Source organism: Streptomyces sp. NPDC101237, assembly GCF_044767465.1.
Classification (GTDB): Bacteria; Actinomycetota; Actinomycetes; order Streptomycetales; family Streptomycetaceae; genus Streptomyces; species Streptomyces gramineus.
Genome location: NZ_JBIWNY010000009.1, coordinates 166,470 through 220,296 on the forward strand (window position 1 = coordinate 166,470; position 53,827 = coordinate 220,296).

Sequence of the window (53,827 nt, forward strand, 5' to 3'; positions counted from 1 at the left end):
GCGCCTGCTGTCGCCGCGCGGCCTGATCCGGCCCCTCCCGGCCGTGATCCGCCGCGCTCGTTCCTCGTCCGTCTGAAATCCGCCGGAATGCGCCCCGGCGGAATTCGACGTGCCCGGAATCCGACGTGCCCGACATCCCACCCGCCCGACCTCCGACGCGCCCGAAAAGGAATTCAGCGGCAGGGGTTCCGCGTGCGAGCCCTCCGGCAAGCGCGTCCCGCCCCGGCCCCGCCTGACCGACCCCGGCCGGGCGCCCGTCCCGCACGGACGCCCGCGCTCCCGGAAGGAGCACCCATGGCCACCGTCCTCTCCACCTCCGAAAGCCCCTCCGCCTCCACCCGTCCCGCCCGGCGGGCCGGCCTCGCCGCGGCGGGCTGATCCGATGACCGCACACGTCATCAGGGACGACACGGAGGCGCTCGCGGTGGCGGCGGCCCTCGCCGAGGAGTTCCGGGCCGGAGCGGCCGAGCGGGACGCCGAACGCCGGCTGCCCCGCGCCGAGCTGGACCGGCTGTCGGCCTCGGGCCTGCTGGCCGTGACCGTCCCGGCCGGGTACGGAGGAGCCGACGTCACCGCGGAGACCCTCGCCGAGATCTTCCGGCTGCTCGGCTCGGCGGACGGCAGCCTCGCCCAGATCCCGCAGAGCCACTTCGTGTACGTCAACGTGATACGCCGCCAAGGGACCGAGGAGCAGCGGAAGTTCTTCTTCGCCGAACTGCTCGCCGGCAGCCGGCTCGGCAACGCCCAGTCGGAGGCCGGGACCCAGCACGTCCAGGACATCCGCACCCGCCTCGAACCCGCGGCGGACGGCTCGTACGTGCTGCGCGGTGTCAAGCACTACTCCACCGGGGCCCTCTTCGCCGACTGGATCCCGGTCCTCGCCCGCGCCGAGGACGACGAGCTGCACGTCGCTTACGTTCCCGCGGACGCGCCCGGCCTGACCGTCGTCGACGACTGGGACGGCATGGGGCAGCGGACGACCGCCAGCGGAACGGTCCGGCTGGACGGCGTGCCGGTCCCCGCCGACCGGGTGCTGCCCCACCATCTGACGTTCCGGGGGCCCCAGTTGCACGGAGCGGTGGCACAGCTGCTGCACGCCGCCATCGACGTGGGGATCGCCGGGGCGGCGCTGGCCGAGGCGGCGGTGTTCGTGCGGACCAGGAGCCGGCCGTGGTTCGAGAGCGGCGCGGAGACCGCCGCCGAGGACCCCTTGCTGATCCAGCGGTTCGGTGAACTCGCCGTCCAGACGCGGGCGGCCGAGGCGCTGCTGCGGGAGGGAGCCCGCGCCGTCGACGCGGCGGGCGCCCGGCTCACCGACGAGTCGGCCGCCGAGGCCTCCGTCGCGGTGGCCGCCGCGAAGGTGCTCGCCGCCGAGGCGGCCGTGGCCGTCGCCGGGGCGCTGTTCGAGGTCTCCGGCACCCGTTCCGCGCTCAACTCACTCAACCTGCACCGGTACTGGCGGGACGCCCGCACCCACACCCTGCACGATCCGACCCGCTGGAAGATCCAGCACATCGGCCGGTACGTGCTCAACGGCACCCCGCCGCCCCGCCACGGCCTGCTGTGACGCCCGGCTCCTCCCGATCGGAGAAACCCCCCCGTGTCCCTCACCTTTCACTGGTTCCTGCCCACCAACGGGGACAGCCGCCACGTCGTCGGCGGTGGCCACGGCACCCCGGCGACGGCGTCCGGCCGGGACCGGCCGCCGACGGTCGCCTACCTGAGCCAGATCGCCAAGGCCGCCGAGGACCTGGGCTTCGTGGGGGCGCTCACTCCCACGGGCGCGTGGTGCGAGGACGCCTGGCTGACCACGGCCATGGTGAGCCGGCACACCGAACGGCTGAAGTTCCTGGTCGCCTTCCGGCCCGGGTTCGTCTCGCCCACGCTCGCCGCCCAGATGGCGTCCACGTTCCAGCGGCAGTCCGGGGGGCGGCTGCTGCTCAACGTGGTGACCGGCGGCGAGAGCCACGAGCAGCGGGCCTACGGCGACTTCCTGGACAAGGACGCCCGGTACCGTCGTACCGGCGAATTCCTCGACATCGTACGGCGGTTGTGGGACGGGAAGACCGTCGACCTGGAGGGCGAGCACCTCAGGGTCGAGGACGCGCGGCTGGCCCGGGTGCCCGATCCGGTGCCCGAGGTGTACTTCGGCGGGTCCTCGCCGGCCGCCGGAGAGGTCGCGGCCCGGTACGCGGACGTGTACCTCACCTGGGGCGAGCCGCCCGCGCAGGTCGCCGAGAAGATCGCCTGGATCCGCGGGCTCGCGGCGGAGCAGGGACGCACCCTGCGGTTCGGGATCCGGCTGCACGTCATCACCCGCGACACCTCGGAGCAGGCCTGGGCCGAGGCGAACCGGCTGCTCGACGGGTTCGACCCGGAGACCGTGCGGTCGGTGCAGACCGGGCTCGCCCGCAGCGAGTCCGCGGGACAGCAGCGGATGCTGGCGCTGCACGGCGGGCGGCGGGACGCGCTGGAGATCCATCCCAACCTCTGGGCGGGCATCGGCCTGGTCCGCGGCGGCGCGGGCACCGCCCTGGTCGGCTCGCACGAGGAGGTCGCCGCACGCGTCAAGGAGTACGCGGCGCTCGGGATCGACGAGTTCGTGCTGTCCGGATACCCGCATCTGGAGGAGGCGTACTGGTTCGGGGAGGGAGTGCTGCCCCGGCTGGCCGCCGAGGGGCTGTGGCGCCATCCCGCCGGCCCGGGTGAGACCTCGCCGCCCCAGGTGCCGTTCGCGTCCTGACACGGCCCGGCCCGCGGTGCGTCCCCGCGCGGTGCGTCTCCGCGCGGTCCGCCGAGGGCGGACGGCGGCCCGCCGGTCTCGCCGGCCAGGGCCGCACGCGGTGGCCGCGCCGCCGGTTCAGCCCTCGATCCAGCCGTGGTTCTTGGCGAACTGGGCCAGCGCGCCGCGGACCCGGACGATCTGCTCGGCGGTCAGGGTGGGCGCCGACGCCAGCAGGGTCTCGGTGACCTCGCGGGTGAACTCGTCGGCGCTCAGCAGGTCGCAGAGCGAGTCGTCGTCCGGGCCGAGGGTACGGACGTCGGCTCCGCGGGCGAGCCGGACGCCGGAGGCCTTCGGGCCGCGCTCCCCGCTCTCGATCTCGAACTCCACGGCGACACCCGGGCGGACGTAGGACTCCGGCATCTGCATGTCGTTCACATGCAGGAAGACGTCCTCCCCGCCGCCGTCCGGAGCGATGAAACCGTACCCGCGCGTGCTGTCGAAGCGCACCACACGACCGCTGACCATGAGAAACCCCCAACCACACCGGGCCACCTGCCCGGACACCTGGGCCAGATGGTAGTCAGGCGGGTCCCGCCGGGCGACCTTCCGCACCGGCCGCAGGCCCGCCGTCAGCCGGAACTCGGTGCACGGGCACCGAAGTTGATGTGGAAAGCTGTCGCCAGCCGTCGGTGCGCCAAGGGGAGCCGGGGCGGTCATCGAGAGGAGCTGACGTGACGCAGGACGGTACTCGCCCCGTGGAGATCGACACCAGCAAGCCGCATCCCGCGCGGATCTACGACTACCTGCTGGGCGGCAAGGACAACTACGAGGTGGACCGCCAGGCCGGCGACCAGCTCGCCGCCGTCGCGCCCGAGGTGTGGATCTCGGTGCGGGCCAACCGCGGCTTCCTGCAGCGCGCCGTGCGCCATGTCATCGACAGCGGCGTCCGGCAGATCCTGGACGTCGGCACCGGGCTGCCCACCTCGCCGAACGTGCACGAGATCGCGCAGGAGGCCCGGGCGGACGTCCGCGTCGCCTACGTCGACAACGACCCGATCGTCAAGGCGCACGCCGACGCGCTGCTGAACCGGGCGGGCACCACCAGCATCGTGCTGGCCGACCTGCGCGACCCGAAGTCCGTCGTGGAGCACCCCGAGGTCCGCCGGATCATCGACTTCGACCAGCCCGTGGCGCTGTTCCTGGTCGCCATCCTGCACTTCATCCGCGACGCGGAGGAGCCCGAGCGGATCGTGGCCACCCTGCGCGACGCGCTCCCGGCCGGCAGCTTCCTGGTGCTCTCGCACGCCACGGACGACTTCGCCGAACGCAGCGCGGCCCAGGCGATCTACAACAACGCGACCGCCAGCATGAACCTGCGGCCGCGCGCCCGGATCGAGCGGTTCTTCGACGGCTTCGAGCTCGTCGAACCCGGCCTGGTCCAGGTGCCGTTCTGGCGTCCGGACGGCACCCCGCCGGAGGGTTCCGCGCAGATCGGCTTCTACGGCGCGGTGGGCGTCAAGAAGGCCTGAGCCGCCCGGAGGTGTCCGGCGGCCCGCCGGACACCGCTCAGGGCACCCCGAGTTCGAACAGCGCGTACCCGGCGTACGAGCCGGACGCCAGTACCGCCAGCCCCAGCACGACGCACCGGCAGAGCAGCGAGACCCGGCGCAGCGCGACCGCGAGCGGGACGAACAGCGGGAAGGCGGGCAGCAGATGGCGCGACACGTTCGCGAAGTACTGCTGGCCGCCGAGCACCAGCGCCAGGGTGAGCACCGTGTGCACGACCGGCACCGCCAACCGCGTCAGCCGCCGCTCGAACTGATCCACGGCTTCTCCCTCACCCCACCGGCTCGATGACGTCGGCCAGCAGCCGGCGCAGCCGGGCCACCCCGCGCGCCGCGTGCGACCTGGCCCTGGAGGCGACGGAACGCCGCACCCGCCCCGGGTGATCCCCGTCACGCGCGGGAGCGCCGGGTAATTGCGTGGCGCCCGGGAGCCGCGCCGCCGTACGCTTCCGGCGATGACCACTCGCTCTGCTCACAGATCGGGGGTCCCGTCCGCACAAGGTGAGTGCTGATGGCCACTCACCCCCTGGACGAGGCCCCTCACCCTCCGGACGAGGACACCCGGCTCCTCCTGTGGCGGCGGGTACGCGAGTTCGCCGTACCGCCCGCCATGATCGAAACCGCGACCGTCCGGCGAGCCGCCGGCGACTGGGCGGGAGCGTGTGCCGCCGCAGGTTGCGACGTCGACATCGACCTGCGCGCCCTGGCCCGGACCCGCGGCCGGCACCTCGTGGAAGGGCTCCGTGCCGACCTGCGGCGGCTCGCCCCCGACCTGCTGCGCTGGCACCTGCCGAGGATCGCGCCCGACGGGCTGCTGCGCCCCGGCGTGACCATGCCGCTCGCCCGCTACGGCGCCGGACCGGACTCCGCCTGGCTGGTGGCGCGGACCCCGCCGGCCTGGGCGGACGCTGGGCAGCGGATCGCTCTCGCGCTCTGTGGCGGCGGCGGCCTCGGCGAACAGGCCGTCCGCGGCCATCCGCATCCGCGTCCCAGCCGCCGGTTCCGCTTCGACCTGCACCGTCATCTGTGGGACGCCGACCGCGCGGACGAGCTGCGGACCCGGTCCCGCGGCGCGGCCACGGGCCACGCCGACGCGCCGGACCCGCTGAGCGGCACCGGTCCGGCACCGCGGTGGTGCGCCACGCACCGATGGGCGGACGAGGCCCGGATCGTGCTGGGCGCCAGGGGCCGCGACGGCGGAACCGTCGCCGTGCACCTGCGGGGCCGGCAGCGGCTCGCGCTGCGCCTCGCGGCCGACGGGACGGCGACGACCCGTGCCGTCCGGGACGTCGGGGCGCTGCCCCTGCTGCCGGACGCGGCCACCTGGACCCTCCCCGACCTGGAGCTGCTGGACGCCGGGCTGATCGGCGCCGGACAGCTGCATCCGCTGGTCGCTGACGCCCTCGTCCCCGGACACGAGCCCGCCGCCCGGATCCCGCAGCCCGAACGGGCCGGGCAGCCACGCCTGGTGGAGTGCCGCGGCGCCCGCCACCGCATCGGCCTGGTCGACGGCGTGCTGTCCGCTCTGGACCACGCACCGGACGAACTGCGCCGCGAGGAACTGCTGGTGGCGCTCGGCGGCCCGCCGCTGCCCTGCCTGCGGATCATCGACGAGGCCCATCGCACCCCGGAGTGCCTCCCCGGCGTACGGGAACGCCTCGTCCACGGGGACGTCGCCGACGCGCTCGCCGTCGTCGAGGCACTGCTGGGACCGCAAGCGGTGCTGTGCGACGGCCCGTTGAAGGACGAACTGGAGGCGGCCGCGCGCGGCCGGATCGCCTACGGCCTCTACCGGGCGGGCCTCGCCGGACCGGGAACCGGCCCCGTCCGCACCCGGGAACGGTCGCGACCGCGTTCCCGCGACCCGCGCCAGGGGCCACGCCCCGCCGCCCGCCGCTGACCCACGCCCACCTGCCCGACCCACACCCCGAGGTGATCACCCATGCCCCTGCGCGTTCCCGCTCGACTCGGCGTCGCCGACGACCTGCTGAAGCTGCTCGGCGAGTCCGCCACCGAACCCCGTACCGACACCCAGCTGGAGGCGCTCACCCTCGCCGTCGCCGCCGACCTGCCCGTCCTGCTGTGGGGCGAGCCCGGCATCGGCAAGACCGCCGCCCTGACCCAGCTCGCCCACTCCCTCGACCTGCCCCTGACCACGGTGATCGCCAGCGTGCACGAGCCGTCCGACTTCTCGGGGCTGCCCGTCGTGGGGGACGATCCCGCCGTCCAGGGCGTCCCGATGGCGCCGCCGGACTGGGCGGTGCGGCTGGTGAGGGCCGGCCGGGGCCTGCTCTTCCTCGACGAACTGTCCACCGCTCCGCCCGCCGTGCAGGCCGCGCTGCTGCGGCTCGTCCTGGAGCGACGGGTCGGCGCCCTGCGGCTGCCGCCCGGCGTGCGGATCGTGGCGGCCGCCAACCCGCGGTCCTCGGCCGCCGACGGCTGGGAACTGAGCCCGCCGCTGGCCAACCGGTTCGTGCACCTGCAGTGGGCCCACGAGCACGAGGTCGTGGTCCGCGGCCTCGGCGGCACCTGGCCGCGGGCGACCCTGCCCCGGCTCGACCCGGAACGGCTCCCCGCGGCCGTGGACTTCGCGCGCCGCGCGGTGTGCGGTCTGCTCGCCACCCGGCCCACGCTCGTCCACCGGCTGCCCAGCGGTGAGACGCGCCGGGGCGGCGCCTGGCCCTCGCCGCGCAGCTGGGAGATGACGCTGCGGCTGGTCGCCTTCGCGCACGCCGCCGGGTCCTCCCGGGACGTCCTCTCGCTCCTGGTGCGCGGCACGGTGGGGGACGGTCCCGGGCTCGAACTCCTCGCGAGCGTCGACCGGATGGAACTCCCGGACCCCGAGACCCTGCTCGCCGATCCGGACGCGGCGGACCTGCCGGACCGGGGCGACCTGCGGCAGGCCGTGCTCGACGGGGTGGTCGCCGCCGTACGCGAGCGGCCCGACCGGGCCCGCTGGGACGCGGCCTGGGCGGTCCTGGTCCGCGCGCTGGACACCGGAGCCCCCGACCTGGTGGTGGTGCCCGCCGCCACCCTGGCCGCGCTCCGCCGGGAGGACTGGGACGTGCCCGAGGCCGTGGAACGGCTCGCCGGGGCCGTCTCCGTGTCCCGCCGGGCCGACCGGGCCGCCCGGCACGTCGCCGCGACGGCCGCGCGATGACCGCCGCACCGGCCGGCGCGCTGGACCTGGAGAAGCTGTACGCCGCCCGGCTGCGGGCCGCCCGGGCCCGGCCGTACCTGGCCAGTGCCCTGTTCGCCCTGCACGTGGTCGAGTCGCGGCAGGTGCCGACCATGGCCGTCGACCCGCACTGGCGGTGCTACGTCTCGCCGGCGTTCGTGGACCGGATGCCGGTGCAGGACCTGGCCGGGGTCTGGGTGCACGAGGTGTCGCACCTGCTGCGCGACCACCACGCGCGCAGCGACCGGGTCGCCGTCCAGCGCGGGCTGACCGGAGCGGGCGAGCGGCTGCGGATGAACATCGCGGCGGACCTGGAGATCAACGACGACGCCTACGGCGACGGACTCGTCCAGCCCCGGGGCGCGGTCCGGCCGGGCCACCTGAGGCTGGACGAAGGCCTGCTGATGGAGGACTACCTGCGCCTGTTCCGGCTGGGCCCCCTCACCCAGGACCTCGGCTGGCTGGACTGCGGCAGCGGCGCCGACGGCCGGGAACGGGCGTGGGACCTGGGCCCGGACGGCGCCCACGGTCTCAGCGAGCAGGAGCGCGACGGGGTCAGGTTCCGGGTGGCCGAGGCCATCACCGGGCGTCCGGGCAGCACCCCGGAGGGCTGGCGGCGCTGGGCGGAGGAGGCCTTCCATCCGCCGCAGCCGTGGCGGGAGCTGCTGGGCGCGGCGGTCCGCTCGGCGGCCTCCGCCGCGGGCGCGGGTGACGACCACGACTACGGCCGTCCCTCCCGCCGTGCGACGAGCCTGCCCCGTGTGGTGCTTCCCCGGCTGCGCCGCCGCCCGCCCCGGGTGTGCGTCGTCATCGACACCTCCGGGTCGGTCAGCGACGCCGAACTGGGGAGCGCGCTGCTGGAGGTGGCGGCCATCGGCCGTGCCGTCGGCGGCCGCCGCGACCTGGTCCGCGTGGTCTCCTGCGACGCGGCCGCCAGGACCGTGCGCCCGCTGTGCCGTGCGGAGGGCATCGAGCTGGTGGGCGGCGGCGGCACGGATCTGCGGGAGGGCTTCGACCGGGCCCTCAGGTCCCGGCCCGCCCCGGACGTCGTGGTGGCCCTGACCGACGGCCAGACTCCCTGGCCCGCGACCAGGCCGCCCTGCCGGACGGTGGTCGGGCTCTTCCCGCGCTCGCACCCCGGCAGCCCGTACGACGAGGACGACCCGGACTACGTCCCCGACGAACCGCCCGCCTGGGCCCGGGTCGTGGCCATCGGATGACACGGCACCGGCCCGCTACCGCGCCCGCGTCTCCGCCAGGTAGCTGTAGGCGGAGGCGCGGGAGATGCCGAGGCGGGCGGCGACCTGCCGGACCGCGCCGCGCACCGCGAAGACGCCCTGCCGGTCGAGGTCACCGAAGAGGTCCAGACGCTCCGCGCGGGTGAGCTGCGGCCAGGGCCTGGCCTCCCGCAATTGGCGGGCGTCGACCAGGGAGTCCAGTACGGCGGTGATGTCGTCGCCGAACGTCGTGGTCGGCGGCGGACCGGGCAGGGCCGCGACGCCGGCCAGGTCGCCGACCAGCGTGTGGACCTGGGCCACGGCCGTGACGTCGAGGTTCACGCACAGCGCCCCGAACGCCGTGCCGGCCGAGTCCCGCAGCACCATGGTGGAGGACTTGACCAGCTTTCCGTCCCGGGTGCGGGTGAGGTAGTTCAGCTCGTCGGCCGCCGCGTCGCCGGCCGCCAGCAGCTTCATGCCGATCTCGCTCATCGACCCGCCGACCCCACGGCCGGTGACCGACCCGGCGATGGCCACCACGGAGCGCTCCGGGCGGCGGAAGTCGTGGACGACGGCCTCGCAGAAGGCGCCGAAGGTCGCCGCGATGCCGTCGACGACCGGGGCCAGCGCCGCGATGATCGCGTCCTGCTCGGCCCGCGCGGCCGGCCCGTCCGCCGTGCCCGCCGGATCCTGTGCCATCCGCCCACCTCCGTGTCCCCGCCGGAGCCCCGACCCGACCGGGTCTGGACTTCCCGTCCAGATGATAGACAATAATTCCATGCTGTCGGCGTCGAACGGATGTGCCCGACGCGCATCCGGTTCCCGGCGCCGCCCAGAACGGAGGACGACCATGCCCGAGACCCCGCCCGTGACCCTCCAGGACGTACGGGACGCGGCCGCGCGGATCAGGGGCGTGGCCCACCGCACCCCGGTGCTGCGCTCGCGCACCCTGGACGAACGGGTCGGCGCCGAGGTCTTCCTCAAGTGCGAGAACCTCCAGCGCATCGGCGCCTTCAAGTTCCGTGGCGCCTACAACGCGGTGTCCCGGCTCTCCGCCGAACAGCTGGCCAAGGGCGTGGCCGCGTACTCCTCCGGCAACCACGCCCAGGCCGTCGCCCTCGCCGCCCGCGAACTCGGCACCACCGCCGTGATCGTGATGCCCGAGGACACCCCGCGCGCCAAGCTGGAGGCGACCGCCGGGTACGGCGCCGAGATCGTGACGTACGACCGCTACACCGGAGACCGCGTCGCCATCGGCGAGGCCCTGGCCGCCGAACGCGGACTCGCCCTGGTCCCGCCGTACGAGCATCCGCACGTGATCGCGGGGCAGGGCACCGCCGCCCTCGAACTCATCGAGGAGGTCGGCGAGTTGGACGCCCTGGTGGTGCCGGTCGGCGGCGGCGGGCTGATCGCGGGCAGCGCCACCGCGGCCAAGGGCGTGCTGCCCGGCATCCGGGTCGTCGGGGTCGAGCCCGAGGCCGGGGACGACACCAGGCGCTCCCTGGAGGCCGGGCACCGAGTCTCCGTCCCGGTGCCGAGGACCATCGCCGACGGCCAGGCGGCCGACATCCCCGGCGAGCTGACCTTCTCCGTCAACCGGCGCCTGGTGGACGACATCGCCCTGGTGAGCGACGACCAGATCCGGGACGCGATGCGGTTCGCCTTCGAGCGGTTGAAGACCGTGGTGGAGCCGAGCGGCGCCAGCGGTCTGGCCGTGCTGCTCGCCGGCCGGGTGGCACCGCTGCCGCGCCGGATCGGGGTCGTCCTCTCCGGCGGGAACGTCGGTGCCGACCGGTTCGCGGAGATCGTCGCCGGCTGAGCCGCGCCGCGGGAGACGGAACCGGAACCGGAGCACGGCCCGGAGCCGGAATCGCGACCGGATCACAACCCCGAGTCAGGACCGGAACCGGAACCGAAAACGGAGTGGGAGCCGGTTCCGAGGCGGAATCCGAGCCGGGCGGCCCCGGGGCCGCCCGCGCGGCCTTTCGCAGGTCCGGCCGGGCGGACCGTCGTGCGGGGAACCCCGGAAGCATGCCCCGTCCCCGATCGGGTACGCGTGCCGTGGCCGCCCGGTACTCAACCGGTCCCTGCGGCCAGTACCACCACTACCTGGGGATCTGTCATGGAGACACCCGCACACGACGACATTCCGACGCCGGCCCAGCGGGCACTCGACACGCTGGCCGTGAACGCCGACGACCGTGACGCGCTGGACACGCTCGCCCACAGCGACGTGCTGGTGCCGGTGCCCGACGACGCCGCCGAGGCGGCCGACCCCGCGATGATCGCGCTGCCCGTCCTGGAACGGCCCGACGGCGATCCCGTCGTCCCCGTGTTCACCTCGGAGGGAGAGCTGACCGGCCTGCTGCCGACGGTCTCCCGCTACCGCCTGGTGCCGCTCGGCGCGCTGGCCCAGCAGTGGCCCGAGGACAACCTGTCGCTCGCCATCGACGGCAGTTCGACGCACGCCCTGACCCTCACTTCCGAGGGCGTGCGCACCCTGCTGGCCCGGCCGGCGGGCTGACGCCGCCTCTCCCGGTCACCGCGAGATCCCGGCGCGGGCCAGAATGGCCCCATGGAATGGATCTCCGGGGTGGCCGGGGGACTGGTGCTGATCCTGGTCCTGCGCAGCATCCTGCGCACCCTCGTGGTGCCCCGGGGCCTGTACTCCGTGCTCGTGTACCGGCTCTGGTCGACGCTGCGGAAGCTGCTGTGCCTCACCGCGCGCGGCGGCGACTACCGGGCGATCGACCGCGCGGAGACCTGGCTCGCCCCGCTGATGCTGATCGGCATGCTCGCCGCCTGGCTCGGCGGGGCGTTCCTCGGTTTCGGCATGCTGCTGTACGCCCTCTCCCCGCTGTCCTGGGACACCGCGTTCCGGGAGGCCGGCTCCAGCCTGTTCACCCTCGGGTTCGCCAGCGGCGCCCGGCTGCGGCTGTCCGCGCTCGACTTCGTCGCCGCGGCCACCGGCCCCGTCGTCATCGCCCTGCAGATCGCCTACCTCCCCACGCTGTACGCCGCCTACAACCGCCGGGAACTGGAGGTCACCCTCCTGCAGTCGCGGGCCGGCGAACCCGCCTGGGGTCCGGAGATCCTGGCCCGGCAGTGGCTGGTGGACACCGAGGTCGCCCTGCCCCAGCTCTACAGGGACTGGGAGCGGCTGGCCGCCGACATGGGCGAGAGCCACGCCACCTACCCGGTGCTGCTCGCGTTCCGCTCGCCGCGCCCCTACCGCAGCTGGCTGGTGGGCCTGATCGCCGTCATGGACGCCGCCGCCCTCCAGCTCGCGCTCGCGCCGCGCACCGCTCCGGCGGAGGCCCGCCTGGTGCTGCGCGCCGGGTTCACCGCGCTGCGCGACATCGCCGTCTCGGTACGGGCCACCTTCGACGAGGACCCGCCGCCCGACGCGCCGATCGATCTGACGTACGGCGAGTTCGAGGCGGCCGTGGCCATGCTGGAGAAGACCGGGTTCCGCGCCGAACGCGGCACCGAGGAGGCGTGGCCGCACTTCCACGGCTGGCGCGTCAACTACGAGGCCGTGGCCTACGAGCTGTGCCGCCGGTGCGACGCCGTGCCGGCGCTGTGGACCGGGGGGCGCGACTTCCCCTCGCAACCGATCCCGCCGATGCGCCCGGTGGACCGGCAGCCCACCGACCGAGGGCCGGACGTTCCGCCCGGCCGCGGGTAGCGTCCCCCGTCCTGAGGGGAAGATCCCCCCTAAAGACCGGGGAGAGTGGAAGGGGCGGATCGTCGTGAGGGTCGTCCTGCTGGGCACCGCCGCCGACGGCGGATTCCCGCGGTGGAACTGCGCCTGCGCGCTGTGCGCGGCCGCCCGGGACGGCAAGCTGCCGTCCCGTACCGAGGAGTGCGTCGCCCTGAGCGGCAACGGCCGTGACTGGTGGCTGCTCAACGCTTCCCCGGACATCCGCGCCCAGCTCACCGCCACCGCGGTGCTGTGGCCGGGCCCGGGGCCACGGGAGACCCCGGTGCGCGGTGTGCTGCTCACCGACGCCGAGGCCGAGCACGTCACCGGGCTGAGCGTGCTGCGCGGCGCACCGGACCTGAAGGTGTACGCGGCGCCGCCCGTGCTGACGGTGCTGTCCCCGGTCCGCGGCGGCCTCGATCGCTACGCCCCCTGGCAGTGGGCCGACAGCCTGGCCGACGGCGGGTTCGTGCTGTCCGGCGGCCTGGTGGTGACCGCGCACCCGGTGAGCGCCAAGGCTCCGGCGTACGTGCCGGCCGCGCTCGCCACGGCCGACGGCCGCTGGGTCACGGCGTACCGCGTCGAGGACCTGGCCACCGGGGGAGTCCTGCTCTACGCCCCCTGCGTCGGCGCGTGGAGCGACACCCTGGACGAGCTGTGCGCGGAGGCCGACTGCGTCCTGCTGGACGGCACGCTGTTCACCGCCGACGAGAGGGGCACCGCCGTCGGCCCCGCCCGGGCCGCCCTCGGGCACCTCCCGGTCTCCGGCCCGCACGGCAGCCTCGCCGCGCTGGCCGCGCATCCCCGCACCCGCCGGATCTACACCCACCTCGGCGACACGAACCCCCTGCTCGACCCGGCGTCCCGGGCCCGCGCCCAGGTGGCCGAGGAGGGCGTCGAAGTCCTCCCGGACGGCATCGAGTTGGCTCTCTAGTCCGCTCGGCCCTCTAGTCGGCCGGGGTGTCGAGCATCCGCTCCAGTGCGGCCCGCTGCAGCGGCCGTACCTCGGCGTGCAGGGCGCGGCCCCTGGGTGTGAGCGCGACCCACACGCCCCGGCGGTCCTCGACGCACACGGACCGCTCCACCAGGCCGTCCTTCTCCAGGCGCCCTATCAGCCGGGACAGGGCGCTCTGGCTGAGATGGACCTGTCCCACCAGGTTCTGCACCCGGCAGTGGTCGCCCTCGGCGGGCGTCTCGGCGGCCAGCCGGTCGAGCACCTCGAAGTCGCTCGCCCCCAGGCCGTGCGGGTGCAGCACCCGGTCGATCTCGCACATCGTGCGCGCGTGCACCGACAGGATGTCCCGCCAGCGTTCCTCCAGCCGGGACTCGGATGCTGTGACTGCCATACCCGCACCGTAGCACCGATCCGGCCAATCGTTGAGTGTGCAACTAGTGCGGGCGCAAGCGGTGTCGGCGGGCCGTGCGGCCCGGCGGTACGGCTGTCAGGCCACCGGGTCCTGGAGCAGGCCCACCATGTTCCCGTCGGCGTCCTTCACCGAGGCGACCAGCCGGCCGTTGCCGACGTCCCGGGCGTCCTGGACCAGCTCCGCACCGGCCGCCAGCAGCGCCGCGAGCCGCTCCCGCAGATCCGTGACGTGCCAGAACGGCGTCGGCCCTGTCAGGCCCTGGGCGTGGCCGTTCGGGTCGAGGCCGACGTCCTGGCCCGCTGCCTTGAAACCGATGTAGTACGGCTCGTCGGCGTACGGCTCGACGCCGAGCAGCGCACCGAACAGGGCCTTGGCCCGCTCCGCGTCCTTCACGGGGTAGACGATCGTCTGAATGCCTGCGGTCATGGTCTTCTCGCTCCTCGTACCTGGCTGCCCGGCGCGGTCCGTCCGGTGGTTCCCACGCTAGGAGCGGGAAGGGCGCCACGGCTTCTCGAAAACTGACCGGCTGCCGGGCGGCCCGCCCGCCGTCCGGTCTCGGTCAACGCTCGCCGACTCCCTGCCGAGGCGGCTCCGGCTGCGCGACAGTGGGAAAAACGCCCCACGGGCAGGCAGGGGACGGAGGCCGGTCGGATGCTGAGGAAGTCCACGAACGCGAGTCGCCTGGAGATTCTGGACCGGCTCAAGGATCCGGCGGCCCACTTCCCGCCCCAGCGGCACGCCGACCTCGCCGAGGACGGCGTCACCGTCCGGACCGTCGCCGTGAAACTGGGCGTCTCCCGCAGGGTCGCCGCCGCCCATCTGGACGTGCTGGCCCGGCTCGGCCTGCTGCGCACCCGGCGCATCCGGCACCGCACCTACTACCGGCGCGACGAGATCCGCATCGCCGAGGTGGCCCGGATGTTCGAGAAGGGCTGGTGAGAGCGGTCATCCCTGCCAGTATGGGTCTCATGGACCGACCCGCGCGCCTCGTCCCCCTCCACTACGTCGCCATCGGCGGCCGCGGCCCCGAGGACGTGGTGACGGCCCCGGACGGCGGCGTGCTCACCGGCGTCGAGGACGGCCGCATCCTGCGCCTGGACGGGCTCGGCGACCCGGACACCGCCCGGGTCCGGGAGCTGGCGCGCACCGGCGGCCGCCCGCTGGGCCTGGAACTCCTCCCGGACGGCGACCTGTTGGTGTGCGACGCGGAGCGCGGCCTGCTGCGCGTCGGTCTCGCCGACGGCTCCGTCCGGGTCCTCGCCGACTCGGCCGAGGGCGAGCCGCTGCGGTTCGCGAGCAACGTCGTCGCCCTGTCCGACGGCACCGTGTACTTCACGGCCTCCAGCCGCCGCTTCCCGCTGGACCACTGGATCGGCGACATCGTCGAGCACAGCGCCACCGGCCGCCTGCTGCGCCTCGCACCCGGCGCGAGCGCGCCCGAAGTGGTCTGCGACGGCCTCCAGTTCGCCAACGGACTGGCCGTGAGCGGCGACGGCACCTTCCTGATCGTCGCGGAGACCGGCGCCTACCGGCTGACCCGCTTCTGGCTGACCGGACCGCGGGCCGGGCGCGCCGAGTTCTTCGCCGAACTCCCCGGCATGCCCGACAACATGTGGCGCGACGGCGAGCTGACCTGGGTGGCCCTGGCGGGCCCGCGCAACCCGCCGCTGGACCTCTTCCACCGCACCCCGCCCGCCGTGCGCCGGGCCGCCGCCCGAGCCGCCGTGCACGCCCCCTACCGGCCGGCCGGCACCCTCGCCGTCGTGGCCCTGGACGACCACGGCCGGGTCGTCCACCACCTGGCCCGCCACCACTGCGGCTTCCGCATGGCCACCAGCGTCTGCGTGAGCGGCCGCCACCTGGTCCTCGGCAGCGTCCGGGAGCCCGGCGTCGCGGTCTGCGCGGCCCCCGCCGCGAAGTGACCACCCGGTGGACCCGGCGGTACCCTGATGCACCCGCCGGTGGTGTTCGAACAGGAGACGTACGACCATGACAGCGCCGGAAGCCGAGAGCCTCCGTGTCGAGCCGGGCCCGCGGCGCCGGTCCGAGTGGCGCGGCCAGGCGCCGGTCGTCGCGGTGGTCGCCGCCGGAGGCGCGATCGGAGCGGTGGCCCGCTACGCCCTCGCCCTGGCACTGCCCACGGCCACCGGGGGATTCCCCTGGGCGACCTTCTGGACGAACGTCATCGGCTGCGCGGTGATCGGCTGCTTCCTGGTCCTGATCACCGAAGGACTCTCCGCGCACCGCCTGGTCCGCCCGTTCTTCGGCACCGGCGTCCTCGGCGGTTTCACCACCTTCTCCACCTACACCGTCGACATCCAGAAACTGGTCGACCACGGCCGGCCGGGCACCGGCCTGGCCTACCTCTCCGCGACCCTGTGCGCGGCCCTCGCGGCCGTGTGGTGCGCGGCCGCCGTGACCCGCCGTGTCCTCACCCGGAGGCAGCGATGACGAGACTCACCGGCCGCGCCCTGCGCCTGACGGTCTACATCGGCGAGGACGACAGCTGGCACCACAAGCCCCTGTACACGGAGATCGTGCACCGCGCGCACGCGTCCGGGCTCGCGGGCGCCAGCGTCTTCAAGGGCGTCGAGGGCTTCGGCGCCACCTCCCGCATCCACACCGCGCGGCTGCTGTCGCTGAGCGAGGACCTGCCGGTGGCGGTCGTCCTCGTGGACACGGAGGAGCGGATCCGGGAGTTCCTGCCCCAGCTCGACGAACTGGTGACCGAAGGGCTCGTCACCCTGGACGACTGCGAGGTCATCAGGTACGTCGGCCGGGACAAGGAATCCGGCAAAACGGATGCGAAGGGTAAGAACTCGTTGTGAACTGGCTGCTGGTCGTGGCGGGTGCCGTCGTCGGTGCCCCGCTGCGCTACCTCACCGACCGCGCCGTCCAGGCCGGACACGACTCCGTCTTCCCCTGGGGCACCTTCGTGGTCAACGTCACCGGCTGCCTGATCCTCGGCCTGCTGACCGGCACGGCCTCGACGGGCGCTGCGGGCGAGCACCTGCAACTGCTGCTGGGCACCGGGCTGTGCGGGGCCCTGACGACGTACTCGACGTTCTCCTACGAGACCCTGCGGCTGACCGAGACCGGCGCCGGGCTCTACGCTGCGGCCAACGTCGTCGCCAGCGTGGCGGCGGGGCTCGGTGCGGCCTTCGCCGGGGTGGCGATCGCCCGATCGGCGTGGGGCTAGGACTTGCTTCACACCCCCGCGTTGTAAGACTGTCTACAGCACTGTCGACCAAACTCTGCAGAACTGGATCCCATGAGCGCCATCTCCGTCGGTCAGGCCGCCGTCCTCGGTGTCGTCGAGGGGGTGACGGAGTTCCTCCCCGTCTCCTCCACGGGCCACCTCAAGATCACCGAGGGGCTCATGAACATCCCCGTCGACGACCCGTCCGTCGTCGGGTTCTCGGCCGTCATCCAGGTCGGCGCCATCGCGGCCGTGCTGGTGTACTTCTTCAAGGACATCCGCCGGATCGTCTCCGCCTGGGGCCGCGGGCTGGTCGACAAGGAGGAGCGCTACCACCACGACTACAAGTTCGCCTGGTGGGTGATCGCCGCGACCGTCCCGATCGTCCTGGTGGGCCTCGCCGCCAAGCCGCTGATCGACGGCCCGCTCGCCTCGCTCTGGGTGGTGGCCGGATCTCTGATCCTCGGCTCCGGCGTGATGTGGGCGGCGGACCAGATGGGGCGCCACAAGCGCGGCGAGGACGACACCTCCTTCGCGGACGCCATGTGGGTCGGCTCCTCCCAGATCCTCGCCCTGCTCTTCCCCGGCTTCTCCCGCTCCGGCGCCACCATGTCCACCGCGCTCATCCGGGACCTCGACCGCGTCGCCGCGACCCGCCTGTCCTTCTTCCTCGGCATCCCGGCCCTGACCGGCGCCGGCATCTACGAGCTGAAGGACGCCCTGGGCGCGGGCGTCGGCGCCGCGCCGCTGGTCGTCGGCACGGTGGTCTCCTTCGTGGTCGCCTACGGCTCCATCGCGTGGCTGCTGAAGTTCGTCGCCAAGCACTCCTTCAACGCCTTCGTGATCTACCGGATCGTCGTCGGCCTTGCCCTGTTCGGCCTGCTCGCCACCAACACGCTCGGCGCCTGACTCCTTCGGCGCACCGGCACGGGGTGCGGCACCTGTCCCCACAGGTGTCGCACCCCGTGCGTCGTTCTCCCCGAGCCGCTTGACAGCCGAGCCCCGCCGCCGGACCATCTAGCTCGTGAACCTGTCAGACAGCCGGACAGCCGGACAGCCCCCGCGGCGCGTGAGCGCCATGGAGGCGGTCCTGGCACACCTGCGCGGCGCGATCGAGCGCGGCGAGTACGCCATCGGTGACAAGCTCCCCTCGGAGGCGGAGCTGTGCCGGACCCTGGAGGTCAGCAGGCCCGTCCTGCGCGAGGCCCTGCGGGCCCTGCAGACGATGGGCCTGACCGTCTCCAAGACCGGCAAGGGCACCTTCGTCGTCGCCGGCGCCGTCGAGGACCCGACCTTCGGCGACTACGCGGCCAGCGACCTGCTGGAGGTGCGCCGGCACATCGAGATCCCGGTCGCCGGATACGCGGCGCTGCGCCGCACCCCGGAGAACCTGGACCACCTGGCGCACCTGCTCGACCGCATGGAGCGGGAGACGGACACCACCGCGTGGGTCGCGATGGACACCCTCTTCCACCTCGCCGTGGCCGAGGCCGCCCAGAACCCGGTCTTCCGCCGGGTCATCGAGGAGATCCGGGACGCCCTCGCGCGCCAGTCGGCCTTCCTCACCGAACTCGGCGACCGGCGCGAGCAGTCCAACCGCGAGCACCGCGCCATCGTGGAGGCGCTGGTCGACGGCTCCGAGTCCGACGCCGTGGACGCCATGAGCCACCACCTGGACCGCGTCCGGACCACCCTCACCCGCATCGTGCGCCCCATGCACCCGCCCACCGGAACCGGCGCGTGAACCGCCCACCGGTCCGTACCGACCCACCCGAGACCAGGCAGTGATGTACAGCACCTTCCCCGCGCCCGCACCCGCCGTCCGCGAACCCCTGCACGCCCCCGTCGCCCACCTCATACGCGGCGGGGTCGTCGAGGGCGTCCACTACGGCTCCGTCGTCGTCCTCGGAGCCGACGGCGAGGTCCAGTTCCAGCTCGGCGACATCGAGGCCGCGTTCTACCCCCGCTCGGCCCTCAAGCCCGTCCAGGCCGTCGCCATGGTGCGGGCCGGGCTGCCGCTGGAGGGTGAACTGCTCTCCCTGGCCGCCGCCAGCCACTCCGGCGAGGAACGCCACCTGGCCGGCGCCCGGCGGATCCTCGGCCTCGCCGGGCTGACCGACGCGGACCTGCGCAACGTGCCCGACATGCCGTACGGCCCCGAGGTCCGCGACAGCTGGATCCGGGAGGGCAGGGAGCCGTCCCGGCTGGCCCAGAACTGCTCCGGCAAGCACGCGGCGATGCTGTGGACCGCCAAGCTGAACGGCTGGACGCTGGACGACTACCTCGACCCGGCCCACCCGCTGCAGCAGGCGGTGGCCGAGGCCGTCGAGGACCTCACCGGCCAGCACATCGCCCGCACGACCGTCGACGGCTGCGGAGCGCCGCTGTTCTCGGTCTCCCTGCACGGCCTCGCGCGGGCGGTGTCGCGGATCGTGACCGGCGCGCCGGGTACGCCGCGGGCCCGGGTCGCCGACGCGATGCGGGAGCACCCGGAGATGGCGTCCGGCGCCGGACGCGACGTGGCGGCGCTGATGGCGGCCGTGCCGGGGCTGCTCGCGAAGGACGGGTTCGAGGGCGTCCAGGTCGCCGCGCTGCCGGACGGCCGGGCCGTGGCCGTGAAGATCGCCGACGGGGCGAACCGGGCGCGGATCCCGGTGGCGGCCGCGGCGCTGGAGCGGGCCGGGGTCGATCCGGAGCTGCTGAGCGGGTTCCAGGGCGAGGCGCTGCTCGGCGGCGGTCGCGCGGTCGGGTGCGTACGGCCTGTCCGCTCGCTGGACCCGGTCGCGATGCCGGCCTGCGCCTGAGCCCTGTCCACCGCCGCCCGGGCGGGCGGTCCTTCCCCCACTCTCCTCGAAATCCTGAAGAGGAATCGTTTTTCCATGATCTTTCGCAGCGAGCACGACCTGCTCGGCGACCGTGACGTGCCCGCCGACGCCTACTGGGGTGTGCACACCCTGCGCGCCACCGAGAACTTCCCCATCACCGGCACGCCGATCTCCGCCTACCCGCATCTGATCGACGCGCTGGCCGCCGTCAAGGAGGCCGCGGCTCTCGCCAACGAGGAGCTGGGGCTGCTGGCGCCCGAGAAGGCCGCCGCGATCGTCGCCGCCTGCCGGGAGATCCGGTCCGGCAAGCTGCACGACCAGTTCGTCGTCGACGTCATCCAGGGCGGCGCCGGGACGTCGACGAACATGAACGCCAACGAGGTCGTCGCCAACCGCGCGCTGGAACTGCTGGGACACCGCAAGGGGGAGTACCGGTACCTGCACCCCAACGAGGACGTCAACCTCGGCCAGTCCACCAACGACGTCTACCCGACCGCCGTAAAGATCGCGACGGTCTTCGCGGTCCGCGGGCTGCTCCGGGCGATGGCCGTGCTCCAGGACGCCTTCGGCCGCAAGGCCGTCGAGTTCCGTGACGTGCTGAAGATGGGCCGCACCCAGCTGCAGGACGCGGTGCCCATGACGCTCGGCCAGGAGTTCTCCACCTTCGCCGTCATGATCGACGAGGACCGCTCCCGGCTCGGCGAGGCCGCCGAACTCATCCATGAGATCAACCTCGGCGCCACCGCCATCGGCACCGGCCTCAACGCGCCCGCCGGATACGCCGAGTCGGCCCGCCGCCACCTCGCCGGGATCACCGGACTGCCCCTGGTCACCGCCGCCAACCTCGTGGAGGCCACCCAGGACTGCGGTGCGTTCGTGCAGATGTCCGGCGTGCTCAAGCGGATCGCGGTCAAGCTCTCCAAGAGCTGCAACGACCTGAGGCTGCTGTCCTCCGGGCCCCGCGCCGGACTCGGCGAGATCAACCTGCCGCCCGTACAGGCCGGTTCGTCGATCATGCCCGGCAAGGTCAACCCGGTGATCCCCGAGGTCGTCAACCAGGTCGCCTTCGAGGTCATCGGCAACGACGTCGCCATCACCATGGCCGCCGAGGCCGGCCAGCTCCAGCTCAACGCGTTCGAGCCGATCATCCTGCACTCCCTCTCGGAGAGCGTCACGCACCTGCGCAACGCCTGCCTGACCCTGGCCGAGCGCTGCGTCGACGGCATCACCGCCAACACCGAGGTGCTGCGGGCCACGGTCGAGAACTCCATCGGCCTGGTCACCGCCCTCAACCCGTACATCGGGTACACGGCGGCCACCGACATCGCCAAGGAGGCCCTCGCCACCGGCCGGGGCGTGGCGGAACTCGTCCTGGAGAAGGGCCTGTTGCCGGCCGAGCGGCTGGCCGCACTGCTGCGGCCCGAGGTCGTCGCCGGCAGCGCCCAGCCCCTGGTCTGAGCCGCGAGGACGCGCCGGGACCGGCACGGAGGCACAATGGTGATCATGTCGATGTCCTCGTCACCGGCCTTCCTGCCGGTCCTGGAGCGGATCGCGGACGAGATCGAGCGGACGCCCGGCCGCGGGCGGCCCGCCGACTACATACCGGCGCTCGCCGCCTGCGACCCGCGCAGCTTCGGCATGGCCGTGGCCGAGCTGGACGGCACGGTATACGGCGTGGGCGACTGGCGGCAGCCGTTCTCCACGCAGTCCATCACCAAGGTCTTCACCCTCGCCCTCGACCTGGGCCGCGAGGGCGACGAACTCTGGGAGCACGTCGGGCGCGAACCCTCGGGCAACCCCTTCAACTCCCTGGTCCAGCTGGAGTACGAGAACGGCATCCCGCGCAACCCCTTCATCAACGCGGGCGCCCTCGTCGTCACCGACCGCCTGCAGACCCGCAGCGGGGACGCGGCCGGCGAACTCCTCGCCTTCCTGCGCGCCGAGAGCGGCAACACCGGTCTGGACTTCGACAAGGGCGTCGCCGCCTCCGAGTCCCAGCACGGCGACCGCAACGCCGCCCTGGCCCACTTCATGGCCTCCTACGGCAACATCGACAACGAGGTGCCGGTCCTGCTCGACCAGTACTTCCGCCAGTGCTCCGTCGCCGCGTCCTGCGCCGACCTCGCCCTGGCGACCACGTTCCTGGCCCGCCACGGCATCCGGGCCGACGGCAGCCGGCTGCTCACCCGCAGCCAGGCCAAGCAGGTCAACGCGGTCATGCTGACCTGCGGTACGTACGACGCGGCCGGGGACTTCGCCTACCGGGTGGGACTGCCCGGCAAGAGCGGGGTGGGCGGCGGCATCATCGCGGTGGTGCCCGGCCGTTGCGCGATCTGCGTGTGGAGCCCGGGGCTGGACGAGCGGGGCAACTCGGTCGCGGGCGTGGCGGCGCTGGACCGGTTCACCACGCTGACCGGCCTGTCGGTGTTCTAGGTTCCGGGCCGGTGCCGTCGCGTCTCCTCAGGTCGCGTCTCCCCAGGTCGCGTCTCCCCAGGGGGCGTGGAGCCGCGCCGACGGCCGGTCGCGGCCGGCTCCCGCGGCCCCGCGCACGGGTGTCCGGGCGCACCGCACACAGGTAACAAGCAGGCCGCCCCCAGGAAAACGCCCCGTCGCTTTCCGGCCACCCGTCCTTGACACGCTGGCCCAGTGTTGGCCATGGCTTTCCCCGTCGATCTCCGCCGCTGCCAGGTCCTTGGCCTGGCCGGTACCGCGTTCCTCGCCCTGGGAGGTGAGACAGCCGGCGCCCTCCCCGTGGAGGACCTGCTCGCGCCGAGCTCCGTGCAGGCGGCGTTCGGGCTGGTCGGCGTCTACTTCGGCGTGGTGCTGCTCATCGCGGCCTGGCTGCTGCTGGGCCGCCTGGTACGCGGCGGCGAACCACCCACCCCGCGCCAGTTGTTGCTGGTCCTCGCCGTCTGGGCGGCCCCGCTGCTGCTCGCGCCCCCGCTGTTCAGCCGGGACGTGTACAGCTACCTCGCGCAGGGCGCGATGGTCGACGCGCACATGGACGTCTACACGGCGGGACCCGCGCAGCTCGGCGGCCCGCTGGCCGACGAGGTCGCCCCGGTCTGGCAGAACACCGCCGCCCCCTACGGCCCCGCCTTCATGGGCGTCGCCTCGCTGCTGTCCGGACTCACCCGGGGCGAACTGCCCGCCGGACTCTTCGGCATGCGGCTGGTCGCCCTGCTCGGTGTCGGCCTGATGGCGGCCGCGCTGCCCCGGCTGGCCCGGCACAGCGGCGCCGATCCGGCCGCCGCGCTCTGGCTCGGCGCCCTCAACCCGCTGGTGCTGCTGCACCTGGTCGCGGGCGCCCACAACGACGCGATCATGCTCGGTCTGCTGGGCCTCGGCCTGGTCGCGGCGCTCGGCCGCCGGCCGGTCCTCGGCGCCGTGCTCGTCACGCTCGCGGCGCTGGTGAAGGCACCGGCCGCGCTGGGCCTGCTGGCGATCGTCGTCGTACAGGCGCGCAGGGGCCGCAGCCCGGTGGCCGCGTCCCTGCTGACGGCCGCCGCGGCCGGCGCCACGACGGTGGCCGCGACCGCGGTGGCCGGGACCGGGTACGGCTGGATGGGGGCGCTCGACACGCCCGTCTCCGCGCACAACTGGGCCCTCAGCAGCCTGCTCGGCCGGGCCACCGGCGCGCTCCTCGAACACCTCGGCAGCGACCTGGCGCCGCTGGCCGTCCCGGCCTGGCATCTGCTCGGGCTCGTGCTCACGGCGGTCACCGTGCTGCTGATATGGGTCCGGCTGCGGCCCCGCCCGGTCTACGCCCTCGGCCTGAGCCTCGCCGCGGTCGCCGCCTTCGGACCGGCGATCCGGCCCTGGTACGCCATCTGGGGCCTGTTCCTGATAGCGGCGGCGGCACCCAGCACCTCGGTACGGCACCGGGTGGCCGCCGTCACCGGAGTGCTCGCGCTCGCGGTACTGCCCAGCGGCGGTCCGGCCGACGTCGGCCAGCTTGTCCTCGCCGTCTGCGGCGGCGTGCTCGGCGTGGTCGTGCTGTGGCAGGCCCACCAGGCCGCGCAGGCCCCGGCCGTGGGACGTACGGCATGAGAGGGCCGCGCACCGACCGGGGGAGACTGCTGCTCGTCCTGGTCCTCGTCACCGCCGTGACCGTGTTCACCGCCACCGTGCCGCTGCTGCGCGACTGGTTCGACCTGCGCGTCTACTACGGCACCGTGCACACCTGGGTGCACCACGGCGGCCGGATCTACGACTACCGGGTGCCCGGTACGGAGTACGGCTTCACCTATCCGCCGTTCGCCGCCGTCGGCATGCTGCCCATGGCGCTGGTCGGCCTGCCCCTGGCCATAGCGGCCTCGCTGCTGGTCAACCTGGCCGCGCTGGTCTTCGTGCTGCGCATCCTGGCCGGGCCCGGCTGGCGGCGCTGGGGCTGGTACCGCTGGGCGCTGGCCCTGTGCGCGCTGGCGCTGTTCGAGCCGCTGCGGGACACCTTCAGCTTCGGCCAGGTGAACCTCGTGCTGCTCGCCCTGGTCCTCGGCGACTGCTGTCTGCTGCGCAGCGGACGCGGGCGCTGGGCGGGTGCCGGGATCGGACTCGCCGCCGCCGTCAAGCTCACGCCGGCGCTCTTCATCGGCATGCTGCTGCTCGCCCGCAGGTGGCGGGCGGCGGCGACCGCGACGGCGGTGGCGCTCGCCGCCACCGGACTCGCCGCCTGGGCCGACCCGAGGGCGTCCCGCTTCTACTGGACGCGGGCCCTGTGGGACACCGGCCGCGTCGGGCGCCTCGACTACGTGTCGAACCAGTCGCTGCAGGGCGTTGTGGCCCGGCTCGGCCACCCCGACAAGCCGCTGTGGGCGTCCGCCGTGCTGATCACCCTCGCCGTGTGGGCGTGGCGGACCCGCAGGGCGGTGGCGGCCGGGGACTGGACGGCCGCCTTCGCGCTCACCGGGCTCGCCGCCTGCCTGGTCAGCCCGATCACCTGGGTGCACCACCTGGTGTGGACGCTGCCCGCGTTCGTGCTGCTGGCCCGTGCGGGACACCCGCGGATCGCGGGCGCCCTCTACGCGGTGATGTGCACCAGCGTGGTCTGGCTGTGGTTCGACGACGCCTCGGGCGTCGACGGCTTCCTCGGCAGCAACCTCTACACGTGGATCACGCTGGGGCTGCTGCTGGGCCTGCCGACCGGTCAGTCCCGCGCGGAGCGCGCGCCCCTGAGCCGGATCGCGAGGCTCACCGCGCCCGCGCCGAGCACCGCGGCGCCCGCGGCGATGGCGGTGCCTGACCAGTCGGAGCCGTCGTCCGGAGTGGCCGCGGCCGCCACCGGTACGGTGCTCGGCCCCGGCCGGGGCCGGGGCTTGGCCAGCAGTGCGTCCAGCGACCCGACCGGGTCGACCCGCCCGGCCGCCGCGAAACCCCAGTCGAGCAGCTGACGGGCCTCGTCGTACACGCCGCCGTCCTGCGGGTTCATCAGCGTCACGATCAGGGTGCGTCCGTCCCGCCGGGCGGCGGCGACCAGCGTGTTGCCGGCGTTGGTGGTGTAGCCGTTCTTGATCCCGATCATCCCGGGGTAGCGGGGCACGCCGTCCTCGCCGGTCAGCAGCCGGTTGGTGTTCTGGATGCCGAACGTCCAGCCGTCGCCGGTCGGGAACTGGGCGGAGGCGGTCGAGCAGTACCGGGCGAAGTCGGCGTTGCGCAGCCCGGCCCGGCCGAACACCGCCAGGTCGAACGCGGAGGAGACCTGTCCCGGCGCGTCGTAGCCGTCGGGTGACTCGACGTGGGTGTCGAGGGCGCCGAGGGAGCGTGCCTTGGCCTGCATCAGGGAGACCGTGCGGTCCCAGCCTCCGTCGAGCGCGGCCAGGACGTGCACGGCGTCGTTGCCGGAGCTGAGGAAGACACCGCGCCACAGGTCGGCCACCCGGTAGGTGTGGCCCTCCTGGACACCGACCAGGCTGCTGCCCTCCTCGACGTCCGCCAGCTCCTGCGGTGTCACCCGGTGCTGCAGACCGGCCGGCAGGACCGGCAGCACGGTGAGCGCGAACAGCGTCTTGAGCGTGCTGGCCGGGGGCAGCGCGCGGTGCGCCTCGTTCGCCGCGAGGACCTGGCCGCTGGTCGCGTCGGCGATCACCCAGGAGAGCGCGGAGACGTCCGGGACCTCGGGCACCCCGGAGTGCGGCCGTACCTGGACGCCGGAGTGGTAGAGCAGGGACGGGCCGGGCACCGACGCCTTCGGGGAGGGCACCGGGTCGAGTGCCGCGGGGCCGGCCGCCGCCGTGCCGGACGCCAGTGCCAGCAGGCCCGTCACACACAGGGCGCAGGTCGACACCGCGACTCGGCGGGCACCACGGGCAGAGAATCCGATCGTCATACGGCCAACGTAGGAAGGGAGTCCGTCTCCGGCGCGCAGCCTGGGCCGGACGGACGCGTCGAGCAACCCGGACGACTGACGTCCGGCTCCGCCGTCAGCCCGCCGGCAGGGTCGGCCGCACGCGGCGCAGGAAGGCGGCGTTGTCCGGCGTCTCGCGCATCCGCTCGAAAAGCGTCTCCAGGCCGAGGGGGCCGCCCTCCCGGCTCTGCAGGGCCCGGCGCAGTCCGCGTACGGCGGTCAACTCGGACGGAGTGAGCAGGAGTTCCTCGCGGCGGGTGCCGGAGGGGCCGATGTCCACGGCCGGGAAGACCCGGCGGGAGGCCGCTTCGCGGTCCAGCCGCAGCTCCATGTTGCCGGTGCCCTTCAGCTCCTCGAAGAAGTAGCCGTCGGCGCGGGAGCCGGTGTCCACCAGGGCGGTGGCGAGGATGGTGAGCGAGCCGCCCTCCTCGGCCTTGCGGGCGGCCCCGAAGAACCGCTTGGGCCCGATCAGCGCGCCGGCGTCGACGCCGCCGCTGAGGGTGCGGCCGTTCGTGGCGGCCGCGTTGTTGTGGGCCCGGCACAGCCGGGTCAGGGAGTCGAGCAGGATGACGACGTCCCGGCCGTCCTCGACGAGCCGCTTGGCCCGTTCGACGACGAGTTCGGCGAGGGCGACGTGTTCCTTCGCGGGCCGGTCGAAGGTGGAGGCGTACACCTCGCCGCGGACCGAGCGCCGCATGTCGGTGACTTCCTCAGGGCGCTCGTCGAGCAGCAGCACCATGAGGTGGCATTCCGGGTGGTTGCCGGCGACGGCGGCCGCGTACTGCTGGATCAGCACGGTCTTGCCGGTCTTCGGCGGGGCCACGATCAGCCCGCGCTGGCCCTTGCCGACGGGGGCGAACAGGTCGGTGATCCGTCCGGCGAGCCCGGAGGCAGGGTGTTCGAGACGGATCCGCTCGTGCGGGTGCAGCGGGGTCAGCTCGCGGAAGTGACGGCGGCCGCGCAGCGCCTCGGGCGCACGGCCGTTGACGCGGGAGACCTCGGTCAGGGCGCGCTGGCCGCCCCGGACGCCGTCGACGAGATCGCCCGGGCGCAGGCCGTGGCGGCGGATCAGCGCGGCGGGGACCTGCGGGTCGGCCGGGGAGGGCAGGCAGCTCGGGGCCCGCAGGTGCCCCTTTCCGGCCGCGTCGATGTCGAGGACACCGGAGACGGGCCGGACGGCGTCGCGGTCCCGCTGCCGTACGGGAGGTTCGAGTGTGGTGGTCATGGGAGGTGGTCCTTTCGAGGACGGGAGACGAGCGAGAGAGGGGGAGGGGCCGCGAGGGGGAGGCGTGCGCACAGGCCTCCGTGCGGCGGGAACGGCGCCTCGGGGACGGCAGGGAAAGCCCTGGTCACGAGGTGGTGCCAAGAAGCCGACGGGCCGATCGAGAGCGGGCCGAAGCGGCTGGAGGGGAGGAAACCGGCACCGGCGCCCGGCAAGGGGGCGATCACAGGTGCTGCTCGCACTATACCCGGAGTTCCACGTCGGTCAACATGGCAGGGGGCGCCGGTATTCCCGGCCGGTTCCCGGACCCGCGTGGCCGGGAACCCCGGGTCACGGCGGCCCGGGTGCGCCTACGATCGGCGGTGCCCGCGTCCCGCGCCCCGTCAGGAGTCCCGGTGGAGACCTCGCCCGAGCCGCACCGTCCGGACCCCGCGGGCGGCTGCCCGCACGCCGACAACGCCAGGCTGCTGGCGCGCGGCGCCGTGACGCCGGTCGTCCTGCCCGGCGGTGTCGAGGGCATGGCCGTCCTCGGGCACGACGCACTCCGGGAATTCCTGCAGCATCCCGAAGTCGCCAAGGACGCACGGCACTTCACCGAGCTGCGGGAGGGCCGCATCCCGGCCGGCTGGCCGCTGCTGACCTTCGCGACCGTGCGGGGCATGACCACCGCGGACGGCGAGGACCACCGCAGGCTGCGCGGACTGGTCAGCCGGGCCTTCACGCCCCGCCGGGTCGAGGAACTGCGGCCCCGGGTCGAGGAGTTGACGGCCTCGCTGCTCGACGGCCTGGAGCGGGCCGCGGTGGACGGCGTGGCCGACCTGCGGCAGCACTTCGCGCTGCCGCTGCCGATGGGCGTGATCAGTGAACTCCTGGGCGTCGACGACGAGTTCCGTGCCCGGCTGCACCAGCTGAGCAGCCAGGTGGTGGCCACCGGCATCGAACCGGCCCAGGCCGTCGCCGCCAACCGGGAACTGGTGGCCGTCCTCGCCGCCGTCGCCGCGTCCCGTACCGAACGGCCCGGCGACGACCTCACCAGCGCCCTGATCGCCGCCCGCGACGAGGGGGGCGACCGGCTCGGCCAGGAGGAGCTGATCGGCACCCTGGTGCTCATGATCATCGCCGGGCACGAGACCACCCTCAACCTGATCACCAACGCCGTGCGCGCCCTGTGCGGCCACCGCGACCAGCTCGACCTGGTCCGCGGGGGCGCCGCGAGCTGGGCGGACGTGGTGGAGGAGACGCTGCGCTGGGACGCGCCGGTCAGCTACTTCCCGTTCCGCTACCCCGTGCGCGACCTGGACCTCGGCGGCACGGTCATCCCGGCCGGCACCCCGGTCCTGGCCGGCTACTCCGCCGCCGGCCGCGACCCGGCCGCGCACGGCCCGGACGCCGACCGGTTCGACGTCACCCGGCCCGCCCGCCCCGACGCCGTGCGCAGCCTCTCCCTCGGGCACGGCGCCCACTACTGCCTGGGCGCCCCGCTGGCCCGGCTGGAGGCCACGGTGGCCCTGGAGCGGCTCTTCGGCCGCTTCCCCGACCTCGACCTGGCCGTGTCCGAGGACGGTCTAGCCCGCGAAGCCAGCTTCGTCGGCAACAGCGTCCACACCCTCCCGGTGCGCCTGGGGACCTCGCTGTCCGCCTGACACACTGTCAACTCTGGTACCAACGGCGGGTGCTGGCGCGGCATCGGATGTCCGCAATCGATAACGGTCGCGCCAGGGACGGGGACGCGATGTCGGGTAATGCCTTATCTTCACGACATGTCCACGCCACCGCAGCCGCCGTCCTCTCCGCAGCAGCCGCCGTCGACTCCCGAGCAGCCCTCGCCGCCTCCGCAGCCGCCGGACCAGCCGGCGGCGCAGCCGCCCCGGCCGACCGCCTACCCGTACCCGAACCCGCAGTCGCCGCCGCAGAACCCCTACGCCCAGCCGACCCCGGTCAACCAGCCCGCGCCGCCCCCGCAGCAGGACAACCCCTACGCCGTACCGCCCGGTTACGGCTATCCGCCGCCGGTCGCGCCACCGCCGGGCGGCGGGAACGCGGCCGGCAGAGCGGTGCTGTGGGCGGTCGTCGGCGCGGTGGTGGCCTCCGCGGGCTGGGCGGCCGCCCTCTTCCTCACCGGCGGTCTCGGCGACGACGCCGACCTGCGCGGCTACCGCGCCCCGGCGAACCTCTGCTCCGGCGCGGACTACTCCTCGTTCAAGGACGAGTACCCCGACGGCGACTCGGCGCCCACGAAGAACGCGCTGAAGGACCCGGCCCTGGACGAGAGCTCCTGCAGCGTCAGCCTCAAGAAGACCGGATCCAGTTACACGGACGCCTACCTCACCCTCCAGGTGGACCTGCACAAGAAGACCGATCCGGGACCGGAGTTCACGGCCGCCTGGAAGAACTACGGCGACAGCCACACCGACTACGACGTGAGCCCGGTGCAGGGCGTCGGCGACGAGGCGTACCTGGTCACCGAGGACACCAGCAGCGGCTCCACCACCAGCGGTTCGCGCTACGCCACGCTCGCGGTGCGGGACGGCTGGATGACGTACACGATGAGCTACAGCGCCTACTTCACGTCGTACGGCAGCGACACCGACCCGCCGACCCTCGACGAGGTGACCGGCTGGCTGAAGACGGACACCAAGTCCACCCTGGAGCAGCTGAGGAACTGACGCCGGGCCCGCGCCTTCTTTGTGCCGGGCGCGGGCGGCTCCCGTAGGCTGGCGCGATGTTCAGCCCCGATGGCCCGAGTCTTCGCGAGCTCACCGTGCAGGCCCTGTCCTCGGTCGAGCGCGGCTACGACCTGCTGGCCCCGAAGTTCGACCACACGCCCTTCCGGACCCCGGACCGGATCCTGGAGTCGGTCGCCGAGGCGCTCGCCCCGCTCGGCCCGTTCGAGGACGGCCTGGACCTGTGCTGCGGCACGGGCGCGGGACTGGACGTGCTGGCCCAGGTGTGCGGGAACAGCGTCACCGGCGTCGACTTCAGCGCGGGCATGCTCGACGTCGCCCGGCGGCTGCCCCCGCCCGACGGGCCGGACGTCCGCTGGGTGCGCGCGGACGCCCGGGCCCTGCCGTTCGGGGCCGCCTTCGACCTGGTCGTCAGCTTCGGGGCGTTCGGGCACTTCCTGCCCGGTGAACTGCCCGGCCTCTTCCGGCAGGTCCACTCGGTGCTGCGGCCGGACGGCGCCTTCGCCTTCCCGGTGCCGGCACCGCCCCGGCCCACCGGCCCCGGGTTCTGGGCCCTGCTCGGTTTCGACGCCGTGATGCGGGTGCGCAACGCCCTGTGGCGGCCGCCGTTCGTCATGTACTACCGGGCCCTCCGCCTCCCCACCGTGCTGCGGGAGCTGGAGCGGGCCGGGTTCGCGGTGGAGCTGCGCGCGCTGCCCGGGTTCGGGCGGCGGGCCGACGGCAGCCCGCGCGCCCGGCTCGTCGTGGCCAGGAGGGCCGGTGCGGGTCAGCCCGCCGCCGGGACCGTGAACTCGTAGACCAGCGTGTCCTGCTGGGCGTCGACCACGAGGTCGGTGATCTCCAGCGGGCGGGCGTACTGGTCGTGCACCCGGCGCGTCACCAGAACCGAGGCCGCGTCCGCGACGTGGCTGATCGAGTCCCGGTGGTGCAGGGTGAGGCCGGCCTTGCGCATCCAGTCGTAGGCCCGGCGCAGCTGGGCGGCGGCCGCGCCGTCGGCCCGGTCCCGGTAGCGGCCCAGCTCCTCCACCTCGGTCAGGGCGACGGCCGAGAAGGAGGTCACCGCCGTGCGCAGGGCACGGCCGTCGGGAGCGGCGGACTCGTAGCGGTGGACCAGGGTCGGCCGGTGCGGGGCGAGCCCCAGGGCCGCCGCGTGTTCCGGTGGCGGCTCCTCCCAGGTCACCGTGGCGCGGTCGACCGCGCCGTGCTCCGTACTGCCGGCGCCCACCGGGAACGCCAGGGAGACCGGGCTCTCCACCGGCCGGCCGTGCAGGGTGGCGTGACTGCCCCGCCGGTCGGTGGCGACCAGGCCGCTGTGCCGCAGCACGTCCAGCGCCTGCCGGACGGTCTCCCGGCTGACACCGAAGTGCTGGGCCAACTGTCTCTCCCCGGGCAGCCGTTCACCCGGCGGGATGGTGCCGGCGCGCAGCTCGCCGAGCAGCTGTGTCGCGATCCGCCCGTACAGGGGCTGCTCTTCGTTCTCGCGGTGGTCGTGGTGGGTGGTGCGGGCCATGCCGCGCCTCCTGTTGGTGACAAGACGTAGCCGTGCGGGCTCATTGCGCGACCAGATCTAGCATTGGTCTAAACCATCAGGGAAGGGCGGTCGGCAGGTTCGGCCGAAACCGGACCGGCCTCACAGGCACGCGTAGAGGGCGGTCACCAGGGCCGTCTTCCGCGGGTCGTCCGCGATCGCCGGCCCCATCCGGTTCATCACGTACCCCAGCGAAACCCCCGCCTCCGGGTCGGCCAGCCCGCAGGAGCCGCCGAACCCGTCGTGCCCGAAGGCGCGCGGGTTCGGCCCGTAGGAGCCGTTCCTGCCGCTGAGCCACACGCCGAGCGCCACCTCGGTCTCGTGCGCGAAACCGGCCCCCAGCACCAGGTCACGGCAGCTGCCCTGGCCCTCGCGCACCCGCTCGGCGGCCTCGGGCGACAGCAGCCGCAGGCCGCCGAACTCGCCGCGCCCCGCGAACACGCCGTACAGCGCCGCGACCGCCCTGGCCGTGCCGTGACCGTTGGCCGCCGGGATCTCCGCCGCCCGCCACTCGGCCGTGTTCGCCGCCGCGGCGCCCACTCCGGGGTTGGCCAGGGCCGCCACCGCCGCCGGCGCCAACTGGCTGAAGATCGCGGCCTGTTCGCTCGCCGACGTGACCCGTGGATGATCCAGGACGGCCGCCCGGCCGGCCTCCTTCTCGGGCAGTCCGACGGTGAAGTCGATGCCGAGCGGACCGGTCACCTCCCGCTCCAGGAACGCGCCCGGCAGCAGTCCCGAGACCCGTCGTACCACCTCGCCGACCAGGAACCCGTAGGTGAGGGCGTGGTACCCGGACCGGGTGCCCGGCTCCCACCAGGGCTCCGTCGCCGCCAGCCGCCCGGTCGTCAACTCCCAGTCGTAGAGCTGCTCGAGGGAGTGCGGCTCGCGCAGACCGGGCAGTCCGGCACGGTGCGACAGCAGATGGCGGACCAGGACCCGCTCCTTGCCGGCCGCCGCGAACCCGGGCCAGTAGTCGGCCACCGGGGCGTCGAGGTCCAGCAGGTGCCGGTCGGCCAGGATGTGCGCGCACAGGGCCACCGGGCCCTTGGTCGTGGACCAGACGTTCACCAGGGTGTCCCGCTCCCACGGCCGGCTGTGATCCGGGTCGGCCCAGCCGCCCCACAGGTCCACGACCGTCTCGCCGCCGACCGTCACCGCCACGGCGGCGCCCAGCTCTCCCCGGTCCCGGAAGTTCTCCTCGAAGGCTTCCCGTACCGCCGTGAAACGCGGCTCGCAGTGACCGTGGACCCGCGGCTCGTGCTCGGACATGCGCCCTCCGTCGTACGCCGGAAACCCGGACCGCGGCACTGCGGTCCTGGCCTCCCGAACGTACCGACTGGTCGGACTGGAGGGAAGTGCGGCGCGGTACCGGGCCCGCGGGCCTCGCCCCGCATGTGGTGGCATGTGCCATCACATGGGTAATATATGAGCAAAAGGGGCAAGATGGCCGGCCTGTCGGCGGCCGACGGTGTTCCCTCCCGGAAGGGTGCCTGTCATGAGGACCTACGGCGGTCTGACCGCGCAGGAGCGGGTCGCGCGGCGGCGGCAGCTCCTCATGGACAGCGCCTTCGAGCTGTTCTCCACCCAGGGCTTCGCCCGCACGAGCATCAGGGCGGTGCTGCGCCGTTCCGGGCTCCAGGACCGGTACTTCGCCGAGAGTTTCGCCTCGCTGGACGAGCTGATGGCGGCCGTCGTCGAGGCCGTCTGGGACGAGCAGCTGCCCCGGATCGCGGCCTGCGTCGGCACCGGCCGTCCGCGCGAGGAGCAGGCCAGGGACGTGCTGCGGGTCCTCGTCGACAACATGATGTCGGACCCGCGCAAGGGCAGACTCCAGCTGATCGAGGCACTGGTGGCGGGCCCCGCCACCGCCCGCGCCCGCCAGCGGGGCCTGCGACGGATGGACGAGATCGTGCGGGCGCTGCTGCACGAGGGGCCGGTCGACCCGCGGACCGACGTCCTGGCGAAGTCCGTCGCCGTGGTGGGCGGCGTGAGCCAACTGCTGCGCACCACCATCGACGGCACGCTCGACCTGACCCAGGAAGCACTGGTCGACGAGGGCGCCTTCCTCTTCGAGGCGGTCGCCAACCACATCACCCCAGGGGCCGCCGGCCGGAAGTGACCGCCGCCGAAAGGACCGTCACATGATGTCGTACCACTATGTGATCGTCGGTGCGGGAAGTGCCGGCTGCACGCTCGCCCACCGGCTGACCGAGGATCCCGAGGCGCGGGTGCTCCTTCTGGAGGCGGGACCGGCCGACGACGCGGACGCCATCCGGGTGCCCGCCCTGTTCAGCACGTTGTTCGGATCGGACGTGGACTGGGGATACGAGCTGGATCCGCAGCCGGACCACCAGGGTTCGGCGTATTTCCCCCGCGGGCGCACCCTCGGCGGGTCCTCGGCCGTCAACCTCATGATCTACATCCGGGGGAGCCGCGAGGACTTCGACGGCTGGGCGGCGGGCGGGGCAGCGGGATGGGACTTCGACTCCGTCCTCCCGTACTTCGTCAGAGCCGAGCGCAACAGCCGGTTCACCGGTCCGCTGCACGGCACGGCCGGTCCGCTGCACGTCGAGGACCGCCTGTTCACCCACGAGCTGTCGCAGGCCTGGACCGAGGCCGCGGCGGACTGGGGGCTGGCGCCCACCGACGACTTCAACGGCGCCTCCCAGCTGGGGTCGGGCAGGTACCAGGTGACCTGCCGCCGCGGCGTACGCTGGTCGGCGGCCGACGCCTACCTGCGGCCCGCCCTGGACCGGCCGGGGCTCACCGTGCGGACGGACGCCGAGGCCACCCGCGTCCTCGTCGGGAACGGCCGTGCCGTCGGCGTCGAGTTCCGCGTGGACGGAGTCCCGCACACGGTCCGCGCCGAGCGGGAGGTCCTGCTCAGCGCCGGCGTGGTCAACTCGCCGCAGTTGCTGATGCTCTCCGGCGTCGGACCGGGCGAGCACCTGCGTGACCTCGGCATCGGTGTCGTCGCCGACCTGCCGGGCGTCGGGGAGAACCTGCACGACCACGTGATGGTGCCGCTGGTGTGGGCCACGCGCGGCTCCACCGACCTTCTGGAGCTGGCCGGTCCGCGGAACATGGAGCGGTGGCGGCGGGGCCTGGGCGGACCGTTCGCCTCCAACGGCGCCGAGGTCGGCGGGTTCCTCTCCGTCACCGGGGGCGGGACGGCGGACGTGCAGTTCATGGGCGGCCCCACCGCCTTCGTCGACCACGGCCGGTTCGCCCTGCCGTTGCCGAACTTCAGCATGCAGACCGCCGTCACCCGGCCGGCCGCCCGTGGCCGGCTGTGGCTGCGTTCGGCCGACCCGGCGGCCCCGCCGCATCTCGATCCCGGGTACTTCACGGAACGGTCGGACCTGGACATGACCGTGGCCGGGCTGCGGGCGTCCCTGGAGATCGCCGCGCGGGAGCCGTTCGCCCGCTACGTGAAGGGCCTCGCCCTGCCCGCCGGTTCCACGGACGAGAAGGCGCTGCGCGCGCACGCCCGGCAGCGGGCGCAGTCGTCGTACCACGGGGTCGGCACCTGCGCGATCGGTGCCGTCGTCGATCCTCGCCTTCGCGTGCACGGGGTGGCCGGACTCCGGGTCGTGGACGCCTCCGTGATGCCCGCGATCCCCAGCGGGAACATCAACGCGGCCACCGTCATGATCGCGGAACGGGCGGCCGACCTCATCGAGGCCGAACCGCGCTGACCCCCGGCGTACGGGGGGACGGGGCCCGGAGCGCGCGGGGCGGCGGCCGTCGGGGAACCCGGGGCCGTACCGGCCGGGTTCAGGGGTGGTAGACCGACTGGAACCGCTGGTGGTGTCCGATCGCCTCGGGTCCCAGTGCGGTGCCGAGGCCGCTCGCCTTCCAGCCTCCGAACGGGGAGGCCGCGTCCGGCTGGTAGCCGTTGACGCCCACCGTTCCGGTCCGCATCCGGCGCGCGATCCGCTCGCCGCGGTCCGTGTCCGCGGTCCACACGGTGCCCGCCAGCCCGTACGGGGAGTCGTCGGCCAGGGCCACCGCCTCGTCCTCGCCGTCGTAGGGCGTCACGGACAGGACCGGCCCGAAGATCTCCTCCCGCCAGATGGTGTGCCACGGTTCCACATCGGCGAAGACCGTCGGCTCGACGAACCAGCCCCGGTCGAGTCCCGGCGGCCGTCCGCCTCCTGCGGTGAGCCGGGCTCCCTCGGCGCGGGCCCCGGCGATGAAGCCCTCGACACGGTCCCGCTGCCGGGCGCTGACCAGCGGTCCGATCCGGGTGGAGGCGCAGAGGGCGTCACCGATCACGGCGGTCCTCGCCATCTGCGAGAAGAAGTCCACCACTTCGGCGTACCTGCGGGCCGGGGCCAGGATCCTGGTGCTCGCGTAACAGGCCTGCCCGTTGTTCACCAGGCAGGACAGGAAGAGCTGCTCGGCGTGGGCGGCGAGGTCGGCGTCGTCGAGGACGACGGCCGCCGACTTGCCGCCCAGCTCCAGCGTCACGGGCCGCAACAGTCGCGCGCAGGCCGCGGCGACGGCCCGGCCCGCGGCGGTCGACCCGGTGAAGGACACCCCGTCCACGCCCGGGTGGGCGACCAGGCGGGCGCCCGGCCCGGAGCCGCCGGGCACGATGTTGATCACCCCGGGCGGGAAGTCCGCCGTCTGCAGCGCCTCGGCGAGAAGGGCCGAGTCCAGCACGGTCTGCGGGGCCGGTTTCAGGACGATCGTGCAACCGGCGGCCAGCGCCGGGGCGATCGTGAAGAAGGCGATGGTCTGCGGGAAGTTCCAGGGCACCACGGCGGCGACGACGCCGAGGGGGACCCGCCTCACGAGCGTGCTGCCGCCGGGGACTCCCGCGCGGCGCTCCTCCGCGGCGGCGCCGCCCGCCAGGGCGGCGTAGTAGCGCAGCAGCGCGGCCGGTGCCATGCCGTCGAAGAACTGGTTGACGGAGATCGGGCAGCCGCTCTGGGCGCTGGAGACCGCCGCGATCTTGCCGCTGAGGGAGTCGAGTTCGTCGGCGAGCCGCGTCATGGCCGAGGCGCGGCGCTCGGGCTCCCACTCCGGCCAGCCGCCGGGTGCGTCGAACGCGGTACGGGCCGCGCGCACGGCGGCGTCGACGTCCGCGTCGACCGCCTCCGGCACCGTCCCCAGCCGTTCGCCGGTGCTGGCGGACGTCACCGTGAGGGTGCCGGTCCCGGCCGGCGGTGTCCACGCGCCCCCGATGAACAGGTGATTCACGTCCATGGCAGGTCCATCTCTCTGGTCCGGGTCTCGGCGAGCGGCCGCCGGTCGGTGTGCGCGCCGGCATGGCGCGCGGCGGCCGACCCGGCTCGATCCGGTGGCGTCACGGATCAAGGACTTGATCGAAGACCAGATTACGCCATCTGAGGGCAATTGTCATCAGATGGCGTAAAAGGGGCATGTGTGGATTTCGGGCCGGAATTCCGGAGGGTCAGGTGTAGACGAGCAGGTAGTCGCAGGTGCTCGTCCCGTCGTGCAGCGACGTGTCGCTGTTGAGGATGTAGAACTCCTGGGCGAAACCGGCGGCGGTCATCTTCGGAACCACGATCAGCGTCTGGTTCGCCATGGTCAGCCCCTGCGGCCGCACCACGTTCTGGTACAGCAGCGTGAAGAGGTTCTGCGAGAGGTTCGGCAGTCTGAGGATGCGGTACGTGCGGTCACCGGTACCGGGAGGGCCCGAGACGGCCGCCTGGTTCGCCGGATCCGCCCAGTGCGAGGGCTGGGTGGCCATGCGGCCCATGGATTCGAGTTCCTGCAGTCGCCGCTGCGTGCTCGGCCGGACACCGGCCATGTGAATGTGCAGCTGGTTGTATTGCCGGGCGCCCTGAGAGTTGATGCCCAGTCCGATATCGGTGTACTGCACCGGGACGCTGCCGCCGCTTCGCGCGGTCTGCCACGCCTCGTTCCAGTAGTTCGGTGCCGCGGGATTCTCGATGAACGGACACTCGATGCCCGTGATCCGGCAGGTCGGCAGCAGCAGGTAGTTGTGGTGGTTCTCCGGCTTCCCGTGCAGCACGACGTAGTTCGCGGTCGTCCTGAGGCATTCGGGCTTGGGCTGCGGAGGCGGCGGGACCGTTCCGTTCGCGCAGTACTGGACGTCCTGCCACAGCGGGTCCTTGTCGGCGGGGCTGCCGCACAGCGACTGCATCTGGGCGGGCGGGCAGGGCGCGGCGCCTCCCGGCGGCGGTGTGGCGCACGAACCGTAGTCGGGATCGGTGGGTACCGGGCCCGTCGCCGCGGCGGCGCTCCCGGCGGCCGCCGTACCGGCCAGGAACGTGGCGGCGCCCATGACGCCCGAGAACCTGACGAATTGACGCCGGGGCATCTCGGTCGGCTTCTTTTCCTCATTCATGGATGGCTCCGATGGTGACGGCCGCAGCCTGGATTCACCGGCGCGTGAGCAGGGGGAATCACCCTGTTCCGGCCGGCCGCTGATTCCTCCACACATTAAGCATTCGTCAGCGCTTTTCCGCTCAACCGAAAGAGTGGTTGTCAGCCCTGGTCGCCCAGGTCCGTGCGGGCGCCCTGGCGGGGCAGGACCTGGACCGTCGCACGGAGCTGACGCTGTGGCGCGGCGCGGCGCGACCAACATCCCCGCGTGCGAACCTGTCGGGCTCCGCGTCGCCGTACGCCGGACCTGGCCCGCCTGCGCCGTGACGGTCCGCCTGGACACGGACCGGCCCGTCCCGCTCGGCCACCGTCCGGAGCCCGAACGGGAGGGGCGCGCCGTGCCGCGGTGACGATCGGCCGCCCCGAGGGGGCCGTAACGGAACGACCACCTCGCGCCCGCGACCGGGAAGACCGGCCGGGTTCGCGCCAGGGAACAGCGTGCCGGCCCTCCTCCGCGCCGGTCAGCGCGACCGCGGGCGCCCCGCCCGGCTCACGCGCGGTCGCGCAGCCAGCGCACCTTCGCCGCCTCGTGGTACGGGCCGCCGCCCTCGTGGTCGTTGAAGTCGTAGACCTCGATCTCCTTGTCCTCGTGGGCCCAGGCGTTGAAGGCCGCGAACACCGTGGACGGCGGGCAGGTCTGGTCCTCCAGCGCCGCCGAGAACAGCGCCGGGGCCCGGCCGCGCGCCGCGAAGTGCACGCCGTCGAAGTAGGACAGGGTGCGCTGGACCTCCGCCGAACGGCCGCGGTGCGTCTTCAGGAACAGGGCGATCTCACGGTAGGGGTGGCGGTCGGTCAGGGTGACGGCACGCGGGAAGTCGCACAGGAACGGCACGTCGGGGGCGACCGCGGCCAGGTCGGGGACCAGGCCGCCGACCGCGATCGTGATCCCGCCGCCCTGGCTGGCGCCCAGCGCCACGGTCCGCGCCGCGTCGGTGAGCGGATGCGAGCGCGCCGCCTCGACCGCCCGGACCGCGTCCGTGTAGACCCGGCGGTAGTAGTAGTTCTCGGGCGCGTCCACGCCCCGCGTCATGAACCCGGGGAAGGACGGCGCGCCGCCCACCGGGTCGGCGGTGCCGCCCCCGCCGCCCCAGGCGCTGCCCTGCCCGCGGGTGTCCATCACGAAGTGCGCCCGCCCGGTCGACGCCCACAGCAGGTTCTCGTGCGCCAGTCCGCGCCCGCCTCCGTAGCCGATGAACTCCACGACGAGCGGCAGCGGTTCGCCGGCTCCGGCCGGCAGCCGCAGCCAGCCCTTCACCGGGTGGCCGCCGAACCCGGCGAACGTCACGTCGTACACGTCGACCGTCGACAGCCCGGTGTCGACCGGCTCGAAGCGGGCGTCGAGGTCGTGTCCGCGGGCCTCCTGGAGCGTCTTGGACCAGAAGGCGTCGAAGTCCTCGGGTGCCACCGACGCGCTGCGGTGCTCACGGAGTTCGTCGACGGGAAGGTCGAACAGGGCCATCGGCAACCGCCTCCGACGAAGGAAATCTGCGGATGATCACACCGTACGCGGACGGGCCGACGCGTCGCCAGGCCCCGGTGCGCCGCCACCGCGGGCCCTGCCACCAGGGCCGGGGGAGCCGCGGGACGTGTCAGGCACGGCCGCGGGTCCAGTCGGGTCCGGTGCGGGCCCACTCCTGTTCCCACTCGGCCAGCCGGTGCCGCAGCGCGACCCGGCGCACGACGCCGTGGCAGAGCAGCACGGCTCCTGCCGCACCGGCCGCCCCGCACAGTCCCACGGTGACCGTGTGCTGCCAGACGGCGACCTCGTCGGGCGGCGGCGGCACGCTGCGTCCGTGCCGGTCGAACCAGACGTCGACCCGGTCGCCGGCCCGGGTGCCGGCCGGCACCCGGGCCGGCGCGGTCCGCGTCCCCCTGCCGGGTTCGGTCCAGCGGACGTCCGTCCGGTACGCGTGCTCCTGGTCGGCGCCCTCCACCGACGGCAGCTGCTCCGGCGCGTCCCCGAGGACCACCGCCCGAACCATGTGCCGCTCGGCCCGCTGGACGGCCGCCACCGACCGCGCCCGCTCGTGGGCCCACAGTCCCGCCACCGCTCCCACCAGGGGCGCGCCCAGGCAGAGCAGGACCGCGACGGCCAGCGCGATCCATGCCTCCACCAGGTCGGACCTGCGCCGCAGCGGGTTGTGCCGCCAGCGCCAGCCACGCACTCGGGTACGCATGTCGACCTCCTCGCCGCCACGGGAGCCGTAGGGCCGGACAGCCGGTCCGCAGCTCCAGCGTGCTCCCCTCGCACGCGGGCGTCCACACAGGTCCGTCACCCCGTCCGGAGCGGCGGGCCCGCCGCTCCGGACGTCAGGGGCAGGGCCGTCCCCGCCCCGAGGCCGGCCCGGGCCGCCCCGCCCCAACAGGAAGAGGGCGAGCCGCGGGCGCGGGTCCGGGGACCACGGGCGGGATCCGCGCCGGGACGGGCCGAGGAAGGACTGGGCATGGCGACACCGGAACCGACCTACGAGCCCGGCCTGACCGGTCTGCTGGTCGTCGACCCCTACAACGACTTCCTCTCCGAGGGCGGCCTGCTCCACGAACGCGCCCGCTCCACCCTGGAGGGGCTGGACGTCGTCGCGCACATGCGGCAGGTCCTCGACGCCGCACGGTCGGCCGGTGTCCAGGTCTTCGTCACCCCGCACCACCGCTGGCGGGAGAGCGATCCGTACGGCCACTGGAAGACCATGCCGCCCGTGCAGGCGGCCGCGGCGCGGGGGCGGACGTTCGCCGACGGAACCTGGGGCGGCGGCTTCCACCCCGATTTCGAACCGCGTCCCGGCGAGATCGTCGCCCAGGAACACTGGCTGTCGAGCGGGTTCGCCAACACGGACCTCGACCTCCAGCTCACCAAGCACGGCCTGCGCAAGGTCGTCCTGATCGGGATGCGGGCCAACACCTGCATCGAGTCCACCGTCCGCTTCGCGGCGGAGCTCGGCTACGAGGTCACGGTGGTGAAGGACGCCATCGGCAGCTTCGGGTTCCCCGAGCTGGAGGCGTCGTTGCGGTTCACCCTGCCCGCGTACGCGAGCGCGATCGTCCCGGCCGAGGACGTCGTCGCGAAGCTGGCGCGGCCGTGACCGGTGCCGGGGGCGCGGACGGCGCGGACGGCTGACGACTCGCCGCCGGGACGCCGCCCGGACCGCGCGCGGGGTGTTCCGGCCCAGGTCAGGCCACCGATCATTGCGGCCGTATGAACGATTCACGGGTGGGGGAATAGCGTCCGGGCGATCGTCCTTGGCCCAGAGTGCCGGTTCCGGGAGACCGGAGACAGCATCCGAGAGCGAGGAAGAACGATGCCCAAGGCGTACGTCTACACCAGGCACGGCGGACCGGAGACCGAGGCGTTCGCCGACGTGGACCGGCCCGTTCCCGGCCCTGGTGAGCTGCTGATCGCGGTACGGGCGGCGGGGGTCAACCCCGTCGACTGGAAACTGCGCGGCGGTTTCCGCCGCCCCGGCGAGGGCGAGGCACGGTTCCCGGAGGTGCTCGGCAGCGAGGCCGCCGGAGTCGTCGTGGAGGTCGGCGAGGGCGTGAGCGGGTTCGCGGCCGGCGACGAGGTCTTCGGCAACACCGCCGGCGGCGCGTTCGCGCAGTACGCCCTGCTCACCGCATCCGTCACCGCGCACAAGCCGGCCGCCCTGTCCTTCACCGACGCGGCCACCCTCCCGGTCGCCGCGGCCACCGCCTACGACGGGGTGCGCCAGCTCGGCCTGCCCGAGGGCGCGACCCTGCTGGTGACCGGTGCGGGCGGCGGGGTCGGCGCGGCCGCCCTGCAGATCGCCCGCGCCTGGGGGCTGCGGGTGGTCGGCGTGGCGAGCGAGGCGAAGAAGGACTTCGTGGAGTCGCTCGGCGCCGTGCACGTGCCGTCGGGACCGGGCCTCGCGGAGCGGCTGCGGGCCGCCGCGCCCGAGGGCGTGGACGCGGTGTACGACCTGGTCGGCGGCGAGGTGCTCGCCGAGGCCGCGGACCTGCTCGCGGACCGCACCAGGCTGATCACGGCGGGGGCGGCGCCGGACACCGTGGCCGCGCTGGGCGGCAGCCGGGTCGAACGGGCCCGTACCGCGGCCGTCCTCGACGAGGTGGCCGAACTGGTGGTGGGCGGTGAGCTGGACCCGTTCGTGTCGCGGACCTTCCCGCTCGACGAGGCGGGCCTGGCGCTGCGCGCCGTCGAGGACGGGCACGCCCGCGGCAAGATCGTGATCGAGGTCTCCGCATGAGCGTCCCGGGCCCCCGCGAGGGCGCGCCGCACATCCTGGACAACCCCGCCCTCGCCTCGCTCACCGGCCCGCACGCCCGCTTCGCCGAACGGCGCGGCCGCATCCTGCGCTACCCGGTCGACGTCTCCCCGTGGCTGGCGCTGCCGGACGACGTCGGCGCCGACGACTGGGCCGACCTCGCCGCGCTGTCCGGGCCGGGCACGGAGGTCGGGCTGCCCGGCTACCGCGGCGACCTCCCGGACGGCTGGGAACTCACCATGAACGTCCCGGGCGTGCAGCTGGTCGACGACGGCATGGACGTCGCCCCGGAACCGGAGGCGGTCCGGCTCGGGCCCGCCGACGTGCCCGAGATCCTCGACCTCGTCGAGCGGACCCGGCCGGGCCCCTTCCTGCCGCGCACCGTCGAACTCGGCACCTACCTCGGCATCCGCCGGGACGGCAGGCTGATCGCGATGGCGGGGGAGCGGCTGCACCCGCCGGGCTGGACCGAGATCAGCGCGGTCTGCACCGATCCCGCGTACCGGGGCGAGGGCCTGGCGACCCGGCTGATCCGGGCGGTCGGACACGGCATCCGGGCCCGCGGCGAGATTCCGTTCCTGCACACCGGCGCCGGGAACACCACCGCGATCCGGCTGTACGAGTCCCTGGGCTTCCGGCTGCGCCGCCGTACCGCCTTCCTCGCCGCCCGGGTGCCGCAGCCGCTCGGTCAGTCCTCGCCGGTCCCCGCCGACGTGCCGGCGTTGTAGCGCTCCAGGTACGCGGCGAACCTGACCAGGTCCTGCTCCGGCCAGTCGGCCAGCCGCTCCCGGAACGCGGCGCGGCGGCTGCGGGTGACCTGGGCCAGGATCTCCCGCCCGGCCTCGGTGAGGCGCAGTACCTGGACCCGGTGGTCCGCCGGGTCCAGGCAGCGCTCGATCAGCCCCGCCCGTTCCAGCGTCCCGACCTGCCGGCTGACGGTGGACTTGTCCAGCGCGTAGTGCGCCGCCAGGTCGGTCGACCGGCAGCCGCCGCGCTCCTCCAGATGCCCGAGGAGCGTGTACGACACCAGCGACAGCTCCGGGTGCATGCGTCCGGCGGACGCGCGGGCCCGGCGCGCGAAGGCCGTCATCTCGCGCTGGATGGTCTCCACGGCCACCTCGGCCGCCGTCATGGCCGAACCCTCGACGGCGGCACCTGCACCAGCCGCATCCTCACGGGAATTCCTCCTCCGACGCTCTAGTTGTATAGTACAACTTCATCATGAGTTGCATAAGCCAACCAGTTTGGCCGGAAGGTCTGGAGGTCGTCCCCGATGAGGTCACCGGCGCTGCGCCACGTGCTCACGCACCTGATCACCCCGCTGCTGATGTGCCTGGGCATGGGTCTGGCGTACATGGGTGCGTTCGTCCACCCGGAACCCCACCACATGCCCGTCGCGGTGGTCGGCGCCGGGCCGAGGGCGAAGGTGTTCGCGCAGACCGTCAAGGACACCGCGGGTGACCGGCTCGACGTCCGTACCGTCCCGACCCGCGGCGCGGGCATCCACCTGCTGACGTCCCGCGCCGTCACCGGCGTCTACGTGCCGAGCGCCAAGGCGCCCGAGCTGATCGTGGCGAGCGCCGCCTCGGACACGGACGCCACCGTCGTCGAGAAGATCTTCACGCCGGTCGCCGCCGACGAGGGCGCTCCGCTCAAGGTCACCGACGTGGCCAGGCCGGTCCCCGACGACCCCACGGGCCAGGGGCTGTTCTTCCTGCTCATCGCCGTGAGCATCGGCTCCTACGCCTCGGTCGCCGCCCTCGGCGCGACCGGCGGCGCGCTGCCCCTGCGGATCCGCGCCCTGCTCGCGGTCGGCGTCTCCGCCGTCGTCAGCGGCATCGGCGCCCTCCTCGCCGGGCCGGTGTTCCACCTGGCCCGGCACGATCTGGCCGGCGTCTGGGGCATGGCCTGGCTCTACTCGGCGGGCATCCTGTTCGTCGGCGTCGGCCTGCACCCCTTCCTGAAGCGGTGGACCACGCTGGCCATGATGGTGCTGTTCGTGATGCTCAACTTCACCAGCTCCGGGGGCCTGTTCCGCCCCGACCTGCAGAACGGCTTCTTCGGCACCCTGCACGCCTTCTGGAACGGCGCGGGCTTCGTCGAGGGCGTCCGCAGCCTGCTGTACTTCGGCGGTGACGGAGTGCACCGCGACGTGTGGACCCTCGCCGCGTGGCTGCTGGCCGGTCTCGCGCTCACCGCGCTGGCCGCGGGGTACGAGCGGGCCGGCCGGACGACCGCGTCCGCCCCGCCCGCCGCTCACGCGGCACAGTCACCGGCCGCCGAGACGGAGGCGGAGGCCGAGACCGAGGAGACGGTCGGCGTGTGACCGCGCCACCGGCGGCCGGATAGGCTCTCCGGGATGCTCCCACTCCCCGACACCGCCGCCGTCGTGCTGGCCCTGCGCGCCGCGGGCTGCGTCTTCGCCGAGGACGAGGCGGACCTGATCCTCGCCACCGCCAGGACCCCGGGCGAACTGGCCGGGATGGTGGACCGGCGATCCGCCGGCCACCCCCTCGAACACGTCCTCGGCTGGGCCGGCTTCCACGGGTTGCGGGTCCTCGTGGAACCGGGTGTGTTCGTGCCACGCCGCCGTACCGAGTTCCTCGTCGACCAGGCCCTGGCCCAGGCTCCGGACGCGACCGTCGTCGTGGACCTGTGCTGCGGCTCCGGCGCGGTGGGCGCGGCCCTCGCCGCCGCACTCCGGAACGCCGAACTGCACGCCGCCGACATCGAACCGGCCGCGGTCGACTGCGCCCGGCGCAACCTCGCCCCCTACGGCGGCAGCGCCCACCTCGGTGACCTCTTCGACGCGCTGCCCGCCGCGCTGCGCGGCCGGGTCGGCATCCTCGCGGCCAACGTGCCGTACGTCCCGAGCGGCGAGGTGGGCCTGCTGCCCGCCGAGGCCCGCGACCACGAGCCGCTGGTCGCGCTGGACGGCGGCGGCGACGGCCTGGACGTGCTGCGCAGGGTCGCCGCCGGGGCGCCCGAATGGCTCGCGCCCGGCGGCTGCGTCCTCGTCGAGACCAGTGAACGCCAGGCCGAGGCGGCCGTGCGGGCCTTCACCGCCGCGGGCCTGACCGCCCGGCTCGCCGTCTCGGAGGAGCTGTACGCGAACGTCGTGATCGGCGTGCTCGGCGAGGATCCGGCCGGCTCCCCGCGCGGGTAGCCGACGCCGGCACCCGCCCGGTCCTTCGACCCGCACCCGCGGCGGCTCAGGCGCCGGGGCGTCCGGCGGCCGTCCAGGCGGTGTACTCCTGGCGGACGTAGCGGCGGCGGATGTCGGCGGGCGTCTCCGCGCCGGGGTGGTGCGGACCGGCCGCGAGACCCGGATGGCGGCGGTCGTACCGCAGGAGCTGTTCGGCGGTCCGCGCGGCGGCACCGACCGGGCCGGGGTCCGGTTCGTCCAGCGCCATCCGGTCCATGAGCGCGGCGCGCCGCAGCAGCCAGGCGCGCTCGGCCGCCACCGGGTCGGCGGGCGGCGGGGCGGCAGGACCGGCCTGGCGGCCCTCGCGCTCGGCTCCGAGCGCGAGGATCCGGTGCATCTCGCGGTGCAGGCCGGGGGCGTCGGCGTACGCCTCGTGGGGGGCCGGGGCGCCGATGTCCTCGACGCCGCGGGTGCTGGTGTCCACGGTCATGCCTCCGCCGGTGCGCAGGGGCCGGCACCGCAGCGGGTGCACGGCACGGTGTCGCTGCCGGGTCCGGTGCCGCCGTGGCCGAAGGCCGCCGGGGCTGCCACGGACCGCGCTGGCTGCCGGGGCCTGCCGGGGCAGTCGCCGACGGGACACGGCTTGTGCGAGGCCACCGCCCCCTCCAGAGGACCGCGCGGGCACGGCCGTCGCCACGGAACGCCCGGGCCGGTCATGCCGAACACCTCAGACAGGCGCGGACCTCGCGGCCGCCGTGCGACTGGCGGACCTCGGTCGACTGGGCCAGGCACTGGACGATGCCGGTACCGCGGCCGTGCTCGTCGGGAGCGACGTCGGGGCGGCGGCGGTCCACCGCCATGCCGGAGTCGCTGACCACGATGTGCAGAGTGCTGTGGTCGAGGACGAGCAGCACGGTCATGCGCTCACGGCCGTACTGGGCGGCGTTGGAGGCGAGTTCGTCCACGATGAGGACGGCGGAGTCCCGCTCGCTCGCGGGCACGCTCCAGGTCTCCAGCAGATCGGCCGCGAAGTGCCGGGCGGCGGAGACGTGCGCCTCCTGCGCGGGCAGGGTGAGCAGCGCCTCGTGGCGGTAAGGCCCGCGCAGGAGTGCCCTCGGCTGGGAAGAATCGGTCACAGACATGGTCTTCTGGCTCTTCTGTGGAGGTGCGGAAGCTGGAAGATGGGGGGCCGTCCAGGGTTTCGAGGACCGGGCGACTGGCCGGATCCTCCGCGTGGACGCGCTCACCCAGTTCCACGGACGGGGCATGCCGAACGGTTCGAGTCGTTCGCACCTTTCACCCAACTTCTTTTCGGAGAAGGGCTCCTGCCGGTGACCGGACATACCGAGGCCGCCCGGCATCGCGCCGGGCGGCCTCGGCATGTCTCAGGCCCGGATCGTGACCAGCTTCTGCCCGCTGCCCGCGAGGATCTCGAAGTGGTCGATGGCCTCCGGGGACATCGCGACCGTCCCCTGGACCGTGCTCCCCGCCGGGTAGCTGCCCGCCCGCCAGCTGGCGCCGTCCACCCTGGTCCCGTTCGGTCCGACCGCCTGCAGCCGGCAGGTGATTCCGGCGGGCGCGCCCCGGGCGGAGACCTGCAGCACGCTGCCCCAGTCGGAGGGGGAGACCTTCACCGAGGCGGTGACGCCGGTGGCCGAGTCGCTGCCGGCGAAGGTGCGTGAGGCGGTGGGCACGGTCGGCGCGGGCTGTGCCGCGGTGCTGCCCACCGTGCCCACGGCCGCGAGCCAGGTGCCGCCGACCGCCGCCGCGAGGAACATCAGCGAGGCGGCGGCGCCGGCCAGCTGGAGCCGCCAGGTCCTGCGGCGCCGGGCCGCGGCCTGCTGGAGCAGCCGGTCCAGCACGCCCGTGCGCGGCGCCTGCCGCGGCACGGGCTCGGGCGCGCGGGCGGGCGCGGCGACCGGGACGCTCTCGGCCGCGCGCGCCACCAGCCGGTCGGCCAGTTCGGCGTCGCCCGTCGGCACCGTCTCGCCGGCGGCCTCGGCCGCGGTGACGGTCGCCATCAGGGCGGGCAGTCCCGCCAGCCGGGCGTGTTCGGCCCGGCACTCCGCGCACTCCGCGAGATGTGCGCGGACCTGTTCCCGCTCGGCCTCGGGCAGCGTGCCGAGGACGTACCCTCCCAGGGCCGTCCGGAGCGGATCGTGCTCCGTGGTCATGGTCGCCACCTCCTGCGTGCCGCGGTCATGGCTCGATTCCCCGTTCCTGCAGTGCGAGCCGCAGGGCGTGCAGCGCGTAGTACGTCCGGGACTTCACCGTGCCCAACGGAATGCCCAGCACCTGGGCGGCCTCCGTCATGGTCCGGCCCCGATAGTAGGTCTCCAGCAGGACCGCCCGGTGGTCCGGGGAGAGCGTCCGGATGGCGTCGGCGACCGCCCAGCTCTGCAGCGCCTGCTCGATCTCGTCCCCGCCCGGCGTCCGCTCGGCGGCCCGCTCCAGCGCCTCGCCGCCCGCCTCGGCGGGCCTGGCCTGCCGGGCCCGGTGGGCATCGATGACCAGGCGCCGGGCGACCGTGCACAGCCACGCCCTGGCCGGGCCGCGGGACGGCTCGAACGCCTCGGGGTGCTGCCAGGCCCGCAGCAGGGTCTCCTGTACGACGTCCTCCGCCCATTGCCAGTCTCCTGAGGTCAGTCGCAGCACGTAGTGGAACAGGGGCTTCGCGTGCTCCGCGTACAGGGTGCGCAGCAGTTCCTCGTCCGCGGTCGAAAGGGTCCCTTTACCAGAGACACGGTGCGCGGACCGATCCGGATCGGTCCGGGTGCCACGTTTTCGGGAACTCCAGGGCATGAGCCGATCATGGCGCAGACGGACGGCTTTGTCCTGCAACGCACAGTCCGGTGCGAGTGGCGGCCTGTGAGGTACTTGGTCCTGATACGGCGGATTTCAGACGGTTGAAGAGAAAACTCACAAAAATTCCTCGTCCGCCGAACCGCGGGACCCCTGCCGTCCGTGAAGCCCGGCAAGAACCCCTGCGAGCCGGAACCGCCCCGCGCGGTCCGCCGTTTCGCGGCCCGGACGCCGACGCGCTGTGCGGGCCACGACCTGCCGGGCGGCCCTCTGGGGCCCCGCCGGGTCCGGAATCCCGAACGCGCCCGGACGCGAGCACGGGCTCCGCCGCCCCCGTCTCCACCTGATCGTGAGGAACGGACACCATGGACCTGAATCTTCGCGGGCCTTGCCGGCGATCACGCGTCACGGCCGGACTGGCCGTCGCGGCCGCCGCAGCGCTGGGCCTGCTCAGCGCGTGCGGCCACCCGCCGCACGCCTCGTCCGCCGTCGTCGGCGCCATCGCGCCAGGACCGGGCGAGCAGCGGCTGCCCGGCATGCCGGGCGGCACCGGGACGGCGACCTCGGACCCGGCGCACGGCGCCTCGCCCATGCCCAGCATGAGCATGCCGAACATGAGCATGCCCAAGAGCGCCCCGGCCGCGCCGACGGCGCCGGTGGCCGGGACCGCCGTGGCCATCAAGAACTTCGCGTTCGCCCCGGCCGCGCTCAAGGTCAAGGCGGGCACGACGGTGACCTGGACCAACCAGGACACCGACGCCCACACCGTCACCAGCTCGGGATCGGGCGGCCCGCTGCGCTCCGCCGCCCTCAACACCCGCGCCACCTACCGCTACACGTTCACCAAGCCCGGCACCTACGCCTACCTCTGCACCATCCACCCGTTCATGACCGCCACCGTGGAGGTGACCCCATGACCGCGTACCGCGACCGCTTCGACGGTGCACCGGCCGATGACGACGACGCCGTCCGGTCCGGCTCCGACCCGGAGCACGGCATGAGCCGACGTCAACTCCTGCGTCACGCGGGGTGGTTCGGAGGAGCCGTGGTGCTCACCGTGGCCGCCGGAGAGGTGGTCAGCCACGTCGCCGACTCCCGGGACACCTCCGCCGGGGCCTCGGCCGGGGCCGCCGCCGGGGCCGTGGACGCCGCCGCGACGGAACGCGGCGCACTGCGGTTCGTCCAGGTCTCCGACAGCCACATCGGGTTCCAGGGCCCGGCCAACACGGACGTGGCCGGCTCCTTCACCGAGGCCATCGACCAGGTCAACTCGCTCGGTTTCCGGCCCGACTTCGTGATGCACAGCGGCGATTTGACCCACCTGTCGACGGCCGGGCAGTTCGACCAGGTCAAGCAGATGATGACGGGGATGCGGACGGACCGCGTCTTCACCGTGCCCGGCGAGCACGACTCCATAGGCGACGCGGGCCGCACCTACCGGAAGACCTTCGGCAGGGGCACGCTCGGGGACGGCTGGTACAGCTTCGACACCCACGGCGTCCACTTCATCGCGCTGGTCAACACCCTGAGCCTGGAGAAACTCGGCCACCTGGGCACCGAGCAGATCGACTTCGTCCGCAAGGACCTCGCGGGACTGCCGTCGGACACCCCCGTCGTGGTCTTCAGCCACATCCCGCTGTTCGCCATGTACCCGCAGTGGGGCTGGAGCACGGACGACGCGCTGAAGGTCATCGCCCTGCTGCGCCGCTTCTCCTCCGTCACCTGTCTCAACGGGCACGTCCATCAGCTGTTCAGCAAGCGGGAGGGCAACATCACCTTCCACTCCGCCACCACCACCGCCTACCCGCTGCCCAGACCGGGCCGCGCCCCGGCCCCCACCCCGCAGGTCGTCCCCGCCCGGCAGCTCAAGGACGCGCTCGGCATCCGCACCGTCGGCTTCCGCCAGGGCGACCGCGAACTGGCCGTCAAGGACGAGAGGCTGGCATGAGAACCCGACGACTCCTGTCCCTCGTCCTGCGGTCGGCGACCGCCGCCACTCTCGCCGCCGCCGGATACATCCACGCCGTGCTCTACGTCGACGAGTACCGCTTCGTCCACGTCATCGGCCCGCTGTTCCTGCTCCAGGCGAGCGCCTCCTTCGCCCTCGCCGCCCTCCTGCTGGTCGGCACACCGCCCCTCCTGCTGAGGGTCGCCGTCGCCGGGGTCGCGGCGGGCGCCCTCGCCGGGTTCGCCGCCTCCCGCACGGTGGGCGTCTTCGGGTTCACCGAGCACGGTCTGCGGCCCGCGCCGCAGGCCGCTCTCAGCCTCGTCGCGGAAACCGGCACGCTGGTGCTCCTCGCGCTCTGGCAGATCACCGCGCCCGGACGAGGCCGCGCGATCACGCCGCCACGGGGCGCCCCCGCCTGGAACCGGGCGGGCACCCCGCCGCGCTGAACCACCGGCGCTGAACCACCGGCGCTGAACCACCGGCGGCGAGCCGCCGGCGGCGCGGGCGCACGCGCCGCCGGCGGTCTCCCGCCCCGACCGTCCCACCCCCCACCTCCACCTCGCACCTCTCGCCTCCGAGCACCAAGGAGCCTCACCATGCACCGGACCCCGCGCCCGGACGTCACCGGATCGAGCCCTCGGCACCTGCCCGCTCTGCGGGACGCCGTACGCACCCTGCTCGGCCTGGACGACGACACGGCCGTCGTCGTCCGCCAGCTGCTGCGCACCGTGGCCGGACGTCCCCGGCTGGAGACCGTCGTCGCGGTGCTGTCCATGGACGGCGGCACCGAACGCTGGACACTGAGCGGCCCCACCGACCGGATCACCGACGACGACCTGCGCGCCGTGCTCCTGCGCCGCGGGCCCGGCCGGCGACCGGCGTGACCGGCCCTAGGTGGTCGCCCCGCTGCCCGAGGGGCTCGGGGACGGCGAACGGTCGCCGTGGTGGTGCCACGGGCCGCCGTGGTCGTGCCCACCGCCCCGGCCCATGCCCTTGAAGTCGCCCGAGAAGGCGGCCGCGGCGGTCAGCTTGCCGTCGTCGGCGCGGGTGCCGACCAGGAACGCCTTCGCGTCCTTCTTGAGCGAGCCGGAGTCGCCGCGCACGGTGACGTCGGAGCCCACGGTCCACGTCCACGACGTACCGTCGTCGCTCTTCACCGTGACGTGGTCGCCGTTTGTCTTGTCGACCGTGCCCCGCTGCCAGACCCGCACCACGTACTTGCCGGTGTCCGGGTCCTTCACGGTCGCCTCGCCGTGCACCCCCAGGCCGCCTCTGCCGAACCAGCCGTGCCCGTGGCCGCGCCCGTCCGGGCTCGGGCACGCCGACGGCGTGGCGGAGCCGGAGGGCGAGCCGGAGCCGTCCTGGCCGGACCCGGCGGCGAACGCCGCCGTCCCGCCCAGGGCCAGCGCGCCCGCCAGGAGGGCGACGGTCACGGCACGGACGCGGGCCGGCTGCCGGCGCCACATGCCGCGCGCGGGCCCCTTCCGGCCGCGGTCCGGCATCGGCGGGACCGGCGGCTCGGTCCCGTCGGAGTGACGGCGGTTTTCCTGCTCGGGTTCGTGCGTCACGGCTCGCTCCCATCGGCGGACGGCACGCGGCCTCGTCGGCATGCCTCTTTGAGTGAATTGTCCGATTTGATGGTTAAGGAGCCGGTAACTGGTTCCTGTGAACCGGTGCGCGGCACCGCTGAGCCGGTACGCGCTACCGCGAGGGTTCCTGGGCCCGGGCGATGAGCACGGCCACGTCGTCGTGGTTGTCGGGGTGGTGCAGCTCCCGCAGCAGCAGGTCGCAGACCTCCTCCAGTGGGCGGGCGGGGCCGTCCAGGAGGGCCAGCAGCGCGTCCAGCCGTTCGTCCAGCGAGTGGCTGCGGGTCTCCACCAGGCCGTCGGTGTAGAGCACCAGCTCGTCGCCGGGCTCGAAGCCGACGGTCGTGGTGGAGAACGGGATCCCGCCCACGCCCAGCGGGACCCCGGTGGGCAGGTCGAGCAGTTCAGGCGGCCTGCCGGGCCGGACCCGGACCGGCGGCAGATGGCCGGCGTTGGCGATCCGGAACTGCCCCCGCCGCGGGTCGTGCACGGCGTACACGCAGGTCGCGATGGACTGGTCGAGACCCGAGGTGGTCTTCTCCAGGTGGTCGAGGAGGACGGCCGGGTCCAGACCGAGGGAGGCCAGCGTGTTGGTCGCGGTGCGCAGCCGCCCCATCGTCGCCGCCGCGTTGATGCCGCTGCCCATCACGTCGCCGACCACCAGGGCGGTGCGTCCGCCGTCCAGCGGGATCACGTCGAACCAGTCGCCGCCCACCTCGACGGTGGCGCCGGCCGGCTGGTAGCGGGAGGCCACCTCCAGGCCGTTGGTGACGCGGTCGTGCGCAGGCAGCATGCTGCGCTGCAGGGTCAGCGCGTTGGTGCGGGCGTTCTGGTACCAGCGGGCGTTGTCGATCTGCACGGCGGCGCGGGAGGCCAGTTCCCGGGCCAGCAGCAGATCGTCGTCGTCGAAGGGCGCCGGATTGCGGGTCCGCTTGAGGTCGAGGGCGCCCAGGACCTCGCCGCGCGCGATCAGCGGCACGGCCAGGTACGAGTGCAGCCCGGCCCGGCGCAGCAGCGCGGCGGCCTCGGGGGAGCGGGCGATGCGCGGGAGGTCCGCCTCCCCGACCTGCCGCACGAGGACCGCCTCGCCGGTGCGTACGCACTCGGTGACCAGCCGGTCCGGGGCGTACCGGGTGACCGTGCCCGGCATGTCGGCCGCCTGCACCGCGTAGGCCTCCTGCTCCGCGCGCACGGCCAGCGCCCGCAGGACGGCCGGTTCGGCCGGGCCGAGTGTGCTGCGCCGGCCCTCGACCACCGTGTCCAGCAGGTCCACGGCCGCCACGTCGGCCAGGTCCGGCACGGCCACGTCGGCCAGCTCCGCGGCGGTCCGCTCCAGGTCGAGGGTGGTGCCGATCCGGACCGAGGCGTCCGCGATCACGGCCAGGCGCCGGCGGGCGTTCTCGGCCTCGACGCCGGCCCGGTAGGGCTCGGTGATGTCCACGACCGAGGTCGCCACGCCGAGGACGTTGTCCAGCGCGTCCTCCAGCCGGTAGACCGACAGGGACCAGATGTGCTCCTCGTCGGGGGCGGCCGGCGTCCTGCTCACCACGGACCGGTCGATCACCGGCTCGCCGGTCCGCAGCACCCGCAGGTACGCCGACTCCAGGGCGTCCGTGTCCAGGTGCGGCAGGACCTCGCGGAGCGTCCGTCCCAGGTGCTCCTCGGCCGGAACCCCGTTGAGCCGCTCCAGCGCCGGGTTGACCGAGACGAACCGCAGCCGCGTGTCGAGGACGGCCAGCCCGATCGGCGACTGCTTCACGATCCGCTCGGACAGCGCCACGTCCTGCTCCAGCCGGCGCACCGTCGACTGGTCGGCGGCCAGGCCGAGCGCGAACACGTCGCCGTTGTCGTCAGTGAGCCGCATGTTGCGGAACTCCACCACATGGGTGGTGCCGTCCTTGTGGAGGATCGGGAAACCGCCCGCCCAGCTCCGCCCGGTGCGCATGACGTCCGCGAACAGCTTGCCGACCAGTTCGATGTGGCGTTCGTCCACCATCAGCCGTGCCGCGTACTGCCCGAGCGCCTCGGGGGCCGAGTAGCCGAACAGCTCCTCGGCCTGGGGGCTCCACAGCACGATGCGTCCCTTGGCGTCCAGGACGACCGAGGCCATGCCGAGCACGTCGAGCAGGCCGCCCGGCCGCACCGGCCCGCGCACCGGCTCCACGCCGCCG

General features: G+C 73.9%; 55 protein-coding genes and 3 pseudogenes (2 of these 58 only partly in view). 38 read left to right on the forward strand and 20 right to left on the reverse strand.

The genetic code is table 11. The annotated features are described in order from the left end of the window. The 3 genes from ACIRQ9_RS16620 to ACIRQ9_RS16630 all read left to right on the forward strand — a co-directional run. On the forward strand, positions 1–26 hold the 3' end of the coding sequence (locus ACIRQ9_RS16620) for a putative leader peptide (protein ID WP_404173211.1). 52 nt of this gene lie to the left of the window's left edge; the window shows 26 of its 78 coding nt (coding positions 53–78); the start codon falls outside the window, past its left edge; it ends in the stop codon at positions 24–26. A gap of 356 nt (positions 27–382) precedes the next feature. Then, on the forward strand, positions 383–1,567 hold the full coding sequence (locus ACIRQ9_RS16625) for an SfnB family sulfur acquisition oxidoreductase (protein ID WP_404172886.1): 1,185 nt from the start codon (positions 383–385) through the stop codon (positions 1,565–1,567). Between the two features lie 33 nt (positions 1,568–1,600). Further along, positions 1,601–2,743 (forward strand): LLM class flavin-dependent oxidoreductase, encoded by a 1,143-nt coding sequence (locus ACIRQ9_RS16630; protein WP_404172889.1) that lies wholly within the window; start codon positions 1,601–1,603, stop codon positions 2,741–2,743. Between the two features lie 117 nt (positions 2,744–2,860). Here the strand turns inward: ACIRQ9_RS16630 and ACIRQ9_RS16635 are convergent, their stop codons facing one another. Beyond that, positions 2,861–3,250, reverse strand: coding sequence for a cold-shock protein (locus ACIRQ9_RS16635; RefSeq protein ID WP_404172892.1), 390 nt, complete (start codon positions 3,248–3,250; stop codon positions 2,861–2,863). A gap of 206 nt (positions 3,251–3,456) precedes the next feature. Here ACIRQ9_RS16635 and ACIRQ9_RS16640 point away from each other — a divergent pair, with 206 nt between their 5' ends. Next, complete coding sequence (locus ACIRQ9_RS16640; RefSeq protein ID WP_404172895.1) at positions 3,457–4,254, forward strand: SAM-dependent methyltransferase; 798 nt, start codon at positions 3,457–3,459, stop codon at positions 4,252–4,254. A gap of 37 nt (positions 4,255–4,291) precedes the next feature. Here the strand turns inward: ACIRQ9_RS16640 and ACIRQ9_RS16645 are convergent. Continuing rightward, positions 4,292–4,534, reverse strand: a pseudogene (locus tag ACIRQ9_RS16645) (hypothetical protein); the annotation flags it as partial. 267 nt (positions 4,535–4,801) lie between these two features. On the opposite strand from ACIRQ9_RS16645, the gene ACIRQ9_RS16650 reads away from it, so the two are divergent. From ACIRQ9_RS16650 to ACIRQ9_RS16660, 3 genes are read left to right on the forward strand one after another with little or no spacing between them, the layout of a single operon-like run. Beyond that, positions 4,802–6,190 (forward strand): hypothetical protein, encoded by a 1,389-nt coding sequence (locus tag ACIRQ9_RS16650; protein WP_404172897.1) that lies wholly within the window; start codon positions 4,802–4,804, stop codon positions 6,188–6,190. Between the two features lie 42 nt (positions 6,191–6,232). Beyond that, entirely contained in the window at positions 6,233–7,450 is a 1,218-nt protein-coding gene (locus ACIRQ9_RS16655) for an AAA family ATPase (RefSeq protein WP_404172899.1), read from the forward strand. Then, positions 7,447–8,688, forward strand: a complete 1,242-nt coding sequence (locus ACIRQ9_RS16660; protein WP_404172902.1) for a VWA-like domain-containing protein — start codon at positions 7,447–7,449, stop codon at positions 8,686–8,688. Before ACIRQ9_RS16655 ends, ACIRQ9_RS16660 begins: the two co-directional genes overlap by 4 nt. Positions 8,689–8,703: 15 nt before the next feature. On the opposite strand, the gene ACIRQ9_RS16665 is transcribed toward ACIRQ9_RS16660, so the two are convergent. Beyond that, the gene (locus ACIRQ9_RS16665; protein WP_404172905.1) at positions 8,704–9,384 is read right to left on the reverse strand and encodes a transcriptional regulator; all 681 of its coding nucleotides are present in this window, start codon (positions 9,382–9,384) and stop codon (positions 8,704–8,706) included. A 151-nt stretch (positions 9,385–9,535) separates the two neighbouring features. On the opposite strand from ACIRQ9_RS16665, the gene ACIRQ9_RS16670 reads away from it, so the two are divergent. The 4 genes from ACIRQ9_RS16670 (at position 9,536) to pqqB (ending at position 13,322) form a co-directional block, all read left to right on the forward strand. Beyond that, entirely contained in the window at positions 9,536–10,504 is a 969-nt protein-coding gene (locus ACIRQ9_RS16670) for a threo-3-hydroxy-L-aspartate ammonia-lyase (protein WP_404172908.1), read from the forward strand. A gap of 303 nt (positions 10,505–10,807) precedes the next feature. Then, the gene (locus tag ACIRQ9_RS16675; protein WP_351322677.1) at positions 10,808–11,209 is read left to right on the forward strand and encodes an SseB family protein; all 402 of its coding nucleotides are present in this window, start codon (positions 10,808–10,810) and stop codon (positions 11,207–11,209) included. Positions 11,210–11,260: 51 nt separating this feature from the next. After that, positions 11,261–12,373 (forward strand): hypothetical protein, encoded by a 1,113-nt coding sequence (locus ACIRQ9_RS16680; protein ID WP_404172911.1) that lies wholly within the window; start codon positions 11,261–11,263, stop codon positions 12,371–12,373. Positions 12,374–12,437: 64 nt separating this feature from the next. Next, positions 12,438–13,322 carry a pyrroloquinoline quinone biosynthesis protein PqqB gene (pqqB, locus tag ACIRQ9_RS16685; protein WP_404172914.1) on the forward strand — a complete coding sequence of 295 codons (885 nt, stop codon included), beginning with the start codon at positions 12,438–12,440 and terminating at the stop codon, positions 13,320–13,322. Between the two features lie 13 nt (positions 13,323–13,335). Here pqqB and ACIRQ9_RS16690 read toward each other — a convergent pair whose 3' ends face one another. Then, on the reverse strand, positions 13,336–13,734 hold the full coding sequence (locus ACIRQ9_RS16690) for a MarR family winged helix-turn-helix transcriptional regulator (protein ID WP_404172917.1): 399 nt from the start codon (positions 13,732–13,734) through the stop codon (positions 13,336–13,338). Positions 13,735–13,830: 96 nt separating this feature from the next. Next, complete coding sequence (locus ACIRQ9_RS16695) at positions 13,831–14,181, reverse strand: VOC family protein (RefSeq protein ID WP_404172920.1); 351 nt, start codon at positions 14,179–14,181, stop codon at positions 13,831–13,833. Positions 14,182–14,406: 225 nt separating this feature from the next. Between ACIRQ9_RS16695 and ACIRQ9_RS16700 the strand changes: the two genes are divergently transcribed. The 12 genes from ACIRQ9_RS16700 to ACIRQ9_RS16755 all read left to right on the forward strand — a co-directional run bounded on the left by ACIRQ9_RS16700 (position 14,407) and on the right by ACIRQ9_RS16755 (position 25,169). Then, complete coding sequence (locus tag ACIRQ9_RS16700; protein WP_404172923.1) at positions 14,407–14,694, forward strand: ArsR family transcriptional regulator; 288 nt, start codon at positions 14,407–14,409, stop codon at positions 14,692–14,694. A 29-nt stretch (positions 14,695–14,723) separates the two neighbouring features. Then, a complete protein-coding gene (locus tag ACIRQ9_RS16705) occupies positions 14,724–15,677 on the forward strand; it encodes an SMP-30/gluconolactonase/LRE family protein (protein WP_404172926.1) in 954 nt (317 codons plus the stop codon). 67 nt (positions 15,678–15,744) lie between these two features. Further along, positions 15,745–16,206: a fluoride efflux transporter CrcB gene (gene crcB, locus ACIRQ9_RS16710; RefSeq protein ID WP_404172929.1), complete on the forward strand. Its 462-nt coding sequence runs from the start codon at positions 15,745–15,747 to the stop codon at positions 16,204–16,206. Beyond that, positions 16,203–16,583 (forward strand): DUF190 domain-containing protein, encoded by a 381-nt coding sequence (locus ACIRQ9_RS16715; protein WP_404172932.1) that lies wholly within the window; start codon positions 16,203–16,205, stop codon positions 16,581–16,583. The genes crcB (ACIRQ9_RS16710) and ACIRQ9_RS16715 overlap by 4 nt, the downstream gene beginning before the upstream one ends. Then, positions 16,580–16,954 (forward strand): fluoride efflux transporter CrcB, encoded by a 375-nt coding sequence (crcB, locus tag ACIRQ9_RS16720; RefSeq protein ID WP_404172934.1) that lies wholly within the window; start codon positions 16,580–16,582, stop codon positions 16,952–16,954. Before ACIRQ9_RS16715 ends, crcB (ACIRQ9_RS16720) begins: the two co-directional genes overlap by 4 nt. 72 nt (positions 16,955–17,026) lie before the next feature. After that, the gene (locus ACIRQ9_RS16725; RefSeq protein ID WP_404172937.1) at positions 17,027–17,863 is read left to right on the forward strand and encodes an undecaprenyl-diphosphate phosphatase; all 837 of its coding nucleotides are present in this window, start codon (positions 17,027–17,029) and stop codon (positions 17,861–17,863) included. A 169-nt stretch (positions 17,864–18,032) separates the two neighbouring features. Beyond that, positions 18,033–18,698 (forward strand): FadR/GntR family transcriptional regulator, encoded by a 666-nt coding sequence (locus ACIRQ9_RS16730; protein ID WP_404173214.1) that lies wholly within the window; start codon positions 18,033–18,035, stop codon positions 18,696–18,698. 43 nt (positions 18,699–18,741) lie between these two features. Next, the gene (locus ACIRQ9_RS16735) at positions 18,742–19,758 is read left to right on the forward strand and encodes an asparaginase (RefSeq protein WP_404172939.1); all 1,017 of its coding nucleotides are present in this window, start codon (positions 18,742–18,744) and stop codon (positions 19,756–19,758) included. A gap of 75 nt (positions 19,759–19,833) precedes the next feature. Further along, positions 19,834–21,237 carry an aspartate ammonia-lyase gene (aspA, locus tag ACIRQ9_RS16740; protein WP_404172942.1) on the forward strand — a complete coding sequence of 468 codons (1,404 nt, stop codon included), beginning with the start codon at positions 19,834–19,836 and terminating at the stop codon, positions 21,235–21,237. A 36-nt stretch (positions 21,238–21,273) separates the two neighbouring features. Then, positions 21,274–22,212, forward strand: coding sequence for a glutaminase (locus ACIRQ9_RS16745; protein ID WP_404172945.1), 939 nt, complete (start codon positions 21,274–21,276; stop codon positions 22,210–22,212). A gap of 222 nt (positions 22,213–22,434) precedes the next feature. Beyond that, entirely contained in the window at positions 22,435–23,829 is a 1,395-nt protein-coding gene (mptB, locus tag ACIRQ9_RS16750) for a polyprenol phosphomannose-dependent alpha 1,6 mannosyltransferase MptB (protein WP_404172948.1), read from the forward strand. Continuing rightward, complete coding sequence (locus tag ACIRQ9_RS16755) at positions 23,826–25,169, forward strand: glycosyltransferase 87 family protein (protein WP_404172951.1); 1,344 nt, start codon at positions 23,826–23,828, stop codon at positions 25,167–25,169. Before mptB ends, ACIRQ9_RS16755 begins: the two co-directional genes overlap by 4 nt. 41 nt (positions 25,170–25,210) lie before the next feature. Here the strand turns inward: ACIRQ9_RS16755 and ACIRQ9_RS16760 are convergent. Together ACIRQ9_RS16760 and rho are read right to left on the reverse strand one after the other, a co-directional pair. After that, positions 25,211–26,104, reverse strand: a pseudogene (locus ACIRQ9_RS16760) (D-alanyl-D-alanine carboxypeptidase family protein); the annotation flags it as partial. A 94-nt stretch (positions 26,105–26,198) separates the two neighbouring features. Continuing rightward, entirely contained in the window at positions 26,199–27,347 is a 1,149-nt protein-coding gene (gene rho, locus ACIRQ9_RS16765) for a transcription termination factor Rho (protein ID WP_404172953.1), read from the reverse strand. Between the two features lie 392 nt (positions 27,348–27,739). Here rho and ACIRQ9_RS16770 point away from each other — a divergent pair, with 392 nt between their 5' ends. The 3 genes from ACIRQ9_RS16770 to ACIRQ9_RS16780 all read left to right on the forward strand — a co-directional run bounded on the left by ACIRQ9_RS16770 (position 27,740) and on the right by ACIRQ9_RS16780 (position 30,825). Further along, on the forward strand, positions 27,740–28,987 hold the full coding sequence (locus ACIRQ9_RS16770; RefSeq protein WP_404172956.1) for a cytochrome P450: 1,248 nt from the start codon (positions 27,740–27,742) through the stop codon (positions 28,985–28,987). A gap of 117 nt (positions 28,988–29,104) precedes the next feature. Beyond that, positions 29,105–30,010 (forward strand): hypothetical protein, encoded by a 906-nt coding sequence (locus ACIRQ9_RS16775; protein ID WP_404172959.1) that lies wholly within the window; start codon positions 29,105–29,107, stop codon positions 30,008–30,010. 56 nt (positions 30,011–30,066) lie between these two features. Further along, positions 30,067–30,825, forward strand: coding sequence for a class I SAM-dependent methyltransferase (locus ACIRQ9_RS16780; protein WP_404172962.1), 759 nt, complete (start codon positions 30,067–30,069; stop codon positions 30,823–30,825). Here ACIRQ9_RS16780 and ACIRQ9_RS16785 read toward each other — a convergent pair. Continuing rightward, on the reverse strand, positions 30,795–31,538 hold the full coding sequence (locus tag ACIRQ9_RS16785) for a GntR family transcriptional regulator (protein WP_404172965.1): 744 nt from the start codon (positions 31,536–31,538) through the stop codon (positions 30,795–30,797). The genes ACIRQ9_RS16780 and ACIRQ9_RS16785 overlap by 31 nt on opposite strands. Positions 31,539–31,658: 120 nt before the next feature. Further along, positions 31,659–32,825, reverse strand: a complete 1,167-nt coding sequence (locus ACIRQ9_RS16790; RefSeq protein ID WP_404172968.1) for a serine hydrolase domain-containing protein — start codon at positions 32,823–32,825, stop codon at positions 31,659–31,661. A 226-nt stretch (positions 32,826–33,051) separates the two neighbouring features. On the opposite strand from ACIRQ9_RS16790, the gene ACIRQ9_RS16795 reads away from it, so the two are divergent. After that, on the forward strand, positions 33,052–33,675 hold the full coding sequence (locus ACIRQ9_RS16795) for a TetR/AcrR family transcriptional regulator (protein WP_404172971.1): 624 nt from the start codon (positions 33,052–33,054) through the stop codon (positions 33,673–33,675). A 22-nt stretch (positions 33,676–33,697) separates the two neighbouring features. Then, a complete protein-coding gene (locus tag ACIRQ9_RS16800; protein WP_404172974.1) occupies positions 33,698–35,254 on the forward strand; it encodes a GMC family oxidoreductase in 1,557 nt (518 codons plus the stop codon). Positions 35,255–35,333: 79 nt separating this feature from the next. Here ACIRQ9_RS16800 and ACIRQ9_RS16805 read toward each other — a convergent pair whose 3' ends face one another. Continuing rightward, positions 35,334–36,770: an aldehyde dehydrogenase gene (locus ACIRQ9_RS16805; protein WP_404172977.1), complete on the reverse strand. Its 1,437-nt coding sequence runs from the start codon at positions 36,768–36,770 to the stop codon at positions 35,334–35,336. Between the two features lie 208 nt (positions 36,771–36,978). Next, positions 36,979–37,899, reverse strand: a complete 921-nt coding sequence (locus ACIRQ9_RS16810; RefSeq protein WP_404172980.1) for a CDP-diacylglycerol diphosphatase — start codon at positions 37,897–37,899, stop codon at positions 36,979–36,981. A gap of 137 nt (positions 37,900–38,036) precedes the next feature. On the opposite strand from ACIRQ9_RS16810, the pseudogene ACIRQ9_RS16815 reads away from it, so the two are divergent. Beyond that, positions 38,037–38,275: pseudogene (locus tag ACIRQ9_RS16815) on the forward strand (peptidase C39 family protein); the annotation flags it as partial. A 152-nt stretch (positions 38,276–38,427) separates the two neighbouring features. Here the strand turns inward: ACIRQ9_RS16815 and ACIRQ9_RS16820 are convergent. Beyond that, positions 38,428–39,396, reverse strand: a complete 969-nt coding sequence (locus ACIRQ9_RS16820) for an acetylxylan esterase (RefSeq protein WP_404172987.1) — start codon at positions 39,394–39,396, stop codon at positions 38,428–38,430. A 130-nt stretch (positions 39,397–39,526) separates the two neighbouring features. Beyond that, a complete protein-coding gene (locus ACIRQ9_RS16825; protein WP_404172990.1) occupies positions 39,527–40,114 on the reverse strand; it encodes a hypothetical protein in 588 nt (195 codons plus the stop codon). A 267-nt stretch (positions 40,115–40,381) separates the two neighbouring features. Here ACIRQ9_RS16825 and ACIRQ9_RS16830 point away from each other — a divergent pair, with 267 nt between their 5' ends. The 3 genes from ACIRQ9_RS16830 to ACIRQ9_RS16840 all read left to right on the forward strand — a co-directional run bounded on the left by ACIRQ9_RS16830 (position 40,382) and on the right by ACIRQ9_RS16840 (position 42,903). Beyond that, positions 40,382–41,017 carry an isochorismatase family cysteine hydrolase gene (locus ACIRQ9_RS16830; RefSeq protein ID WP_404172993.1) on the forward strand — a complete coding sequence of 212 codons (636 nt, stop codon included), beginning with the start codon at positions 40,382–40,384 and terminating at the stop codon, positions 41,015–41,017. 216 nt (positions 41,018–41,233) lie between these two features. Continuing rightward, entirely contained in the window at positions 41,234–42,157 is a 924-nt protein-coding gene (locus tag ACIRQ9_RS16835) for an NADP-dependent oxidoreductase (protein ID WP_404172995.1), read from the forward strand. Next, a complete protein-coding gene (locus tag ACIRQ9_RS16840) occupies positions 42,154–42,903 on the forward strand; it encodes a GNAT family N-acetyltransferase (protein ID WP_404172998.1) in 750 nt (249 codons plus the stop codon). The genes ACIRQ9_RS16835 and ACIRQ9_RS16840 overlap by 4 nt, the downstream gene beginning before the upstream one ends. Here the strand turns inward: ACIRQ9_RS16840 and ACIRQ9_RS16845 are convergent. Continuing rightward, positions 42,864–43,307 carry a MarR family winged helix-turn-helix transcriptional regulator gene (locus ACIRQ9_RS16845; protein WP_404173001.1) on the reverse strand — a complete coding sequence of 148 codons (444 nt, stop codon included), beginning with the start codon at positions 43,305–43,307 and terminating at the stop codon, positions 42,864–42,866. The genes ACIRQ9_RS16840 and ACIRQ9_RS16845 overlap by 40 nt on opposite strands. 141 nt (positions 43,308–43,448) lie before the next feature. Here ACIRQ9_RS16845 and ACIRQ9_RS16850 point away from each other — a divergent pair, with 141 nt between their 5' ends. Beyond that, positions 43,449–44,501, forward strand: coding sequence for a hypothetical protein (locus tag ACIRQ9_RS16850; RefSeq protein ID WP_404173004.1), 1,053 nt, complete (start codon positions 43,449–43,451; stop codon positions 44,499–44,501). 33 nt (positions 44,502–44,534) lie between these two features. Next, a complete protein-coding gene (locus ACIRQ9_RS16855) occupies positions 44,535–45,341 on the forward strand; it encodes a putative protein N(5)-glutamine methyltransferase (protein ID WP_404173007.1) in 807 nt (268 codons plus the stop codon). Between the two features lie 46 nt (positions 45,342–45,387). Here ACIRQ9_RS16855 and ACIRQ9_RS16860 read toward each other — a convergent pair whose 3' ends face one another. The 4 genes from ACIRQ9_RS16860 to ACIRQ9_RS16875 form a co-directional block, all read right to left on the reverse strand. Beyond that, the gene (locus tag ACIRQ9_RS16860; RefSeq protein ID WP_404173009.1) at positions 45,388–45,810 is read right to left on the reverse strand and encodes a hypothetical protein; all 423 of its coding nucleotides are present in this window, start codon (positions 45,808–45,810) and stop codon (positions 45,388–45,390) included. A 223-nt stretch (positions 45,811–46,033) separates the two neighbouring features. Then, a complete protein-coding gene (locus tag ACIRQ9_RS16865; RefSeq protein WP_404173012.1) occupies positions 46,034–46,462 on the reverse strand; it encodes an ATP-binding protein in 429 nt (142 codons plus the stop codon). Positions 46,463–46,705: 243 nt separating this feature from the next. After that, positions 46,706–47,494 carry an anti-sigma factor family protein gene (locus ACIRQ9_RS16870; protein WP_404173015.1) on the reverse strand — a complete coding sequence of 263 codons (789 nt, stop codon included), beginning with the start codon at positions 47,492–47,494 and terminating at the stop codon, positions 46,706–46,708. Between the two features lie 25 nt (positions 47,495–47,519). Then, a complete protein-coding gene (locus ACIRQ9_RS16875; RefSeq protein WP_404173018.1) occupies positions 47,520–48,122 on the reverse strand; it encodes a sigma-70 family RNA polymerase sigma factor in 603 nt (200 codons plus the stop codon). A gap of 365 nt (positions 48,123–48,487) precedes the next feature. Here ACIRQ9_RS16875 and ACIRQ9_RS16880 point away from each other — a divergent pair, with 365 nt between their 5' ends. From ACIRQ9_RS16880 to ACIRQ9_RS16895, 4 genes are all read left to right on the forward strand, one after another. Then, positions 48,488–49,039 (forward strand): cupredoxin family copper-binding protein, encoded by a 552-nt coding sequence (locus ACIRQ9_RS16880; RefSeq protein ID WP_404173021.1) that lies wholly within the window; start codon positions 48,488–48,490, stop codon positions 49,037–49,039. Beyond that, positions 49,036–50,070, forward strand: coding sequence for a metallophosphoesterase family protein (locus ACIRQ9_RS16885; protein WP_404173024.1), 1,035 nt, complete (start codon positions 49,036–49,038; stop codon positions 50,068–50,070). Before ACIRQ9_RS16880 ends, ACIRQ9_RS16885 begins: the two co-directional genes overlap by 4 nt. Beyond that, a complete protein-coding gene (locus tag ACIRQ9_RS16890; protein ID WP_404173027.1) occupies positions 50,067–50,516 on the forward strand; it encodes a hypothetical protein in 450 nt (149 codons plus the stop codon). Before ACIRQ9_RS16885 ends, ACIRQ9_RS16890 begins: the two co-directional genes overlap by 4 nt. 150 nt (positions 50,517–50,666) lie before the next feature. Further along, positions 50,667–50,954, forward strand: a complete 288-nt coding sequence (locus ACIRQ9_RS16895; protein WP_404173030.1) for a hypothetical protein — start codon at positions 50,667–50,669, stop codon at positions 50,952–50,954. Positions 50,955–50,960: 6 nt separating this feature from the next. On the opposite strand, the gene ACIRQ9_RS16900 is transcribed toward ACIRQ9_RS16895, so the two are convergent. Both ACIRQ9_RS16900 and ACIRQ9_RS16905 read right to left on the reverse strand, forming a co-directional pair. Further along, complete coding sequence (locus tag ACIRQ9_RS16900; RefSeq protein WP_404173033.1) at positions 50,961–51,638, reverse strand: hypothetical protein; 678 nt, start codon at positions 51,636–51,638, stop codon at positions 50,961–50,963. A gap of 133 nt (positions 51,639–51,771) precedes the next feature. After that, a protein-coding gene (locus ACIRQ9_RS16905; RefSeq protein WP_404173036.1) for a SpoIIE family protein phosphatase crosses the window boundary here: on the reverse strand, positions 51,772–53,827 show its 3' portion. 26 nt of this gene lie beyond the right edge of the window; 2,056 of the gene's 2,082 nt are visible here — the last part of the coding sequence; the start codon falls outside the window, past its right edge — the gene reads right to left on this strand; it ends in the stop codon at positions 51,772–51,774.

Bases quoted from the DNA above. Each gene is read 5' to 3' on its own strand.
- ACIRQ9_RS16625 (WP_404172886.1), top strand. From the start codon at position 383: ATGACCGCACACGTCATCAGGGACGACACGGAGGCGCTCGCGGTGGCG.
- ACIRQ9_RS16635 (WP_404172892.1), bottom strand. From the start codon at position 3,250: ATGGTCAGCGGTCGTGTGGTGCGCTTCGACAGCACGCGCGGGTACGGT.
- ACIRQ9_RS16650 (WP_404172897.1), top strand. From the start codon at position 4,802: ATGGCCACTCACCCCCTGGACGAGGCCCCTCACCCTCCGGACGAGGAC.
- ACIRQ9_RS16655 (WP_404172899.1), top strand. From the start codon at position 6,233: ATGCCCCTGCGCGTTCCCGCTCGACTCGGCGTCGCCGACGACCTGCTG.
- ACIRQ9_RS16660 (WP_404172902.1), top strand. From the start codon at position 7,447: ATGACCGCCGCACCGGCCGGCGCGCTGGACCTGGAGAAGCTGTACGCC.
- ACIRQ9_RS16665 (WP_404172905.1), bottom strand. From the start codon at position 9,384: ATGGCACAGGATCCGGCGGGCACGGCGGACGGGCCGGCCGCGCGGGCC.
- ACIRQ9_RS16670 (WP_404172908.1), top strand. From the start codon at position 9,536: ATGCCCGAGACCCCGCCCGTGACCCTCCAGGACGTACGGGACGCGGCC.
- ACIRQ9_RS16675 (WP_351322677.1), top strand. From the start codon at position 10,808: ATGGAGACACCCGCACACGACGACATTCCGACGCCGGCCCAGCGGGCA.
- ACIRQ9_RS16680 (WP_404172911.1), top strand. From the start codon at position 11,261: ATGGAATGGATCTCCGGGGTGGCCGGGGGACTGGTGCTGATCCTGGTC.
- ACIRQ9_RS16690 (WP_404172917.1), bottom strand. From the start codon at position 13,734: ATGGCAGTCACAGCATCCGAGTCCCGGCTGGAGGAACGCTGGCGGGAC.
- ACIRQ9_RS16695 (WP_404172920.1), bottom strand. From the start codon at position 14,181: ATGACCGCAGGCATTCAGACGATCGTCTACCCCGTGAAGGACGCGGAG.
- ACIRQ9_RS16700 (WP_404172923.1), top strand. From the start codon at position 14,407: ATGCTGAGGAAGTCCACGAACGCGAGTCGCCTGGAGATTCTGGACCGG.
- ACIRQ9_RS16705 (WP_404172926.1), top strand. From the start codon at position 14,724: ATGGACCGACCCGCGCGCCTCGTCCCCCTCCACTACGTCGCCATCGGC.
- crcB (WP_404172929.1), top strand. From the start codon at position 15,745: ATGACAGCGCCGGAAGCCGAGAGCCTCCGTGTCGAGCCGGGCCCGCGG.
- ACIRQ9_RS16715 (WP_404172932.1), top strand. From the start codon at position 16,203: ATGACGAGACTCACCGGCCGCGCCCTGCGCCTGACGGTCTACATCGGC.
- ACIRQ9_RS16725 (WP_404172937.1), top strand. From the start codon at position 17,027: ATGAGCGCCATCTCCGTCGGTCAGGCCGCCGTCCTCGGTGTCGTCGAG.
- ACIRQ9_RS16730 (WP_404173214.1), top strand. From the start codon at position 18,033: ATGGAGGCGGTCCTGGCACACCTGCGCGGCGCGATCGAGCGCGGCGAG.
- ACIRQ9_RS16735 (WP_404172939.1), top strand. From the start codon at position 18,742: ATGTACAGCACCTTCCCCGCGCCCGCACCCGCCGTCCGCGAACCCCTG.
- aspA (WP_404172942.1), top strand. From the start codon at position 19,834: ATGATCTTTCGCAGCGAGCACGACCTGCTCGGCGACCGTGACGTGCCC.
- ACIRQ9_RS16745 (WP_404172945.1), top strand. From the start codon at position 21,274: ATGGTGATCATGTCGATGTCCTCGTCACCGGCCTTCCTGCCGGTCCTG.
- mptB (WP_404172948.1), top strand. From the start codon at position 22,435: ATGGCTTTCCCCGTCGATCTCCGCCGCTGCCAGGTCCTTGGCCTGGCC.
- ACIRQ9_RS16755 (WP_404172951.1), top strand. From the start codon at position 23,826: ATGAGAGGGCCGCGCACCGACCGGGGGAGACTGCTGCTCGTCCTGGTC.
- rho (WP_404172953.1), bottom strand. From the start codon at position 27,347: ATGACCACCACACTCGAACCTCCCGTACGGCAGCGGGACCGCGACGCC.
- ACIRQ9_RS16775 (WP_404172959.1), top strand. From the start codon at position 29,105: ATGTCCACGCCACCGCAGCCGCCGTCCTCTCCGCAGCAGCCGCCGTCG.
- ACIRQ9_RS16780 (WP_404172962.1), top strand. From the start codon at position 30,067: ATGTTCAGCCCCGATGGCCCGAGTCTTCGCGAGCTCACCGTGCAGGCC.
- ACIRQ9_RS16785 (WP_404172965.1), bottom strand. From the start codon at position 31,538: ATGGCCCGCACCACCCACCACGACCACCGCGAGAACGAAGAGCAGCCC.
- ACIRQ9_RS16790 (WP_404172968.1), bottom strand. From the start codon at position 32,825: ATGTCCGAGCACGAGCCGCGGGTCCACGGTCACTGCGAGCCGCGTTTC.
- ACIRQ9_RS16795 (WP_404172971.1), top strand. From the start codon at position 33,052: ATGAGGACCTACGGCGGTCTGACCGCGCAGGAGCGGGTCGCGCGGCGG.
- ACIRQ9_RS16800 (WP_404172974.1), top strand. From the start codon at position 33,698: ATGATGTCGTACCACTATGTGATCGTCGGTGCGGGAAGTGCCGGCTGC.
- ACIRQ9_RS16805 (WP_404172977.1), bottom strand. From the start codon at position 36,770: ATGGACGTGAATCACCTGTTCATCGGGGGCGCGTGGACACCGCCGGCC.
- ACIRQ9_RS16810 (WP_404172980.1), bottom strand. From the start codon at position 37,899: ATGAATGAGGAAAAGAAGCCGACCGAGATGCCCCGGCGTCAATTCGTC.
- ACIRQ9_RS16820 (WP_404172987.1), bottom strand. From the start codon at position 39,396: ATGGCCCTGTTCGACCTTCCCGTCGACGAACTCCGTGAGCACCGCAGC.
- ACIRQ9_RS16825 (WP_404172990.1), bottom strand. From the start codon at position 40,114: ATGCGTACCCGAGTGCGTGGCTGGCGCTGGCGGCACAACCCGCTGCGG.
- ACIRQ9_RS16830 (WP_404172993.1), top strand. From the start codon at position 40,382: ATGGCGACACCGGAACCGACCTACGAGCCCGGCCTGACCGGTCTGCTG.
- ACIRQ9_RS16835 (WP_404172995.1), top strand. From the start codon at position 41,234: ATGCCCAAGGCGTACGTCTACACCAGGCACGGCGGACCGGAGACCGAG.
- ACIRQ9_RS16840 (WP_404172998.1), top strand. From the start codon at position 42,154: ATGAGCGTCCCGGGCCCCCGCGAGGGCGCGCCGCACATCCTGGACAAC.
- ACIRQ9_RS16845 (WP_404173001.1), bottom strand. From the start codon at position 43,307: ATGACGGCGGCCGAGGTGGCCGTGGAGACCATCCAGCGCGAGATGACG.
- ACIRQ9_RS16850 (WP_404173004.1), top strand. From the start codon at position 43,449: ATGAGGTCACCGGCGCTGCGCCACGTGCTCACGCACCTGATCACCCCG.
- ACIRQ9_RS16855 (WP_404173007.1), top strand. From the start codon at position 44,535: ATGCTCCCACTCCCCGACACCGCCGCCGTCGTGCTGGCCCTGCGCGCC.
- ACIRQ9_RS16860 (WP_404173009.1), bottom strand. From the start codon at position 45,810: ATGACCGTGGACACCAGCACCCGCGGCGTCGAGGACATCGGCGCCCCG.
- ACIRQ9_RS16865 (WP_404173012.1), bottom strand. From the start codon at position 46,462: ATGTCTGTGACCGATTCTTCCCAGCCGAGGGCACTCCTGCGCGGGCCT.
- ACIRQ9_RS16870 (WP_404173015.1), bottom strand. From the start codon at position 47,494: ATGACCACGGAGCACGATCCGCTCCGGACGGCCCTGGGAGGGTACGTC.
- ACIRQ9_RS16875 (WP_404173018.1), bottom strand. From the start codon at position 48,122: ATGCCCTGGAGTTCCCGAAAACGTGGCACCCGGACCGATCCGGATCGG.
- ACIRQ9_RS16880 (WP_404173021.1), top strand. From the start codon at position 48,488: ATGGACCTGAATCTTCGCGGGCCTTGCCGGCGATCACGCGTCACGGCC.
- ACIRQ9_RS16885 (WP_404173024.1), top strand. From the start codon at position 49,036: ATGACCGCGTACCGCGACCGCTTCGACGGTGCACCGGCCGATGACGAC.
- ACIRQ9_RS16890 (WP_404173027.1), top strand. From the start codon at position 50,067: ATGAGAACCCGACGACTCCTGTCCCTCGTCCTGCGGTCGGCGACCGCC.
- ACIRQ9_RS16895 (WP_404173030.1), top strand. From the start codon at position 50,667: ATGCACCGGACCCCGCGCCCGGACGTCACCGGATCGAGCCCTCGGCAC.